At 62.5% G+C, this 57671-nt stretch carries 47 protein-coding genes, 3 pseudogenes and 1 riboswitch (2 of these 51 only partly in view); of the genes and pseudogenes, 16 read left to right on the forward strand and 34 right to left on the reverse strand.

Going from position 1 to position 57671, the window contains the following annotated elements; all coding sequences use genetic code 11:
* From ETW23_RS13830 to ETW23_RS13845, 4 genes are all read right to left on the reverse strand, one after another.
* Positions 1 to 702, reverse strand: the 5' portion of a protein-coding gene (locus ETW23_RS13830; RefSeq protein ID WP_129370170.1) for a F0F1 ATP synthase subunit gamma. 180 nt of this gene lie to the left of the window's left edge; only the first 702 of its 882 coding nucleotides appear in the window; its start codon is at positions 700 to 702; its stop codon lies beyond the left edge, outside the window.
* Between the two features lie 15 nt (positions 703 to 717).
* Entirely contained in the window at positions 718 to 2256 is a 1539-nt protein-coding gene (gene atpA, locus ETW23_RS13835; RefSeq protein WP_129370169.1) for a F0F1 ATP synthase subunit alpha, read from the reverse strand.
* Positions 2257 to 2817: a F0F1 ATP synthase subunit delta gene (locus ETW23_RS13840; RefSeq protein ID WP_129370168.1), complete on the reverse strand. Its 561-nt coding sequence runs from the start codon at positions 2815 to 2817 to the stop codon at positions 2257 to 2259.
* 394 nt (positions 2818 to 3211) lie between these two features.
* On the reverse strand, positions 3212 to 3958 hold the full coding sequence (locus ETW23_RS13845; protein ID WP_129370167.1) for a class I SAM-dependent methyltransferase: 747 nt from the start codon (positions 3956 to 3958) through the stop codon (positions 3212 to 3214).
* Between the two features lie 55 nt (positions 3959 to 4013).
* Between ETW23_RS13845 and gloB the strand changes: the two genes are divergently transcribed.
* From gloB to ETW23_RS13860, 3 genes are all read left to right on the forward strand, one after another.
* Positions 4014 to 4787 carry a hydroxyacylglutathione hydrolase gene (gene gloB / locus ETW23_RS13850; RefSeq protein WP_134830327.1) on the forward strand — a complete coding sequence of 258 codons (774 nt, stop codon included), beginning with the start codon at positions 4014 to 4016 and terminating at the stop codon, positions 4785 to 4787.
* A 177-nt stretch (positions 4788 to 4964) separates the two neighbouring features.
* Positions 4965 to 7289 carry an ATP-dependent Clp protease ATP-binding subunit ClpA gene (gene clpA / locus ETW23_RS13855; protein ID WP_134830328.1) on the forward strand — a complete coding sequence of 775 codons (2325 nt, stop codon included), beginning with the start codon at positions 4965 to 4967 and terminating at the stop codon, positions 7287 to 7289.
* Positions 7289 to 8278, forward strand: coding sequence for a M23 family metallopeptidase (locus tag ETW23_RS13860; protein WP_134831325.1), 990 nt, complete (start codon positions 7289 to 7291; stop codon positions 8276 to 8278). Before clpA ends, ETW23_RS13860 begins: the two co-directional genes overlap by 1 nt.
* 401 nt (positions 8279 to 8679) lie before the next feature.
* Here the strand turns inward: ETW23_RS13860 and ETW23_RS13865 are convergent, their stop codons facing one another.
* The 3 genes from ETW23_RS13865 to ETW23_RS13875 form a co-directional block, all read right to left on the reverse strand.
* Complete coding sequence (locus ETW23_RS13865) at positions 8680 to 10521, reverse strand: peptidoglycan -binding protein (RefSeq protein ID WP_134830329.1); 1842 nt, start codon at positions 10519 to 10521, stop codon at positions 8680 to 8682.
* Positions 10522 to 10524: 3 nt separating this feature from the next.
* Positions 10525 to 11715 carry a biopolymer transporter ExbB gene (locus tag ETW23_RS13870; protein WP_129370162.1) on the reverse strand — a complete coding sequence of 397 codons (1191 nt, stop codon included), beginning with the start codon at positions 11713 to 11715 and terminating at the stop codon, positions 10525 to 10527.
* 77 nt (positions 11716 to 11792) lie between these two features.
* A complete protein-coding gene (locus ETW23_RS13875; RefSeq protein ID WP_129370161.1) occupies positions 11793 to 12323 on the reverse strand; it encodes a gamma-glutamylcyclotransferase in 531 nt (176 codons plus the stop codon).
* Between the two features lie 67 nt (positions 12324 to 12390).
* Here ETW23_RS13875 and ETW23_RS13880 point away from each other — a divergent pair, with 67 nt between their 5' ends.
* Positions 12391 to 13389, forward strand: coding sequence for a DUF2125 domain-containing protein (locus ETW23_RS13880; protein ID WP_134830330.1), 999 nt, complete (start codon positions 12391 to 12393; stop codon positions 13387 to 13389).
* Positions 13390 to 13549: 160 nt separating this feature from the next.
* Here ETW23_RS13880 and ETW23_RS13885 read toward each other — a convergent pair whose 3' ends face one another.
* The 5 genes and pseudogenes from ETW23_RS13885 to ETW23_RS13905 all read right to left on the reverse strand — a co-directional run bounded on the left by ETW23_RS13885 (position 13550) and on the right by ETW23_RS13905 (position 19748).
* The gene (locus ETW23_RS13885) at positions 13550 to 14371 is read right to left on the reverse strand and encodes an extensin family protein (protein WP_254695022.1); all 822 of its coding nucleotides are present in this window, start codon (positions 14369 to 14371) and stop codon (positions 13550 to 13552) included.
* The gene (locus ETW23_RS13890; protein ID WP_134830331.1) at positions 14368 to 15300 is read right to left on the reverse strand and encodes a prephenate/arogenate dehydrogenase family protein; all 933 of its coding nucleotides are present in this window, start codon (positions 15298 to 15300) and stop codon (positions 14368 to 14370) included. Before ETW23_RS13890 ends, ETW23_RS13885 begins: the two co-directional genes overlap by 4 nt.
* Positions 15297 to 16381, reverse strand: a pseudogene (hisC, locus tag ETW23_RS13895) (histidinol-phosphate transaminase). The gene ETW23_RS13890 and the pseudogene hisC overlap by 4 nt, the downstream one beginning before the upstream one ends.
* 125 nt (positions 16382 to 16506) lie before the next feature.
* Positions 16507 to 18153 (reverse strand): peptidoglycan-binding protein, encoded by a 1647-nt coding sequence (locus ETW23_RS13900; RefSeq protein WP_134830332.1) that lies wholly within the window; start codon positions 18151 to 18153, stop codon positions 16507 to 16509.
* 170 nt (positions 18154 to 18323) lie between these two features.
* On the reverse strand, positions 18324 to 19748 hold the full coding sequence (locus ETW23_RS13905) for an aminotransferase class V-fold PLP-dependent enzyme (RefSeq protein WP_134830333.1): 1425 nt from the start codon (positions 19746 to 19748) through the stop codon (positions 18324 to 18326).
* Positions 19749 to 19853: 105 nt separating this feature from the next.
* Here ETW23_RS13905 and ETW23_RS13910 point away from each other — a divergent pair, with 105 nt between their 5' ends.
* Positions 19854 to 20315 carry an Lrp/AsnC family transcriptional regulator gene (locus ETW23_RS13910; protein ID WP_129370155.1) on the forward strand — a complete coding sequence of 154 codons (462 nt, stop codon included), beginning with the start codon at positions 19854 to 19856 and terminating at the stop codon, positions 20313 to 20315.
* 83 nt (positions 20316 to 20398) lie between these two features.
* Here the strand turns inward: ETW23_RS13910 and ETW23_RS13915 are convergent, their stop codons facing one another.
* The 4 genes and pseudogenes from ETW23_RS13915 to ETW23_RS13930 form a co-directional block, all read right to left on the reverse strand.
* A complete protein-coding gene (locus ETW23_RS13915) occupies positions 20399 to 20968 on the reverse strand; it encodes a PA14 domain-containing protein (protein WP_134830334.1) in 570 nt (189 codons plus the stop codon).
* 150 nt (positions 20969 to 21118) lie between these two features.
* Positions 21119 to 21739: a 30S ribosomal protein S4 gene (gene rpsD / locus ETW23_RS13920; RefSeq protein WP_027258072.1), complete on the reverse strand. Its 621-nt coding sequence runs from the start codon at positions 21737 to 21739 to the stop codon at positions 21119 to 21121.
* 318 nt (positions 21740 to 22057) lie between these two features.
* A complete protein-coding gene (locus tag ETW23_RS13925) occupies positions 22058 to 23119 on the reverse strand; it encodes a Hint domain-containing protein (protein ID WP_129370153.1) in 1062 nt (353 codons plus the stop codon).
* A 201-nt stretch (positions 23120 to 23320) separates the two neighbouring features.
* Positions 23321 to 24237, reverse strand: a pseudogene (locus tag ETW23_RS13930) (LysR substrate-binding domain-containing protein).
* A gap of 208 nt (positions 24238 to 24445) precedes the next feature.
* Between ETW23_RS13930 and katG the strand changes: the two are divergent.
* Positions 24446 to 26660: pseudogene (gene katG / locus ETW23_RS13935) on the forward strand (catalase/peroxidase HPI).
* 114 nt (positions 26661 to 26774) lie between these two features.
* Here katG and ETW23_RS13940 read toward each other — a convergent pair.
* The 7 genes from ETW23_RS13940 to ETW23_RS13965 all read right to left on the reverse strand — a co-directional run bounded on the left by ETW23_RS13940 (position 26775) and on the right by ETW23_RS13965 (position 33946).
* Positions 26775 to 27146, reverse strand: a complete 372-nt coding sequence (locus ETW23_RS13940) for a cytochrome C oxidase subunit IV family protein (RefSeq protein ID WP_134830335.1) — start codon at positions 27144 to 27146, stop codon at positions 26775 to 26777.
* 9 nt (positions 27147 to 27155) lie between these two features.
* A complete protein-coding gene (locus ETW23_RS13945; protein WP_134830336.1) occupies positions 27156 to 27872 on the reverse strand; it encodes a heme-copper oxidase subunit III family protein in 717 nt (238 codons plus the stop codon).
* Between the two features lie 12 nt (positions 27873 to 27884).
* Positions 27885 to 28589 carry a cytochrome c oxidase subunit 3 gene (locus tag ETW23_RS13950; RefSeq protein ID WP_134830337.1) on the reverse strand — a complete coding sequence of 235 codons (705 nt, stop codon included), beginning with the start codon at positions 28587 to 28589 and terminating at the stop codon, positions 27885 to 27887.
* A complete protein-coding gene (locus tag ETW23_RS13955) occupies positions 28586 to 30022 on the reverse strand; it encodes a cbb3-type cytochrome c oxidase subunit I (protein WP_205879903.1) in 1437 nt (478 codons plus the stop codon). The genes ETW23_RS13950 and ETW23_RS13955 overlap by 4 nt, the downstream gene beginning before the upstream one ends.
* A gap of 8 nt (positions 30023 to 30030) precedes the next feature.
* Positions 30031 to 30357 (reverse strand): cbb3-type cytochrome c oxidase subunit I, encoded by a 327-nt coding sequence (locus ETW23_RS25410; RefSeq protein ID WP_205879904.1) that lies wholly within the window; start codon positions 30355 to 30357, stop codon positions 30031 to 30033.
* 70 nt (positions 30358 to 30427) lie between these two features.
* The gene (locus tag ETW23_RS13960) at positions 30428 to 31261 is read right to left on the reverse strand and encodes a cytochrome c oxidase subunit II (protein WP_134830338.1); all 834 of its coding nucleotides are present in this window, start codon (positions 31259 to 31261) and stop codon (positions 30428 to 30430) included.
* Positions 31262 to 31480: 219 nt separating this feature from the next.
* A complete protein-coding gene (locus ETW23_RS13965) occupies positions 31481 to 33946 on the reverse strand; it encodes a CoA transferase (protein ID WP_134830339.1) in 2466 nt (821 codons plus the stop codon).
* A 107-nt stretch (positions 33947 to 34053) separates the two neighbouring features.
* Between ETW23_RS13965 and ETW23_RS26585 the strand changes: the two genes are divergently transcribed.
* The gene (locus ETW23_RS26585) at positions 34054 to 34980 is read left to right on the forward strand and encodes a LysR family transcriptional regulator (RefSeq protein WP_134830340.1); all 927 of its coding nucleotides are present in this window, start codon (positions 34054 to 34056) and stop codon (positions 34978 to 34980) included.
* A gap of 101 nt (positions 34981 to 35081) precedes the next feature.
* Here ETW23_RS26585 and ETW23_RS13975 read toward each other — a convergent pair whose 3' ends face one another.
* The 6 genes from ETW23_RS13975 to ETW23_RS14000 all read right to left on the reverse strand — a co-directional run bounded on the left by ETW23_RS13975 (position 35082) and on the right by ETW23_RS14000 (position 42939).
* A complete protein-coding gene (locus tag ETW23_RS13975; RefSeq protein ID WP_129370143.1) occupies positions 35082 to 36911 on the reverse strand; it encodes a BCCT family transporter in 1830 nt (609 codons plus the stop codon).
* 77 nt (positions 36912 to 36988) lie between these two features.
* Entirely contained in the window at positions 36989 to 37999 is a 1011-nt protein-coding gene (locus ETW23_RS13980; protein WP_134830341.1) for an Ldh family oxidoreductase, read from the reverse strand.
* A gap of 13 nt (positions 38000 to 38012) precedes the next feature.
* A complete protein-coding gene (locus tag ETW23_RS13985; protein WP_129370141.1) occupies positions 38013 to 38660 on the reverse strand; it encodes a DUF3726 domain-containing protein in 648 nt (215 codons plus the stop codon).
* Complete coding sequence (locus tag ETW23_RS13990; RefSeq protein ID WP_129370140.1) at positions 38657 to 40369, reverse strand: hypothetical protein; 1713 nt, start codon at positions 40367 to 40369, stop codon at positions 38657 to 38659. Before ETW23_RS13990 ends, ETW23_RS13985 begins: the two co-directional genes overlap by 4 nt.
* A gap of 5 nt (positions 40370 to 40374) precedes the next feature.
* Positions 40375 to 41358, reverse strand: coding sequence for a membrane dipeptidase (locus ETW23_RS13995; RefSeq protein WP_134830342.1), 984 nt, complete (start codon positions 41356 to 41358; stop codon positions 40375 to 40377).
* Positions 41359 to 41493: 135 nt separating this feature from the next.
* On the reverse strand, positions 41494 to 42939 hold the full coding sequence (locus ETW23_RS14000) for an aldehyde dehydrogenase family protein (RefSeq protein ID WP_134830343.1): 1446 nt from the start codon (positions 42937 to 42939) through the stop codon (positions 41494 to 41496).
* A 105-nt stretch (positions 42940 to 43044) separates the two neighbouring features.
* On the opposite strand from ETW23_RS14000, the gene ETW23_RS14005 reads away from it, so the two are divergent.
* Positions 43045 to 43932: a LysR family transcriptional regulator gene (locus ETW23_RS14005; protein WP_129370137.1), complete on the forward strand. Its 888-nt coding sequence runs from the start codon at positions 43045 to 43047 to the stop codon at positions 43930 to 43932.
* A gap of 9 nt (positions 43933 to 43941) precedes the next feature.
* Here ETW23_RS14005 and ETW23_RS14010 read toward each other — a convergent pair whose 3' ends face one another.
* Positions 43942 to 44964, reverse strand: a complete 1023-nt coding sequence (locus tag ETW23_RS14010; RefSeq protein ID WP_129370136.1) for a LacI family DNA-binding transcriptional regulator — start codon at positions 44962 to 44964, stop codon at positions 43942 to 43944.
* Positions 44965 to 45077: 113 nt separating this feature from the next.
* On the opposite strand from ETW23_RS14010, the gene ETW23_RS14015 reads away from it, so the two are divergent.
* The 5 genes from ETW23_RS14015 (at position 45078) to ETW23_RS14035 (ending at position 51037) form a co-directional block, all read left to right on the forward strand.
* A complete protein-coding gene (locus tag ETW23_RS14015; protein ID WP_129370135.1) occupies positions 45078 to 46589 on the forward strand; it encodes a tripartite tricarboxylate transporter permease in 1512 nt (503 codons plus the stop codon).
* A complete protein-coding gene (locus ETW23_RS14020) occupies positions 46586 to 47041 on the forward strand; it encodes a tripartite tricarboxylate transporter TctB family protein (RefSeq protein ID WP_129370134.1) in 456 nt (151 codons plus the stop codon). Before ETW23_RS14015 ends, ETW23_RS14020 begins: the two co-directional genes overlap by 4 nt.
* 53 nt (positions 47042 to 47094) lie before the next feature.
* The gene (locus ETW23_RS14025) at positions 47095 to 48054 is read left to right on the forward strand and encodes a tripartite tricarboxylate transporter substrate binding protein (protein WP_129370133.1); all 960 of its coding nucleotides are present in this window, start codon (positions 47095 to 47097) and stop codon (positions 48052 to 48054) included.
* A gap of 68 nt (positions 48055 to 48122) precedes the next feature.
* Positions 48123 to 49544, forward strand: a complete 1422-nt coding sequence (locus tag ETW23_RS14030) for an aldehyde dehydrogenase family protein (protein WP_134830344.1) — start codon at positions 48123 to 48125, stop codon at positions 49542 to 49544.
* Positions 49541 to 51037, forward strand: a complete 1497-nt coding sequence (locus ETW23_RS14035) for an AMP-binding protein (protein WP_134830345.1) — start codon at positions 49541 to 49543, stop codon at positions 51035 to 51037. The genes ETW23_RS14030 and ETW23_RS14035 overlap by 4 nt, the downstream gene beginning before the upstream one ends.
* Before the next feature lie 188 nt (positions 51038 to 51225).
* On the opposite strand, the gene ETW23_RS14040 is transcribed toward ETW23_RS14035, so the two are convergent.
* The 4 genes from ETW23_RS14040 to ETW23_RS14055 all read right to left on the reverse strand — a co-directional run bounded on the left by ETW23_RS14040 (position 51226) and on the right by ETW23_RS14055 (position 55358).
* Positions 51226 to 51987 (reverse strand): ABC transporter ATP-binding protein, encoded by a 762-nt coding sequence (locus ETW23_RS14040; protein WP_134830346.1) that lies wholly within the window; start codon positions 51985 to 51987, stop codon positions 51226 to 51228.
* Entirely contained in the window at positions 51984 to 53033 is a 1050-nt protein-coding gene (locus tag ETW23_RS14045) for an iron ABC transporter permease (RefSeq protein WP_134830347.1), read from the reverse strand. The genes ETW23_RS14040 and ETW23_RS14045 overlap by 4 nt, the downstream gene beginning before the upstream one ends.
* A complete protein-coding gene (locus tag ETW23_RS14050; protein WP_134830348.1) occupies positions 53030 to 54040 on the reverse strand; it encodes an ABC transporter substrate-binding protein in 1011 nt (336 codons plus the stop codon). Before ETW23_RS14050 ends, ETW23_RS14045 begins: the two co-directional genes overlap by 4 nt.
* Positions 54041 to 54181: 141 nt before the next feature.
* Positions 54182 to 54375: riboswitch (cobalamin riboswitch) on the reverse strand.
* 203 nt (positions 54376 to 54578) lie between these two features.
* Positions 54579 to 55358, reverse strand: a complete 780-nt coding sequence (locus tag ETW23_RS14055) for a DeoR/GlpR family DNA-binding transcription regulator (protein ID WP_129370127.1) — start codon at positions 55356 to 55358, stop codon at positions 54579 to 54581.
* Between the two features lie 183 nt (positions 55359 to 55541).
* Between ETW23_RS14055 and ETW23_RS14060 the strand changes: the two genes are divergently transcribed.
* The 3 genes from ETW23_RS14060 to ETW23_RS25980 all read left to right on the forward strand — a co-directional run.
* Positions 55542 to 56513, forward strand: coding sequence for an ABC transporter substrate-binding protein (locus ETW23_RS14060; protein ID WP_237456259.1), 972 nt, complete (start codon positions 55542 to 55544; stop codon positions 56511 to 56513).
* A gap of 102 nt (positions 56514 to 56615) precedes the next feature.
* Positions 56616 to 57641 (forward strand): glycine betaine/L-proline ABC transporter ATP-binding protein, encoded by a 1026-nt coding sequence (locus ETW23_RS14065; protein ID WP_134830349.1) that lies wholly within the window; start codon positions 56616 to 56618, stop codon positions 57639 to 57641.
* Positions 57638 to 57671, forward strand: partial view of a hypothetical protein gene (locus ETW23_RS25980; protein WP_254695023.1) — the 5' end (the start) only. Its footprint extends 428 nt past the window's final position; 34 of the gene's 462 nt are visible here — the first part of the coding sequence; the start codon lies at positions 57638 to 57640; the stop codon falls past the right edge of the window. Before ETW23_RS14065 ends, ETW23_RS25980 begins: the two co-directional genes overlap by 4 nt.

Raw genomic sequence — 57671 nt, forward strand, 5'->3', positions numbered from 1 at the left:
GATCTGCGTAGCCACGCCGCGCGGCAGCAGGTCCGCAAGGATCTGCTCTTCGCCGGGCTCGTAGTCATAAACCGCAGATGCGCCATCGGCGTCGCCTTCGCCGCCCTCGTAAGAGGCCGGGATGATCTGCTGGGCGGTCGGGATCTGGGTCACAACGTTGACGAACTCCGCAAAGTAGATCGTGGCAACGTCGAATTCGCCAGCATCGAACCGGGTCAGGATGTCCTTGGCGACGCCCTGCGCATTGGCATAGCCGATGCGTTTGACTTCGCTGAGGTCCACATGGCCGACGAAGTCACCGCCCAGGTCGCGTTTCAGGGCGTCACGGCCCTTTTTGCCGACGGTCAGTACTTTGACCGTCTTGCCCGCAGCCTTCAGCTCGGCCGCTTTTTGGCGGGCAAGCTTGGCGATGTTCGAGTTGAAGCCGCCGCACAGACCGCGCTCGGCGGTCATGACGACAAGCAGATGGGTCTGGTCGCTGCCGGTGCCGCGAAGCAGCTTGGGAGCTGACTCGCTGCCGCCGACCGAGGCCGCCAGCCCTGCCATCACGGCATTGAACCGCTTGGTATAGGGACGGGAGTCCTCGGCAGCTTCCTGGGCGCGGCGAAGTTTCGCCGCGGCCACCATCTGCATGGCTTTTGTGATCTTGCGGGTCGATTTGACCGACGCGATCCTGGTTTTAAGGTCCTTAAGGTTCGGCATAGCCTTATCCTCCCCTTAAGCGAAGCTAGCGGCGAACTCGTCCAGCGCAGCCTTTACCTTGTCCGCCAGCTCGTCCTTCACCTTACGATCGTTGTTGGTGATGTCCGCCAGCAGGTCGGCATGTTTGCCGCGCAGGTGGCTGAGCAGGCCTTCCTCGTAGCGGCCAACGTCCTTGACGTCGACTTTGTCGAGGTAGCCGTTGGTGCCGGCAAAGATCACGCAGACGATTTCGGCGTTGGTCAGCGGCGAATACTGGGCCTGCTTCATCAGCTCGGTCAAACGGGCACCACGGGCCAGCAGCTGCTGGGTGGCGGCGTCCAGGTCGGAGCCGAACTGCGCGAAGGCAGCCATTTCGCGGTACTGGGCCAGCGACAGTTTCACCGGGCCGGCAACCGAGGACATCGCCTTGGTCTGGGCCGAGGAGCCAACGCGCGAAACCGACAGACCGGTGTTCACGGCGGGGCGGATGCCCTGGTAAAACAGTTCGGTTTCCAGAAAGATCTGACCGTCGGTGATCGAGATCACGTTGGTCGGAATAAACGCCGACACGTCGCCGCCCTGGGTTTCAATGATCGGCAGCGCGGTCAGCGAGCCGGCACCGAAGTCTTCGTTCAGCTTGGCCGAACGCTCCAGCAGGCGGGAGTGCAGATAGAAAACGTCGCCCGGATAGGCTTCACGGCCCGGCGGACGGCGCAGCAGCAGCGACATCTGGCGGTAAGCAACAGCCTGTTTGGACAGGTCATCATAGATGATCAGCGCGTGGCGGCCGTTGTCGCGGAAGAATTCCGCCATTGCGGTTGCGGCATAGGGTGCCAGGAACTGCAGCGGCGCCGGGTCGGATGCGGTTGCAGCCACAACGATGGAGTATTCCATCGCGCCGGTTTCTTCCAGCTTCTTCACCAGCTGGGCCACGGTGGAGCGCTTCTGGCCAACCGCGACGTAAACGCAGTACAGCTTCTTGCTCTCATCATCGCCGGCGGCGTCGTTGTAGGATTTCTGGTTCAGGATCGCATCCAGAGCCACGGCGGTTTTACCGGTCTGACGGTCGCCGATGATCAGCTCACGCTGGCCGCGGCCGATCGGGATCATCGCGTCAACGGATTTGAGGCCGGTCGCCATCGGCTCATGCACCGATTTACGCGGGATAATGCCCGGCGCCTTCACATCCGCAACACCGCGGGTCACGTCTTCGATCGGGCCCTTGCCGTCCAGCGGGTTGCCAAGGCCGTCCACAACGCGGCCCAGCAGGCCGTTGCCGATCGGCACGTCCACGATGGAGTTGGTGCGCTTGACGGTGTCGCCTTCTTTAATGTCGCGGTCGGAGCCGAAGATCACGATACCGACGTTGTCGCTTTCCAGGTTCAGCGCCATGCCCATGATGCCGCCGGGGAATTCGACCATTTCACCGGCCTGAACATTGTCGAGGCCGTAAACGCGGGCAATACCGTCACCGACGGACAGCACGCGGCCGATTTCAGCCACTTCTGCTTCTTGACCAAAATTCTTGATCTGGTCTTTCAGGATCGCAGAAATCTCTGCTGCTTGGATACCCATTTATCCGACCTCTTTCATTGCATTCTGTAGGGAGTTGAGCTTGGAGCGGATCGAGCTGTCGATCATCTTCGAGCCCACTTTAACGACAAGTCCGCCGATGATGGAGGCATCGACGGAAGCATTGATGGTAACTTTCTTGCCCACGCGCTCGGCCAGGGTCTTGGCCAGCTTTTCGCTTTGGGTCTTGGTCAGCGCCTTGGCAGACACCACCTCGGCGGTGATTTCGCCGCGGGCTTCAGCCAGGCGGGCGCGCAGCGCGTCGATCAGCGCGGGCACCACAAACAGACGGCGCTTGTCGGCCATCAGAGCCAGGGTATTGCGCAGGACGGGATCCAGGCCCATCTTGTCAGCCACCGCAGTGATTGCGGCGCCCTGCTCGTCGCGCGACACCAGCGGCGACTGGATCAGGCTGTTGAGGTCGTCGCTGTCAGCCAGCGCGGCTGCCAGGTCATTGATGCTGGTTTCAAGGCTGTCGAGCGCCTTGTTTTCTTGTGCGATGTCGAACACCGCCGTGGCATAGCGCGCGGCAATGCCTGCAGAAATCGAAGCTGGTTCGGACACGTCCACCCTTCCGATATGTTATTGGCCCCGGTTGGCGTACCCGGCCACAGGCGGCGTCCGGGGGCGTGAGTCATCCCCCATTGGCAGCGGGGCGTTGAAATCAGCGTGGGTCTAGCAGAGCGGATGCGACCTATCAACTGCCTAAACGGCAACTCGAAGAAGCATGTTTACAGCGTTTTCAACGACTTAAGGCAAGTGCGGCCCTTTGACCACAGTCGAGAAATAAAAAAGTGCGGCTGAACTGCAGGATTTGGCGATTCCGGAAAGCGGCATTTGCGGCCGATTTCGTCACATATCGGACCAGAACCCGTCTTTTCAGCGCCCCCGGGCGCCGAACCCGCAGTTTCAGGGAATCGAAATCAGCCATAGACGGGCCGGATCAGCCCCGGGCGCGTCAGGCCGGTTCCGGCATCGGGTTGGACAGACCTTCGAGCACCCGGATCCGGCTGCGGACCTTGGTGCCGACCATGTGGCCGCGCTGTGTGTGGGTCTGCTTGCTGACCTCGACCATGAACACGCCGCCGGCCAGCATCGCAGGCAGTTTGCGGCCCATTTTTTCCAGCATCGCGCCGGATTTCAGCCAGAACCGTTTGTGGCTGGGCAGCCGGTACAGCGCCGCGGTGTGCTGTTCGATGGCGAACTGGTGCTCGCGCAGCTGACCTTCAAGCTGGCGCAGAGTGTAGGGGCGGCCAAAGCCGAACGGGGTCAGATCCGACCGCGCCCAAAGCCCGGCCCGGTTTGGAACGACGAAAATGGCCCGCCCGCCGGGACCCAGCACCCGCCAGCATTCTTCCAGCAGCTTTGTTGGCCGCTCCGATGTCTCCAGACCATGCATCACTACCAGCCGGTCGATCCTGCCAGTGTCGACGGGCCAGCTGGTCTCCTCGCACAGGACCGAGACATTGGGCAGCCCCGCGGGCCATTGCATCACCCCCTGCGGCCCCGGCATCAGCGCCATCACCCGGCGCGCCTCCGGCAGATAGGGACGCAGCAGCGGCGCGGCAAAACCGAAGCCCGCCACCGTCAGCCCTTCGGTGCCTGGCCAGATATCCAGCAGACGGCCGCGGATCGACGCCTGCGCCGCACGCCCCAGGGTGCTGCGGTAATAGAAGTTCCTGAGATCCTGAACATCAAGATGCATTGCGGGTGCCTGCTGCTTCGGCCAATCTGGGCGCAGTTTAGCAATGTAAAGGCGAATGACCATGCCTCTTGAGATCATCACCCTGCCGTGCCTGTCGGACAACTATGCCTTTTTGATCCGCAATCCTGCATCAGGCGAGACCGCGCTGGTGGATGCGCCCGAAGCAGACGCCATCAAGGCGGCGCTGTCGGCGCGCGGCTGGGGGCTGGACTGGATCCTGCTGACCCATCACCACTGGGACCATATCGACGGTGTAGCCGACCTGCAGGAAGCCTATGGCGCCAAGGTGATCGGCGCTGCAGCCGACGCCCACCGGCTGCCGGATCTGGATATGGCTGTTGAGGACGGCGGCAGCTTCACCCTGCTGGGCGAAGAGGTGCAGGTGATGGATGTCTCGGGCCACACCGTTGGCCATATTGCCTTTTATCTGCCCGGTTCAAATGCCGTGTTCACCGCTGACAGCCTGATGGCGCTGGGGTGCGGGCGGCTGTTCGAGGGCAGCCCGCAGCAGATGTGGGCCAGCCTGTCGCGGCTTGCCGCGCTGCCGCCGCACACTATCGTTTATTCAGGACATGAATACACCCAGTCCAACGGTGCCTTTGCAGTCACCGCCGATCCCGGCAACCCGGCGTTGCAGGCGCGTATACGTGATATCGCAAAGGCCCGGAACAACGGCATGCCTACGGTTCCGTCATCCTTGCAGCTGGAACTTGACACCAATCCGTTCCTGCGCGCCGGTGACAGTGCCGTGAGAGCGCACCTTCACATGGAAGATGCTGAAGACGCTGAGGTTTTTGCCGAAATCCGCCGGCGCAAAGACAGTTTTTGACCAAATCAAGGGTATCGGGGCGCAACAGGGAGAAAATAATTGTGACCCCAAAATGAAGAAAAGCCCTTGAAGCTGGCGCGCTATCAACCAAACTCTAACCTTATAAGCACATGGTTGAACTGCGGGGTTGGTTAATACCGCCCCATCCGGCCAACCCAAGATCAGAGGAGCACGCCCGTGCCTTCATTCTCGAGCACCCTGGAACAGGCCATTCACGCAGCGCTGGCGCTGGCGAATGAACGCCGTCATGAATTCGCAACCCTGGAACATCTGCTTCTGGCCCTGATCGACGAGCCCGACGCGGCCCGTGTGATGCGCGCCTGCAGTGTCGATCTGACCGAATTGCGATCCTCGCTGGTGGAATTCGTGGATGAGGATCTTGCCAATCTGGTCACCGACATCGACGGATCCGAAGCGGTGCCGACCGCCGCCTTCCAGCGGGTCATTCAACGGGCCGCAATCCATGTGCAAAGCTCAGGCCGCACCGAAGTGACAGGCGCCAATGTGCTGGTGGCGATCTTTGCTGAACGCGAAAGCGATGCGGCATACTTCCTGCAGGACCAGGAAATGACCCGCTATGACGCGGTGAACTTTATCGCCCATGGCGTGGCCAAGGACCCGGCCTTTGGGGAACCCCGCCCGGTCACCGGCGCAACCGAGCAGGAAGAAGACAGCATCACGGCCGCGCCTGAGGGCGAAAAGAAGGAAAGCGCGCTGGCGAAATACTGCGTCGACCTGAATGCGAAATCCCGCGACGGCGACATCGACCCGCTGATCGGCCGCGACCACGAGGTGGAGCGCTGCATCCAGGTGCTGTGCCGCCGCCGCAAGAACAACCCGCTGCTCGTGGGCGACCCCGGCGTTGGCAAAACGGCAATTGCCGAGGGGCTTGCGCGCAGGATCGTGTCCGGTGAAACCCCGGAAATTCTGGCGCAGACCACCATTTATTCGCTCGACATGGGCGCGCTGCTGGCCGGGACCCGCTACCGCGGTGATTTTGAGGAACGTCTGAAAGCCGTGGTCACCGAGCTGGAAGACCACCCGGACGCGGTGCTGTTCATCGACGAAATCCACACCGTGATCGGGGCCGGCGCGACCTCTGGCGGCGCCATGGATGCCTCCAACCTGCTGAAACCGGCGCTGCAAGGCGGCAAGCTGCGCACCATGGGCTCCACGACCTACAAGGAGTTCCGCCAGCATTTCGAGAAGGACCGCGCGCTGGCCCGCCGGTTCCAGAAAATCGACGTGAACGAGCCGACGGTGGAAGATTCCATTGAGATCCTGAAGGGGCTGAAGCCTTATTTCGAGGAGCATCACGGCATCAAGTTCACCGGCGATGCAATCAAGACCGCGGTGGAGCTGTCGGCGCGCTATATCAATGACCGCAAGCTGCCGGACAAGGCCATCGACGTCATTGACGAGGCCGGCGCCGCGCAGCATCTGATCATCGAGAGCAAGCGCCGCAAGACCATCGGCGTCAAAGAGATCGAGGCCGTGGTTGCCAAGATCGCCCGCATCCCGCCGAAAAGCGTGTCGAAAGACGATGCCGAAGTGCTGAAAGACTTGGAGAAATCGCTGAAACGCGTGGTCTTTGGCCAGGACGATGCCATTACTGCCCTGTCCAGTGCGATCAAACTGGCCCGTGCAGGCCTGCGGGAGCCGGAAAAACCCATTGGCAACTACCTGTTTGCAGGCCCCACCGGCGTCGGCAAGACCGAGGTGGCCAAACAGCTGGCGGATACGCTTGGGGTGGAACTGCTGCGGTTTGACATGTCCGAATACATGGAGAAACACGCAGTCTCCCGCCTGATCGGCGCGCCTCCGGGCTATGTCGGCTTTGACCAGGGCGGCCTGTTGACCGATGGCGTCGACCAGCACCCGCACTGCGTGCTGCTGCTTGACGAGATGGAAAAGGCGCATCCGGATGTCTATAACATCCTGCTGCAGGTGATGGACAACGGTCAGCTGACCGACCACAACGGCCGCACGGTGAATTTCCGCAACGTGGTGCTGATCATGACCTCCAACGCCGGCGCGTCGGAACAGGCAAAGGCCGCTATCGGCTTTGGCCGCGACCGCCGCGAGGGCGAAGACACCGCCGCAATCGAGCGCACCTTCACACCGGAATTCCGCAACCGCCTGGATGCGGTGATTTCCTTCGCACCGCTCGGCAAAGAAGTGATCCTGCAGGTGGTCGAGAAATTCGTGCTGCAGCTGGAAGCCCAGCTGATGGACCGCAATGTTTCGATTGAGCTGACCCGCAAGGCGGCGGAATGGCTGGCCGACAAGGGCTATGACGACCGGATGGGCGCACGTCCTCTGGGCCGGGTGATCCAGGAGCACATCAAAAAACCGCTGGCCGAGGAGCTGCTGTTCGGCAAGCTGACCAAAGGCGGTATCGTCAAGGTCGGTATCAAGGACGGTAAACTGGAACTGCGCCTGGAAGGGCCAAGCAAGCCGCGGATATCCGGTGACAAGCCGCCGCTGCTGACAGCAGATTGATGCGCCTTGCCGCGCTGATAACCGCAATATCGCTCGCCGCGCCTGCCGCGGCGGGCGATTTTCTTTTGCAGTTCCCGCTGGACTGCACCTTGGGCGGCACCTGCCACATTCAGCAGTTCGTCGACCACGATCCAGGCCCCGGTGCCACGGATTTCACCTGCGGCACGCTGAGTTATGATGGCCACAAGGGAACGGATATCGCCCTGCCCTACTTGTCGGACATGCAGGCCGGCGTCGCGGTGCGTGCCGCGGCAGGCGGTGTTGTCCTTGGAACCCGCAACGGCATGGCGGACCAATATGCCACCGATGACAATGCCGCAGAGATTGACGGTAAGGAATGCGGCAACGGGGTGGTCCTGCGCCACGGCAACGGGTGGGAAACCCAGTACTGCCACATGAAGCGCGGTTCGCTCCGGGTGGAAAGCGGCATGAAGGTCAAGCCCGGCGATATCCTGGGCGAGGCCGGGCTTTCCGGCAAGACCCAGTTCCCGCATCTGCATTTGTCTGTGCGCAAGGATGGCGCGGTGGTGGATCCTTTTGCGCCGGAAAGCCTTGAAAGCTGCGGCACCCCCGCCGGTAAGACACTCTGGGCGGATCCGCCGGCCTATCAGGCGGGCGGTGTGCTGGGGGCCGGTTTCAGCACGGCGATCCCTGAATACAGTGCGATCAAGGCGGGCACCGCGGACGCCGCACCGCTGGCTGCAGATGCACCTGCGTTTGTTTTTTGGGCCTACGCGTTTGGCGGTCTGGCAGGCGACCAGCTTGAGCTGATGGTGAAAGGCCCCGGCGGCGAACTTCTCTCCCACAGCGAAGGGCTGAACAAAAATCAGGCCCAGTTTTTCCGCGCTGCCGGCCGCCGCCTGCGCGGCGGGCAATGGCCGGAGGGCACCTATACCGGCACGGCCCGCCTGTTGCGGGACGGCCGGCAGGTTGACAGTTTTACCCGCAGCATGGTGATCGCACCGCCGGAAGACCCCGCCTCCCAGTAGCCGGCCCCACAGTTTTCCGCTTCAAAGTGACCGGGTTCAAAGTATCAGGCCTTACCAGATACGCGGCGGCAGCGGCCGGGGCGCAAGCCCTGGCCGCTGCCGGGCCCAACGGGCACGGTTGCCCTTGGGCGGCCAGTGCCGGGCGGGAGGCCTCGCCTGCGGATCCTGCGACTGCATCTGTGCTGCATTTTCCGGTGCCAGGATTTGATAACTCCCGAATTTGCAATAGATTTAAGGAGGCCCTGCTGCCCGGCGGGGCCGCAACCCGTGCGTAACTAGTTGCTTGTCTCCATTAGTGAAGCGGGTTGCACCCTGCAGGCCACCGAAGGCCCGGCAAAACGCGCAGCTTACCGGATGCCCCCGGCGCAGCACATACTCCTCCTCCTCAACTGCGTTTTCGCCTATTTTTCAGTGAACTTCAGCTCAATCCGCCGGTTCTGGGCGCGCGCTTCGGCAGTGTCCGCCGGATTCACCGGCTGATATTCTCCAAACCCATTGGCCGCCAGCCGCGACGGCGGCACCCCAAGCGCCTCGACCATATAACGCACCACCGAAAGCGCCCGGCCCTGGCTAAGCTCCCAATTGTCAGTGAATTTCGGATGTCCCAGCAACGGCGAAGTGTCGGTATGGCCATCCACCCGGATAACCCAGTTAATCTCCTGCGGGATCGCTGCCACGACGCTTTGCAGAATTGAAACCACCTTGGCAATTTCGACCCGCCCCGCAGGTGAAAGAGTGGCGCTGCCCGGTGCAAACAGCACTTCGGAGGCAAAGACGAAGCGGTCGCCCTGGATGCGCACACCCTCTTGGGTGCCCAGCAAATCCCGCAACCGGCCAAAGAATTCCGAACGGTAACGTTCCAGATCCTGCGCCTTGCTGGCGAGGGCCGCGGCTTCGGCTTCCAGCCGCTTGCGCTCCTGCTCTTCCAGCAGCCGCCGCTTGCGCTCTTCCGAAGCGGCACGGGCCAGTGCTGCGTTCAGATCCTGGCCCAGGTTCTGCAACTGCACCTGCTGGGCGGCATCCCGGCCCTGGTAGACGTCCAGAATGGCCTGCAGGCCGCCCAGCTGTTCACGCAGGGCCGCCACCTGCTGGTTCAGCAGCGCGGTTTCACGGCGGGCCTCTTCGGAAATGGCCTGTTCCTCAGACAAGGCCGAACGCGCCTGCGCCAATAGGGCTGCGCGTTCTTCGGCCAGGCTCAATTGCTCAGTGGCGCTGCCTTCTGCGCTCTGCTGTGCGGTGACAGCCGCAAGCAGCCGCTGACGCAGAACGTCCAGCTCCCCGGCTTGGATCTCTGCAGCAGCCAAAGCGGCCTTGGCTTCGGCCAGTTCTGCCGCCAGCTTCCCGGCCTCCGCATCAGATCCGGCGCGGGCGGCCTCCAGTTCAGACAGTTGCACGTCCAGCTGTGTCCTGGCAGTTTCAGCGGCGGCCAGCAGGGTCAGCGTATCCTCCGCCTCCTGGCGTTGCGCCTCCAAGGCCAATGTCATTGCTGTGAGTTCGGCGTCGGCATTCTGCAGCCTGTCCCGCAGGGCTTCGGCGGCGGCGGCCTCAACCAGACGGGCGGCTTCTTCATCGCCCAGCTGATCCTGCAATTCGGAAATCCGGGTTGTTTGCTCGCTGCCCTCGGCCTCAAGGCTGGCGATCAGTGCTTCCATCGCCTCGCGCTGTGCCGCCGCCAGCCGGGCGGCCTCCGCCTGCAGATCAATCTCGCCGCGGGCTTGCGACAGGGCCAGGTTCAGGGCCTCTTGTTCGCTCAACAATTCCGCGCGCGCGGCCTCCAGGTCTGCGCGTTCGGCGCTCAGATCCGCGACCCGCGTCCGGGCGGCATCGCGGCTGGCGATCAGGGCCGCCACCTGTGCCTCAAAACTGGTGATCCGGCTGGCGGCCGCGGCCAGTTCACCTGCCTGCCGGTCACGGTCCGCAGTCAGGGAGGTGATCAGGCTGCGCGCCTGATCCAGATCCTGTTCAGCAGTATTGAGGGTTGACGTCAGCGCCCCAAGCCGGGCGTTCAACTGGCTGTTCTCACGCTCCTCCAGACCCAGGGCCGAGGCCAGCGCGCTCACCTCCGCAGACAGCTCATCCAGCTGGCTTTCCTGGCCGGTAATCGTCTCGCGCAGGACAAATTGCACCACCATAAAGATGGTCAGAACAAACATCAGCACCAAGAGAAGCCCGGTCATCGCATCGACAAACCCCGGCCAGATCGAGGCTTGGAATCGCTGCCCTGTGCGCCGGGAAAGGGCCATCGGTTAATCCCCCGCGTCCCGGCCCGCACCACCGCCGCGGGACAAGCCGCGCGGACGGGCGAAGGCCCTGACCAACAGGTCGATGTCCTTACGCAGCTCGCTCAGGCTTTCCTGGCGGCCGGCCGAGATTTCCTCGAGGATGCGCAGCATCTGCACGTCGATCGAGCGCAGCCGCATCCGGCTTTCGGCGTCGATACCGCCCTGTTCGCTATGGGCGCGCAGGATCTCGGTCAGGGCTTCCTGCCCGACGGCCACCCGGTCCAATGCTGCGGTGACTGTGCCGGTCTGCTCCTGGCGGCGGTTCATCTCCTGAATGGTTTCCACCAGATCGCCCAGCTTTTGATCCACCGCTGCGCGGCCTTCGGAGGTTTCGGCAAACATCGCCTGCAGCGCGTCCATCTGCTCGGCCATGTTGTCGAGCACTTGGGAGACGACACCGCTGTCGCCGGCGCCGTCCTCGCCGGAGGAGAAGCTGACCCGGGTGATCGAAGACAGCCATTCCTCCAGCTCACGGTAGAACCGGTTCTGGCCGTGGCCCGCGAACAGTTCCAGCAGGCCGACGATCAGCGAGCCAGCCAGTCCCAGGAGCGAGGAGGCAAAGGCGACACCCATGCCGCCCAGCTGCGCCTCCAGTCCGGTCATCAGGCGATTGAAGACAGACAGCCCCTCTTCGCCTTCCTGCGGAGCCAGGCTGCGGATGGTATCGACCACGGCAGGAACCGTAGTAGCGAGACCATAGAAGGTGCCCAAAAGGCCAAGGAAAATCAGCAGGTTGACGATATACCGGGTAATTTCCCGGTCTTCATCGATGCGGTTGGCGACAGAGTCCAGAATGGACTGTGTCGAGGCCGATCCCAGCTGCATCCGCGCCCCGCGCGAGCGCAGCAGCGAAGCCAAGGGCGCCAGCATTGACGGCGTCCGGCGCTCATCCGAAGTATCGCCGAATGCAAAGCGTTCAATCCAGCGCACCGAGCCGATAAGCTGCACCACCTGCCAGAAACAGGCCAGCACCCCGATCACAAAGACAAAGACGATAAAGCCGTTCAGCCAAGGGTTGGCCTCGAACACCGGCAGCACCCGCGGCAAGGCGACAAAGGCGCCAAAACCGGACAATCCCAGTGCGATCAGCATCATGATGATCTGCCGCACCGGCTGGGAAAACTGCGGCCGGGTTTTGCGGTCTGGCTGCGCCATATTGGTTGGCTCCTGACACGTTGACTGCTCTTATTTGGTTCGCAGCCTATAAGCAAAGTGTCAAAAGCGCCAAGGCTTTATGCGGTGATGTCCCGCACCCGGCCCGCCAGCCAGTCCAAGTCGCTGTCATGCAGGCCGATCTCCGCCAGATGCTCAGCAGTGTTATAGAGGTATTCGGTGTTGGGACCGCGCCCGCCCACCGCATGGGCAATCATCTGCGCCTGTTTTTCGAGGCTCAGACCGCCGCAATACTGCACATGGTGCGGGTCGATCACATAGGTGACGGCGGTGACAAGGCTGCCGTCCGCCAGTTCCACTTCCAGATCACGCTCCAAGTAGGCCGAGGAGATCAGCTCGCGCTCGCGCAGCTCTGCCAGGGTCTGCTCCTCGTGACCGGCTTCGACCGACAGCGCCAGCCCTTTGCAGTTGGCCCCTTCGGTTTCGTCCAGCGCCAGCACCAGGCCGGGATGATCCTCAGTGCCGCGGTGGTGGATCGAGGTCATGCAGAACGACCGCGCATAGCCATGCAGCACCGCCACCTCGCGGCGGGCCACCGGGAAGCCGGGGTTCCAAAGAAGCGATCCGTATCCGAAAACCCACATAGTCATGTTGTCTGGCCCTTTCTGCTCCCCCTCTATAAACAGCAATCCTGATCCGGACAAAAGAGGCTAACCGATGCGCCTGGCAAAACTGCTGATTGCCGCCCTGATGGTGTGGAGCCTGTATTGGGCGGCGGCGGCCTGGGGGCTGCGCAGCGGCATCGCGGCCTGGTTTGCCGAGCAAGAGCGGCGGGGCTGGCAGGCTGAGTTTTCTGCACTTGAAACCAGCGGCTACCCTATCCGCCATTTAACCAGGATCAGCCGCCCGGCGCTGGCTGATCCTGGCACCGGCACCGCCTGGCGGGCAGACTGGCTGGACCTGGCAAGCCCTGCTGTCTGGCCGGGCAAGCTGGACCTGCACTTCCCGGCCTCGGCCCAGCGGCTGTCCTATTTCGACCGGACCGCGGTGATCACGGCCCAGGGCCTGCAAGCCAGCCTGCATCTGGCGCCGGGTGCGGCGCTGGAAATGGAGGAACTGGCGCTGATCTCGGCCCCGTGGCAGATCGCCCGAAGCGGAGAGGCGGTGCTGAGCGGCGCGTCACTGGACCTGCGCATGGTGCAGTCGGACAGGCCTGCGATCTACCGGATTACGGCAGAAGCCCCTGATTTCGCCCCCCGCGCCGCCTGGCGGCGGCTGCTGGCGGCCAGCTCGGCGCTGCCGGAACGGTTTGACACGCTGGCATTGGACCTGACGGTTGAGTTTGACGCGCCCTGGGACCGGGCCGCACTGGAACAGCGGCGGCCGCAGCCGCGCCGGATCGATCTGAAACTGGCCGAGGCCCGCTGGGGCGATCTGCGGCTGAAGGCCGCCGGGACGCTGGCAGTGGACGCGCAGGGTCTGCCGGAGGGCGGGATTGCGCTGCAGGCGGAAAACTGGCGCGGGCTGGTGCTGATGGCGGAACGCAGCGGCGCGCTGCCTCCCAGCCTGCGCAGCTCTGTCGAGCGCGTGCTGAGCCTCCTGGCAGAAACAAGCGGCAACCCGCGGAACCTGGACATCACGCTGGGCTTTTCCGGCGGCTATGTGACACTTGGCCCCCTGCCCCTGGGCCGCGCCCCGCGGCTGATTATCCGCTGACCGCGGATCCGCCTGTCACGAACCACCCCGCTGGCCAATTACAGGCAAAGGAAAAACCAGCCCCTGAGGCGTTTCTCAGCATGAATTTTTTGCGCGCGCAGCGCGCCCGGCCCAAGGTTGCAATGTGCCCCTGGGCACTTTCAGGCGCGGGAGCACACCGCTAGCGGCAATACGACCCGCCGCGGTGGCGCGCTACATCGAGGTGGAAATGGTCGCGGTGATAGCGGTCGGCCTCTGGCCCCAGAACGGTGCCGAAGGGTCCGCAGGCTGCGCGCCAGATTTTTTTCAGCGCCTTGCGGGTCTTGCGGTTCTGCCAGCCTTTCAGCACCGTCACCGTCTCGCCGCTGGCCAGGGTGAAACCGGAGATATCGATGGCCCGTCCTTTGCCATGTTCCGATATCTTTGCACCGGGACGGTTGTTGCGGGTGCGGCACGCATAATGCGCGGCAACGCGCAGGGAGACCACCTTGTTTCGGCGACCGAAGGCGGTTTCGACCTCGCGGTTGATCCATGTCTTCAGCGCGCGGGCGGTGTTGCAGGTCATCAGCGAGGCCTGGCTGAGGCGCACCCCGGCAATTTCGCGTACCCGCACCGCATCCTTGGCGCCGCAGCCGGGCAGCGTGCCCGAGACGTGGCCGACACTATCGCCCTGGATATCAATATCGCCGCAGACCGACCCCTTGCGCCGCTTGCGGCGCTTGAACAGCACCTGCTCTGCCAGGCTGTCCGGCCGTGCAAAGGGCAGCAGCGATGATGCCGGCCCCAGCAGCGGCAGATCTGCGGGGCGGGCTGCTGCCGCCAGGATCTGTTCCGATTGCGGGCGCGAAACCGGGCGTAATTCCCGCGAATTGACTATGCCAGCCGCCTCTAAGCCCGCATCAGCCTGCGGGCGCGCAGGCGGCGCAAGCGAGGTATCCGGAGCAGCGGCCAGCGCGGCACCGCCAAGCATCGTTGCCAGCAGCAAGGCGCCCGCGCGGATCACTTCTTTTGCCCCCGGCCAAAGTCCGGCGCATCGGTGTCCTGGCCGGCCTCGATGATGCCGCGGCGGATCGCGCGGGTGCGGGTGAAGTAATCGTGCAGATGGTCGCCGTCGCCGGTGCGGATGGCGCGCTGCAGGGCAAACAGCTCCTCGGTGAAGCGGCCCAGGATTTCCAGCGTGGCGTCCTTGTTGGTCAGGAACACATCGCGCCACATGGTCGGATCCGAGGCGGCAATCCGGGTGAAGTCGCGAAAACCAGCGGCGGAATACTTGATCACCTCGCTGTCGGTCACCCGGCGCAGGTCGTCGGCGACGCCGACCATCGTATAGGCAATCAGATGCGGTGTATGCGAGGTGACGGCCAGCACCAGGTCGTGGTGGTCGGCGTCCATCTCATCAACATTGGCGCCCATGCCTTCCCACAGGGCCCGCAGGCGGGCGGTGGCTGCGGGATCGGTGCCCTCAACCGGGACCAGCAGCGACCAGCGGTTGTCGAACAGCTCAGCAAAACCGGATTCCGGGCCGGAATGTTCAGTCCCGGCCAGCGGGTGGGCGGGCACGAAATGCACACCTTGGGGGATATGGGGCAGCACGGCGTCGATCACGTGGCGTTTGACCGAGCCCACGTCCGACACCGTGGCGCCGGGTTTCAGCAGCGGGGCGATGTCTTCCATCACCGGACCCATGGCGCCAACCGGCACGCAGAGCACCACCAGGTCAGCTTCTTTCACGGCCTCCTGCGCGCTGTCGCAAACCCGGTCGCACAGGCCGATCCTGCGGGCGGTTGCGCGGGTCTCGAGGCTGCGGGCATAGCCGGTGACCTCGCCCGCCAGCCCTGCGCGTTTCATCGCCCAGAACATTGAAGACGCAATCAGGCCCAACCCGATCAGCGCGACGCGGCCATAGACCTGCCCGTTATTCCGGCTGCTCATGCCTGCGCCTCTTTGAATGCTTTCACCCCTTGCGCCACCCGGCGGCAGGCGTCTTCGTTGCCGATGGTGATGCGCAATGCGTTCGGCAGGTTGTATCCCGCCACCCGGCGCACGATCAGCCCCTGCGATTGCAGATAACTGTCACAGGCCTCAGCTTCGGCCTGGCTGGCAAAGCGGGCCAGGATGAAATTGGTGCTGGAGACGTCCGAGGGCACGCCGAGTTCAGCGAGGGCATTTGCCAGCCAAGAGCGCCATTTGGCGTTCGCGGTCCGGCAGTTGTCCACGTAGTCCGCATCCCGCACCGAGGCCTCGGCCCGGCCAGCGCTGTGCTGGAGACGTTGAACGGGCCACGCACCCGGTTCAGCACGCCGACGATCTCCCGCGGGCCATAGCCCCAGCCGATCCGCGCACCGCCCAGACCGTAGATCTTGGAGAAAGTGCGCGTCATGAAGACGTTGCTGCGCGCGTTGGCAATGGCAGCCCCGGCATCGAAGCCTTCGACATATTCGGCATAGGCCCCGTCCAGCACCAAGATGGCCCCCGCCGGGATGCCATCGGCCAGCCGGGCCACTTCCCCTTCGCTGATCATGGTGCCGGTGGGGTTGTTCGGATTCGCAATGAAGACCAGCCTGGTCCGGTCGGTGCAGCCCGCCAGCAGAGCGTCCACATCGGTGACCCGCTCGCGTTCTTTTACCTCCACCGGCGTCGCACCGGCGGCCAATGCGCTGATGCGGTACATGGCAAAGCCGTGTTCGGTGTACAGCACCTCATCGCCCGGGCCGGCATAGGCCTGGCACAGGAAGGCAATGATCTCGTCGCTGCCGGCGCCGCAGATGATCTGCTCCGGCTCCAGCCCGTGAACCTCGCCGATCGCCTGCCGCAGCGCCGCATGGTCCGAACTGGGATAGCGGTGCATATCGGCCGCCGCATCCTGCATCGCCTGAATTGCGCGCGGGCTGGGGCCAAGAGGGTTTTCGTTCGAGGAGAGCTTCACAACGTTGCTCACCCCATTCACATGAGCAGCCCCGCCCTGATAAAGAGCGATGTCCATGATACCGGGCTGCGGCGTGAGTTGAGTCATAATACGGGCTCCTTAATTCCTGCCCGTTCTAGCGGCCCAATGGCTGCTGGGGAAGCACCAAGATGACGCTTCCCCTGTGCTGCCGCCCCCCCCGAGCAGCAGACCCAATGACGGTGCGGCCCGCGTTAATGCGCCGCTGCCGACTTGGGCATCTTGCGTTTGGCTTCGGCCATGATGATTTTCTGGATCTTCTTGCGCAGTTCCATGTCCTTGCGCATCGCCTCATTGGCCTGTTTCTGCATGGTCGAGGCCGATTGCGACCCGTCCGAGCTGGTCAGAACCTCGCCTGCGTATTTGCTGAACGACTTGCCGCTGATCTGCTTGGCAATCTCGCCATAAATGGCGTCGCCGTGCAGCTTGATGAAATCCTCGGTCGCCTTGGTGCCGTATTTGGCAATCAGGTCCTTCTTCACCGCGCCTTCCATGGCGGCGGGCGCCAGCTTGGTCTTGAGGAACTTTTCAGCAGCGCCGGTGAAGCCGGAGGAGAATTTGTCCAATGCCTTGCCGGCACCTGCCGACATGATGCCTGCGGTCAGGATCTTGGCAATGCTTTCCTTGATTTCCTTGGTATTCGGCGGCCGGCCCTTTTCGATCAAGGGTTTGGCCAGGCCGATGGTTTCCTTCAGCGCCTCGGTCACCATCGCCTCGCCGGCCTTGGACTTCAGAAACTTCTCAAAGAATACCTTGACCGCCTTTTTGGGAAACTCGCGTGAGAGTTTCGAGGCTGCGGCCTTGGCCAGATCATCCGCGAGCCCTGCCGACAGCTTTGAGGTCAGCTTGCCGCCAGCGGCACCGGCGAGACCGGCGATAAAGCTGTCGATGAAGACTTTCTTGGCGGCACCATCCCAGGTCACCTTGTTGCCCGCCAGATGCTCGCCCAGCTGGCCGGCGCTGGATTTCAGCGCTTCGGTGCTGGCGGCGGCAATGGCGTGGGCCTTGGCCGGGGACATACCCTTGGTCGCCACCAGCCGGGCGGTCATATAGGTTTCGACCACGGCAAATGAGACCTCGCGCACGATTTCCAGCTTCCAGACAATTCCGCCGGCAGTGGCGATCCGCTGATCAATGAATTTCTTAAACGCCTTGCCGCCGGTGTTATAGGCTTTGGATGCTTTAACATCCTGTTTGTACACCTTTTTCCAGTCGGGCTTCTTCTTGCTCGTCAGCGTTTTCAGCAGGCTGGATTCAGAGCGGGCATTCAGGATCGGGGTCCAGGGCGGATCGGTCTTGTCGTTGACAACGCTGACAGCAAATTCCGTCAATGCGTTCAGGAAAGTGTCGTTGCCCTGGCGTGTGCTTTCCACCTCGTTGCAGAAATCAACCCAGGATTCCGCCTGGCCGTACATCATGTTAGCCTTGGCCAGAAGCTTGCGCCGCAGCTCTTCCTGCCCGGCTTCAAACTCGGCCACGGTGATCAGCTTGGTCTTGCCGTTCTCGACAACTTCAATCCGCTCCACTTTGGTGTCGGCAGAATGCTGTGCCGCCAGTTTCGGCAGGCCTGCGTTCCAGGTCCGCATGCCCGGGTCGACAATTCCGTCAGGCTTCTTGAAACCCAGCTTCTTTTTCTGAAAATCCTTGATCGTGTTGATCAGCCCGGCATCGCATTTGGTGCTGACATCAATGGAATAGCCGTTTGCCTTAAGCATCAGGCGGACCAGCTCGACATCTGCGGGGGCATTTTTGACCGGCTTGAATTTGCTCTCGCCAGTCTTGGGGTCCGGTTTGGTGATCCGTTTCTTGTCACCAACAGGGGCGGAAAGCTTAAGGGCCATAACAGTACTCCAATCAATAAAATACAGTTAGAGCGTGCCACGCACATCTTCCCGCTGTCGCGGGGATTTGACCGGCATATTCCCCCTTTAAATACTGGGGTTCGATACCTACATATCACGTGTATGTGAGGTGCTTCCCAGCCCCGGGAAAGCACCCGGTTTGTGTGTGTCTAGGCGACCAGCGCCTTGAACCGCGCGGTTTCCGGATCGACGTTGTAACGGGCCGTAAGCTCCTCTGCCCTTTGGGTCAGATCGTTGACACAATCAATGACGTATTGCGCAGTCTCCTCCTCCATCAGGTATGAGAAGTTGAGCCGGACCCAGCCGGGCTTTTTCATTTCCTCGCCTGCTTTCAAGTCGGCAAACAGCCTTTCCGACTCCGGCCGGCCAATGCCCAGCAACCGGTGTGCATAAGGCCCCGCACAGGCGCAGCCGCCGCGGGCCTGGATGCCGTAGACGTCGCTTAGCATCCGGGTGAACAGCTGCTGATGCACCGGATTGCCGGCCCCGTCCGAAACCAGAAAGGAGAAGATCGGCAGCCGGTGCGCATCGCGGTGGCCCAGGATCTGCAGGTGCGGATTGCCGGTCCAGCCCGCCCAGGCCATGTCTGCGAACCTGGCTTCACGGGCTTCGATCTGCTCCTGACCGACGGCCTCCTTCACCAGAAATGCCAGCGCTGCGCGGATGTCGCCGATCACATTCGGGGTGCCGGCTTCTTCGCGGGTCGCCAGGTCCAGGCTGTATTCGTGCTGCCATGGGGACACAAAACTGACGGTCCCCCCGCCCGGCCAGGACGGGCAGCGGCGGCGCACCGCGCCTGAGTTGACCACCAGCACACCCGAGGCACCGGGACCGCCCGGAAACTTGTGCGGCGAGACCACCACGGCATCCTTACGTGCCGCTCCGCCCTGTCCCATGTCGATTGGCAGGTACGGGCCGCCGCCGGCATAGTCCCAGACCGCCAGTGCGCCGTGCGCATGCAGCAGGCGGCTGATGGGATCAGGATCGGTCACGATGCCGGTGACGTTGGAAGCCGCCGAGAAGCTGCCGATCTTCAGATCGCTGCCGGCGTGCTGCTTCAGGGCGAGTTCCAGAACCGCCAGATCCACACCGCCCTCGGCGGCCTCAGGAATTTCCACCACCAGTGCCTTGCTTTCGCGCCAAGGCAGGATGTTGGAGTGGTGCTCATAGGGGCCGATGAAGACAACCGGCCGGGTGGCCTCGTTCACGCCGAACAGGCTGACCAGCCGGTTGAGACCCGCGGTGGCGCCCGATCCGGTGAAAATCACCGCATCATCCCCAGTGGCGCCGGTCATGCGGGCGATCTCAGCCCGGGCCTCGCGGCGCAGGCGGGTCATCTGCGTGCCGCAATAAGAAGCCTCGGTATGGGAATTGGCATAGAAGGGCAGCACCTGGGCTGCCACATAGTCCTCAACCTGGCGCAGTGCCCGGCCGGAGGCGACGTAATCGGCATAGACCAGCGGCACCTCACCATCGAGGCCGGGGATCATCACTCCGTCGCCGATCACGCTGCGGCCAAGGGTTCCGTCCTGAGCCGCTTGCCGGATCGTTTCTTTGAATACTGCCAGGGTCATGTCGCGCCTCCGTGATCTTCCGCAATCAATATGAACGGTTTCTGGCGCGTAAATTTTATCAAATACTGGGTAGTTTATGCAATTCTTGTGTCATATGATCTGAATATGAGTAAGCAAGCCGATCAAATTGACCGAAGCATCCTGCGCGCGCTGCAACAGGATGCCAGCCTGTCGCAACGGGAGCTGGCCGACAAGGTGGGCCTGTCGCAGAACGCCTGCTGGCGGCGGCTGAAAGCGTTGAACGACAGCGGGCTGCTGCAAGGGTCCACCGCACGGCTGGACCGCAAGCAGCTGGGGCTTGATCTGGTGGTTTTTGTGTTGCTGCGTACCCGGCATCATTCGGCAGACTGGCTGCAAAAGTTCCGCCGCCATGTGCTGACGATCCCAGAGGTGGTGGATTTCCACCGCATTGGCGGTGATTACGACTACCAGCTGAAAGTGGTGACCGAGGACATGGCCAGCTATGACAAAGTGTATCAGCGGCTTATTTCAGGTGTCGAGCTGGACAGCGTGACGTCTTACTTCGCGATGGAAGCCATCGCCGAGGGACGCCCGCTGCCGCTGTAGCCCGGCGGGTTGGCAAAGAGGGGGCGCTGCCCCAGCCCTGCGGGCTTCCCCCGGGGGATTTCCGCCCAGAAAGAAGCAGCGGATCAGTGACCGAAGGCGCTGTTCTTCATCCATTTCGGGCGCTTGCCGTCCGGCCCCATGCGCATGTGCAAACAGGCAGTTCCAAGGCGCTGGAAGTAAAGGATATCAACCGGATACCAGCCCGCTGAAGGCACCTCTACTTCTGTCAGGATGGTGCTGTCGCAGGACTGGCGGCCGTCGTATTCGCCCACCACCTGGCCGCCGACCCTGGCGCGCAGCCCGTCATTGGTAAGGAAGTCGATATTGTGGATGCCGGGCTGGTCAATCTTCACATAGCCGGTGATCCGGGCCACGACATTCAGCGCCCGTTTGGAAGTGAGCGTGTTCTGCCCCTCCTCTGTGTCACGGTTGTCGAGACCCGCGATGGGCTGACCCCGCTCGCTGGAGATTTTCAGCGCCGAGGAGGCCTCAACCAGAGACTTCACATCATGCGGATAGGCGTAGACCACCGACAGACCCGGCTTGACGCCGGAGGGCTGCGGGTCTGCCGGGACCAGCTTCAGCGGCGCGGCGCCTGCGGAGGCGGCGGTCAGGACTGCAATCGCGGCAGCAGCCTTCAGATGGGTTTTCATCACTCACTCCCTGTCGTTTTACAGGCAGGATAGTGGCAGGCGGCGCGCAGGGCTACCGGGTTTTGCCAATACGGCCGCAGAGATGCTGCAAACGAAAAAGGGCTGCCCCGCAGGACAGCCCTTTCGCCATGTGCCGTAACGGCAGCAGGCTTAGTTCTTGGCGTAGAATTCCACAACCAGGTTCGGTTCCATCAGAACCGGGTACGGCACGTCGCCCAGGCCGGGGGTGCGCACGAAGGTCGCTTTCAGCTTGGAGTGGTCGGCTTCGATGTAATCGGGAACGTCGCGCTCGGCCAGCTGAGTGGCTTCCAGAACGGCAACCATCTGCTTGGACTTGTCGCGGACTTCGATCACGTCGCCCTCTTTCACGCGGTAGGACGGGATGTTGACGCGCTTGCCGTTCACGGTCACGTGGCCGTGGTTCACGAACTGGCGGGCCGCAAAGACGGTTGCAACAAACTTGGCGCGGTAGACAACGGCGTCCAGGCGGCGCTCGAGCAGGCCGATCAGGTTTTCACCGGTGTCGCCGTTCACACGCACGGCTTCGCCGTAGATACGGCGGAACTGCTTTTCGGTCAGGTCGCCGTAGTAGCCCTTGAGCTTCTGCTTGGCGCGCAGCTGGATGCCGAAGTCGGACAGTTTGCCCTTGCGGCGCTGACCGTGCTGGCCAGGGCCATAGTCGCGGCGGTTGACCGGGGACTTCGGACGGCCCCAGATGTTTTCGCCCATGCGGCGGTCGATTTTGTACTTGGCAGACGTGCGTTTGGTCACGGCTGATCTCCTTCTATAATGGCATCGCAGCTATTTCCGAAAACCGGTTCCCACTTTTCGGGCTGCAATCGCATACGCCACTGCACCGTCCGTGTTCACCTGCTCCAGGAGCACCTGCAACAATCGAAGGGCGTTGTCCTCTTGCTCCGGATCCAGGATCCAGGCATGACAGGCATCCCCTTGCGGGGGCCGCCAACACCAATGAAGCCGCGCTTATATAGGGGGATGGGACAGAGTCAACATCGGCCGGCCAGGTTTCGCAGGGAAATCCGCGAAATCAGCAAGAGCCCGGACGCCTGGCAGCCTTCGGGTAACGGATCAGGCCGCCTCGTGACCCAGAATCGCAGCCTCGGACGCGCTGAGATTGCGGCGGGCATAGGCGCCATAAGCCAGCGGGTTGCGCTCCAGCCCGGGCTGCAGATGGAACAGCCGCGCCCGGTCGCTGTCGCTGAGCGCGGTCAGGGATGCGTTGGAGGGGTGGAAGCTTTCTGTCTCGACCCCATTGGCCCAGAGCACCTGATGATTGGCCAGCATGATATGGATATAGGTCGCCTGCCGCACCGAGGCGTCGGGCAGGATTGTGCGGCCGTTGACCAGATCGCCGGCTGCCACCAGAACTTCGGGCGTGTTGAACAGCGCCCGCACCCGGTCGCCGCGCAACAGCATCCGGTGATCCGGCGAGACCAGCAGCTCCTGCTCCGGCCGGTCGATGCCCAGGGCCCCGGCGTGAATGCGGATCGGGCGCAGCCGCGGCATCACAAACAATCGTGCGCCGCTGATCCGGCGGGAGCCGATCCACAGGATTTCCTGGGCGCCGTTGTCGCGGGTCTGCACCTTTTCGCCCTCGCGCAGCCGCTCAACCCGCTTCGGGCCGCCGGGTGTTGCGATCAATGTGCCCGGGGTAAAGCAGATCACACCGGTTTCGCCCTGCGGACGGTCCGCACTGACCGTTCCCAGCGAATGATGCACCACCCACAGATCAGCCCCGCGCGGCGGCAGCGCGTCCACAAACATCAAAAGCGGGCGCTGGCCCGGCCCCACCTCTATGAGAGTTACGGTGAAACTTTGCACGCCATTGGTCACAACAAAGCTGCTGTCCATCAGCGGCTCGTCCACCTTGACCGAATCGACATCGGTCCGGTTTTGAACTGCCGCACCGACCAGCCGGCGCACTGACCGTGCCGCCCGGCGGCGCAAATCTGCCTCGCCGTTTGCCATGTCCAGCCGCAACAGCTCTGCCGGCCCGTCCACCCGCACAGCATCGCCATGCCAGGACCAAGCCGCCCCTACATCAAGAGCGTCAACCGGTGCGGCCGGAAGGCCGTCAATCTCGGTTTGCGACCAGGAAACAACAAACGTGCCACGAAAGCCCGTTATCATCTGCCTGTATGCCTGCCTAAGTTCGTTTTTTATTAATGAAATCTTAACGACGCAACTTCAGGCCTGAAACCGCCGGGCCGTAAAATGGTTGTGATCGTGCCCTTTACGCATCATTCCTCATGCGGTTGCAGCGGCTTTGGCGGCACTCAATCGCTGGAAAACAGCGCAGATAATTGTCCGCAAACACGCAACAAAGCCGTTTCAATTCAGCGGACTATAGCTGGATCGCAAGGCCTGTGCGGCCTGCCGCACCACCTCTGCCACCTGCAGAAGCTGCCGCGCAAGCGGGTTGCTGCGGCGCCAGATCATGCCAATGGTGCGGGCCGGCTGAGGGTCCCGGAAACGCGCTACCGAGACAACAGCCGAGCGGGTCTCGACCGGAACGGCCATTTCGGGAATCAGCGTGACACCGATTCCGGCGCTGACCATCTGCACCAGGGTCGACAGCGAGCTGCCATCCAAGAGCTCGCGCGGGGCCGCCGACTGCATGTTGCAGAACGACAGCGCCTGATCGCGGAAGCAATGCCCCTCCTCCAGCAGCAGCAGACGCATTTCGCGCAAACCATCGGGACCGGGAACCGGCTTGCCAGTGTCTTCGCCGGGACGCACCAGCACAAAATCCTCTTCGAACAGCGCAACCTCCTCAAAGGCCGGTTCCGAAACCGGCAGCGCCACAATCGCCGTGTCCAGCCGGCCCTCTCCCAGTTCTTCCAGCAGCCTTGGGGTCACGGTTTCGCGCACTCGGATGTCGGCCTCCGGGTACTGCCGGGTCAGGTTCCCGACGATGGACGGCAGCAAATAGGGCGCAATGGTGGGAATCACCCCGATCCGCAGCCGCCCGGCCAGCCCCTCCCGGGACGCCCGCGCCAGCTCGCCCAGCTCATCAACGGATCGCAAAATACCGCGTACCCGGCCTGCCAGGTCTTCCCCAGGCTGGTGAGCCGCACCTGGCGGGCGCCGCGCTCAACCAGCTGCACCCCCAGCGCCTCCTCCAACTCCTTGATCTGAACAGACAAAGCGGGCTGGGACACTGCGCAGGCATCTGCCGCGCGGCCGAAATGGCGGTGCTGGGCCAGCGCCTCGAAGTAGCGCATCTGGCGGAGAGTCACGTTTATCATAGGATTTTATTATCACTGCGATGAATAAATGCAACTTAATCCAATGGTAATTCCCTGCTAGCCTCCACTGCAGGACAACAGGGAAACCCGGCAACAGCAGTCTGTGCCCCAAATGCATTTTCAGGCGGCACCTGTGCTGCCGGACTGATCCGGGAACGTTTTTGCCACGACACAGTTCAACTGTTTGAAGCCACGATCGGAGAAGAATATGGACGGAAATACCCCCGCAGGAAAATGCCCGGTGATGCACGGCGCGGCGCTGAATACCGGCAGCGGCGGCACCTCGAACCAGGATTGGTGGCCGAACCAGCTGAACCTGAAGATCCTGCATCAGCATGCGCCCAAGTCGAACCCGATGGGGGCTGATTTCAGCTACCGCGAGGCCTTCAGCAAGCTGGATCTGGAGGCGGTGAAAAAGGATCTGTTTGCGCTGATGACCGACAGCCAGGACTGGTGGCCTGCGGATTATGGCCATTACGGCGGATTGTTCATCCGCATGGCCTGGCACAGTGCCGGCACCTACCGCACCGCCGATGGCCGCGGCGGCGGCGGCACCGGAAACCAGCGCTTTGCACCGCTGAACTCCTGGCCGGACAACGGCAACCTGGACAAGGCGCGCCGCCTGCTGTGGCCGATCAAGCAGAAATACGGCAACAAGATTTCCTGGGTGATCTGATAATCCTGGCCGGCAATTGCGCCATTGAATCAATGGGCGGCCCGGTGTTCGGCTTTGGCGGCGGCCGCACCGACGTTTGGGAACCGGAGGAAGACGTCTACTGGGGATCCGAGACCGAATGGCTGGCCACCAGCGATCAGGCAAACAGCCGTTACTCCGGCGACCGGGACATGGAAAACCCTCTGGCAGCAGTGCAGATGGGGCTGATCTACGTCAACCCGGAAGGTCCCGACGGCAATCCGGACCCGGTCGCCTCGGGCCTGGATGTGCGTGACACCTTTGCGCGCATGGGTATGAATGACGAGGAAACCGTGGCGCTGGTTGCAGGCGGCCATACCTTTGGCAAGGCACATGGTGCCGGTGATCCTGAGCTGGTCGGCGCTGAACCTGAAGCCGGTGCGATGGAGCAGATGGGCCTTGGCTGGATCAATACGCATGGCTCCGGCAAGGGCGGCGACACTACCACCTCGGGTATCGAGGGCGCCTGGAAGCCGAACCCGACAACCTGGGACATGGGCTATTTCGACGTGCTGTTCGGCTATGAGTGGAAGCTGGAGAAAAGCCCCGCAGGTGCGCAGCAATGGCATGCGCAGGACGTGGCGCCGGAGCATATGGTGGTGGATGCCCATGACCCGAGCAAGCGCCATGCGCCGATGATGACCACCGCCGATATGTCACTGCGGATGGACCCGGCCTATGAGAAGATCTCGCGCGATTTCCATGCCAGCCCGGAGAAATTCGCCGATGCTTTTGCCCGCGCCTGGTTCAAGCTGTGCCACCGCGACATGGGTCCGAAGTCGCGCTATCTGGGCAGCGATGTGCCTGCCGAAGATCTGATCTGGCAGGACCCGCTCCCGGCAGTGGATCATGCGCTGGTGGATGAACAGGACACCTCGCAGCTGAAGGCCAAGATCCTGGCAACCGGGCTGTCGGTTTCCGAGCTGGTCTCGACCGCCTGGGCTTCGGCCTCCACCTTCCGCGGTTCGGACATGCGCGGCGGCGCGAATGGCGGCCGTATCCGCCTGGCGCCGCAAAAGGACTGGGAGGTGAACCAGCCGGAGCAGCTGGCCAAAGTGCTGAACACCCTGGAAGGCGTCCAGTCCGAGTTCAACGCAAGCGCTGCAGGCGGCAAGAAGATCTCGATGGCGGATTTGATCGTGCTGGCGGGCTGCGCCGGCGTGGAAGAGGCCGCCAAGGCCGCAGGCCACCCGGTTTCGGTGCCGTTCACACCGGGCCGGACGGACGCATCCCAGGAGCAGACCGATATTGAGGGCTTTGCCGTTCTTGAACCGGAGGCCGATGGTTTCCGCAACTACCAGAAGGCCGCCTATAGCGTTCCGGCTGAGAAAATGCTGGTGGACCGGGCGCAGCTTTTGACCCTTGGCGCGCCGGAAATGACCGCGCTGATCGGGGGCTGCGGGTGCTGGGCGCCAATCATGGCGGCTCCAAGCACGGGGTGTTCACCGACCGGGCCGGCACGCTCAGCACCGATTTCTTCACCGCTATCACCGATATGGGGGTGGAGTGGAAACCGGCTGAGGACGGCACCTACGAGGGCCGTGACCGGGCCAGCGGCACCGTCAAGTGGACCGGCACGCGGTCGGATCTGGTGTTCGGCTCCAACTCGCAGCTGCGGGCATTGTCCGAGGTTTATGCGCAGGCAGACGGCGAGGCGGCCTTTGTGCAGGACTTTGTGGCAGCCTGGGTCAAGGTGATGAACGCAGACCGGTTTGATCTGGCAGCGTAAGCTGCACCTTACTTGAAATGAAGGTGCTCCGGAAATCCGGGGCGCCTTTTTCGTTGCGGCCTTTGAGATACAAAGAGAAGGGCAGCGCCTGACCTCGGCCGGGCGTATTATCACTTACTCGGACGCAGCAGCCCCTTGTCCGAACTCAATCACCCGTGTCTCTGCCGTGTAATCCGACTCAATGATCAATATCGCCAAGAGCCCGATCATCGCCAGGGGCGGCAGCAGAACCGCATAAATCAGCGCCAGCCGTTCCCAAGCCATATGCATGAAGACCGCGATGATCAGCCCCGCCTTCAGCGTCATGAAGATCAGGATCAGGCTCCAGCGCAGCAGCCCCTGCAGCTGCGCGTAGTCCACCCAATAAGACGCCGCGCTGAGCACAAACAACAGTATCCAGACTGCAAAATAGAGCTTTAGCGGATGCTGCTGCCCCTCTTCATGCTGCAGCTCTGCGGCCTCGGCGGTTTGCGGTGAATGTGTCATATCAGCCCCCTACCACAGATAGAAGAATGCAAAGATAAAGACCCAGACCAGGTCGACGAAGTGCCAGTAAAGCCCCATGATCTCCACCGCCTCGTAGTCGCCGTTGCCCGCTGACATCCAGCTGCGCTGATTGCGGTCGAAATCGCCGCGCCAGACCCGGCGGGCGACGATCACCAGGAAGATCACCCCGATGGTGACATGGGTGCCGTGAAAACCGGTGATCATAAAGAAACTGGCGCCGAATTGCTCGGCCCCCCAGGGATTGCCCCAGGGACGCACGCCTTCGGAGATCAGCTTGGACCATTCAAACGCCTGCATGCCGACAAACATCGCGCCTAGCGCGGCAGTGGCCAGCATCAGCACGGCGGTGGCCTTGCGCGCCTTGCGGTAGGCGCAGTTCACTGCCATCGCCATGGTGCCGGAGGAAGAGATCAGCACAAAGGTCATGATGGCAATCAGGATCAGCGGCAGGTTCGCGCCGCCGATATGCAGGGCAAAAACCTCACTGGCGTTGGGCCACTCCACGGTGGTGGAGTTGCGGGCGTTCAGGTAAGCGACCAGGAAACAGGCAAAGACGAAGGTATCGCTCAGCAGCAGGATCCACATCATCGCCTTGCCCCAGGAGACCTTTTTGAAGGCCCGCTGATCCGACCCCCAATCGGCGGCAAAGCCGCTATGGCCCTGCTGCTGCAGCGTCTGATCCTGGCCTTGCAACGGGTGTTCCATTGGTCTCCCTCCTCAACTCACAGCCGCGCGGCAGAGCGCCAGAAACGCATTGCCCCAGCCCTGCAGCAGCGCAAACAGCATCAGCCAGAACGCCAGCAGCGCGTGCCAGTAGAGCGCGCAGAGCCGGACACCCGGCAGCAGCGCCTTCACGTCCCCTGATCCGGTTCCGGCATGGCGCGCGCAGACCATCGCCAGCGCAACGATACCGCCCAGCATGTGCAGCCCGTGCAGGCCGGTGATCAGGTAGAAAAAACTTGCCGCCGGGGTGCCGTCCAGCCGGTAGCCGCCATCAGTCAAAGAGATCCACACCTGCATCTGGCCGGTCAGAAAGGCGAGAGTGGCGATGCTGGCTGCAATCAGGCTGCCGCGCAGCCAGCGCTGCGTGCCTGCCCGTGCGGACATCACCACAAATTGCAGACACAGGCTGGCCAGCAGCAGCAAAGCCGTGTTCAGCCAGACCCGGCCCGGCAGCGGCACCAGCTCCCACGGGGTTTCTTCGATCTGCATGACAAAGGCGCTGCCCAGCATGGCAAACAGCCCGCCGATCACCGTTACAAAGACCGCTATGAAGATGATGCCCGGCGCGCGGCCCGGACCATGACCCGCCAAGGGCGCAATCCCGGTTTCCAGCCAGGGTTTAGCGGCCAGATGCTGCTGCGACAGCCATAGCCCCGCGGCCAGCGCCACCAGCGCCAGAAAGGCGAGGATGACAGTCACAGCCGCCGCCCCTGCCCGTCCGGCACCCAAGGGTCAGTCTGTGCGACGTAATCCTCAGCCGCGCCGGGCACGCTGTAGTCATAGGCCCATCGGTAGACATTGGGCAGCTCATCCCAATTGCCGTGCCGGGGCGGGATTTCGGGTGTTTGCCACTCCAGCGAGGTCGCCCGCCAAGGGTTGCTGCCCGACGCACGCCCGTGGCGCAGGCTCCAGAGGATATTGAACAGGAACAGCAGCTGCGCCGCGCCGACAATCAGCGCCGCCGATGAAATGAAGGCATTCAGTCCTTCCACCGGCGCAGTAAGGAACTCCGGCTCGCCAAGCTCAAAATATCGCCGCGGCACCCCGACAAGTCCGACATAGTGCATCGGGAAGAAGATCGCATAGGCACCGATGAAGGTGACCCAGAAATGGATCTGGCCCATTGCCTGGTTCAGCAGACGGCCGGTCATCAGCGGATACCAGTGATAGATCGCGCCAAAGATCACCATGATCGGCGCCACCCCCATCACCATGTGGAAATGGGCGACCACAAACATCGTGTCCGACAGCGGCACATCAACCACCACATTGCCCAGGAACAGACCTGTCAGCCCGCCGTTCACGAAGGTGACGATAAAGCCGAGTGCAAACAGCATCGGGATGGTCAGATGGATATCGCCCTTCCACAAGGTCAGCACCCAATTGTAGACCTTGATCGCGGTGGGAATGGCGATGATCAGCGTGGTGGTGGCAAAGAAGAAACCGAACCACGGATGCATGCCCGAGACATACATATGGTGCGCCCAAACAATAAAGCTGAGCGCGCCGATGATCACGATCGCCCAGACCATCATCCGGTAGCCGAACACGGTCTTGCGCGCATGCACGGCAATCAGATCGGAGACGATGCCGAACGCCGGCAGCGCGACTATGTAGACCTCGGGGTGGCCGAAAAACCAGAACAGATGCTGAAACGCAATCGGGCTGCCGCCGCCATAGCTGAGCTTTTCACCCAGCTCGACCAGCGTGGGCATGAAGAAAGAAGTGCCAAGCAGCCGGTCGAACAGCATCATCACACAGGCCACAAACAGCGCTGGAAACGCCAGCAGCGCCATCACCGTGGCGGTGAAAATCCCCCAGACTGTCAGCGGCAGCCGCATCATTGTCATGCCGCGGGTGCGGGCCTGCAGCACGGTGACGGCATAGTTCAGCCCGCCCATGGTGAAGCCGATGATGAACAGGATCAGCGACAACAGCATCAGGATGATCCCGCCCTGCGCGCCGCCCGGCGTGCCGGACAGCACCGCCTGCGGCGGGTAAAGCGTCCAGCCTGCGCCGGTGGGGCCGCCGGGGACAAAGAAGCTGGCCACCAGCACCAGCACCGCCAGCAGGTAGATCCAGAAGCTGAGCATATTGACGAAGGGAAACACCATGTCGCGCGCACCGACCATCAGCGGGATCAGGTAATTGCCGAAGCCCCCAGGAAAATCGCGGTCAGCAGATAGACCACCATGATCATCCCGTGCATGGTGACAAACTGGTAATAGGCCTCGGCCGTGATGAAGTCGAAAGTGCCGGGAAAGCCCAGCTGCAGCCGCATCAGCCAGGACAGCACCAGCGCCACCATGCCGATTGCAATGGCGGTGCCGGAGTATTGGATGGCGATGTATTTGGCATCCTGCGAGAAGACGTATTTGCCGATCCAGCTGTGCGCATGCGGCGGCATCACATCGGCCACTTCGCGCGGCGGCAGATTGCTGTCCGGTTCAGGCAAGTAGTCGGTCATTGCAGAACTCCATCCAATTCCGATGTGTCGCCCGGCCTTCCTCACAAGGGGGCGCATTGCGCCCGCCCCCTTAGCGCCTTGCGAGCCTGGTTCCGGCTCCGGTTTCAGAGCCCCCATTGGCATATTCTTCAAAAGTCAGCTGCTCCTGCAGCCACTCTTGGTATTCCGCCGCCTCCACAACGTTCACATAGCCGCGCATGAAGGGATGGGCGGTGCCGCAGTACTCGGCGCATAACACTTCAAAGGTGCCGGTGCGGGTGGGGATGAGCCAGATATAGGTGACCATGCCCGGCACCATGTCCATCTTGGCGCGGAATTCAGGCACGTAGAAATTGTGCAGCACATCAATCGAGCGCAGCAGCAGCTTCACCGGCTTATCCACCGGCAGATACACCTCACCGCCCTCGATGATAAGGTCATCCTTGCCAAAGCGGTCATGCGGATTGACACCCAAGGGGTTTTCCCCGTTCACCCATTCCGCATCGGCGGTGCCCAGCACCCCGTCAGCGCCGGGCAGCCGGTAGGCCCAGCTCCACTGCTGGCCAAAGACTTCAAGTTCAGTGGCGTCTTCAGGCACGGTGACGAACTGCTTCCAAACAAACAGCCCCGGCACCAGCATCGCCGCGACCCCCACAGCGGTCACACCTGTCAGCCACACCTCCAGCCGTTTGTTTTCCGGGTCGAATTCAGCCTTGTGCCCGGGCCGGTGGCGGAATTTCCAGACGCAATAGGCCGTGAACAGAACCACCGCGGCAAACACCGCGCCGGTGATCCAGAAGGTTATAACCAGCGTATCGTCGATATAGTCCCAATTCGACGCGATCGGCGTCCACCACCACGGGCTTAACAGATGGAACGCAACAGATCCCGCCACGATCAGCACAAGCACGACCGCAATCAGCATCCCGCCCCCTTTCCCCGCTGCCCGGACATTTCCGTTCGTCCGGCACACAGGTTCATTTGGCATGAGATGCCACTATATTACGGTTTCACAAATTAATCCAGATTCCGGAAGTTTTACGCCTTTTGCGGCAGATAATTTCCATTTCCCCGCATTTCCCGGCAAGGACAAACAGGCGCCCGGCCCGGGCACCCGTACTCTGCAAGACCGCAGATCCAAGGTCTATTCCGGCAAGTATTCTGCCGACCAGGCCTCACCCGCAGCACCGCTGGCAATCATCGCCTCAGCCTGTTCCGGCGGGTAACCCAACCGCTCCAGGATGGTTCTGGTGTGCGCACCGTATTTCGGTGCAGGCCCCGGTATAGTGATCCGGCCTGCTTGCGGGCGCACCGCATTCGGCGCCACCAGATCGCACCAGCGGCCCATCGGGTGCCGGTCGTGGCGGATCACCCGGAACGTCGCTTCCTTCAGATCGATACTGCCGGCGCTTTCCAGCTGCAGCGCCGCATCGCGGGTTTCGTGCAGCGACGACAGCGGCACCGCCGTGGCAGAGGTTCCGGCAAATGCCGCACGCCAATAGGCAAGCGGCTGCGTGCTGAACCGCACGGACAGGGGGGCATGCAGCTGATCCACCGGCAGCGCGGCCAGTTCTGCCAGCTCTGCCACCCGCGCCAGCGCAGCGCCGCGCTCACTGGGCGCCGCAAAGAAAAACCAGCCGTCCGCGGCCTGATAACAATGGTAGAACGGCTCCCATCCCAGGGCCTCGCGGCCTGAGGGTTCGTCAAAGGGCGCCCTGCCCGCGTGGCCGTACATGAACTGCGCCTGGATCAGATTGCCCGCCGCCGCCAGCGAGGCCCGCGCCACTCCGCCTTTGCCGGTTTCCTTAAGCCGCAGCAAAGCGCCGCCCAGAGCCACACAGGCGCAAAAACCGGTCAGCACGTCGATGGTGCCGAAATGGGCGTGCTCCTCGGGTGTGCCCATGCCGCCGCCAAAGCGCAGCATCACGCCGGTGGCGGCTTGCGCCAGATCATCATAGCCCAGGTGATCCGACTTCGGTCCGCGCATAGGGCCGCCAAAGGCATCCAGCTGCACCAGGATCAGGCGCGGGTTGATCTCTGCCAGCCGTTCCGCCGAGAGGCCCAGTTTGTCCCGTTGCTGATCGGTGCCGTTCATCGTGATTACGTCAGCGCCGGCAATCAGGCGGGCCAATGCGTCCTGCCCCGCGTCCGTGCGCAGGTTCAGCAGGATGCTTTCCTTGCCGCGCTGCGCGTGGATGCCAAAAACCACGGTGTTCCAAGGATCGACAGACGGCTCCACCGGCTGCACCAGCGTCACCTCAGCGCCGAACCGCGCCAGGGTTGAACCGATGGTCGGCCCGGCAATCACATTGGTGAGGTCAACGACCTTCAATCCGTCGAGCCATCCTTTACCCTCCTGGCTGCCGCCACCGCCACGCTCCGGCTCGGCCAGCAGCGCAGACAGATCAGCGTTGGCGGCGCTGATCTTCTGCGCCGCGCCTGCGTCATCACTCAGCCAGGCCACATTGCCCATCTGACGCATTGTTCCGTGCTTGGCATCCTCCACCTGCAGCACCAGGCCCGAGGCCAGCGCATGCGGGTCATCAAGCCATTCACTAGTGAAACGCTGTGCAGTGGCAGGGGCCTTGGCGGCGCCGAACAAATCCTCCCACTCATACGAGGGCTTGGTCAGGAATGCGGCCTTCATCGCAGATGACACCCGCGCACGGTCGGACGGACCCACCGGATAATTGCGCATTGACCATTCAGCAGGCCAATCCTTGGTGTCCAGATAGGCTGAGAAATCCGGCAGCTCATCGGCCAAGTCCTTCAGCCCAAGGGTCTCCAGCACCCGCCGCGGGTGAGTGGCGACCGAGCCGGCCACCACATAGAAGCCGCGCCCGTCGGCGCAGGTATAGGTGCGGTAGAACGGGTCGAGGAATTCGGACAGCTCCGCGAACTTCAGATTCATCGGCAGGCCTTCGGCCTCGCGCCGGTCCAGCTCCACCTCGCGCGGGGATTTATAGCGCTCGGGGTAGTCCTCGATCTGCTCGCAGTTATAGACCAGCCCCTCCAGCAGCGCGGCGGCCAGCGGCACCTCGATATGGTCGCCGCCGTTCTGTTCCCGCGCGTTCAGCGCAAACAGCACAGACATAGCGCCAAAGCTGGCCCCATAAGCCGAAGCCAGCGCCAGAGGCGAAAAAGACGGGTTTATGCCCATCAGGCGGCGGTTCAACCCCATGTCGGTGAATTGGCCGGTATAGGCGGCAATCACCGCCTCCCAGGCAGGCAGGTCCGCGAGATCAGCGTCAGTGGAGGCAAAGCCCGGCATCGACAGATAGACCAGCTGATCGTTGGCCGCGCGCAAGGCCTCCGGCCCCAGGCCCAGCCGGCCCATCACCCCGGGACGGAAGTTCTCGATCACCGCATCGGCACGTTTGGCCAGCTCAATTGCGGTGGCGCGGCCTTCATCGGATTTCAGGTCCAGTTCCAGCACCTGCTTGCCCCGCGACAGCATGTCGAAAGCCAGGCCGTCAAAGCCGGTGCCGCCGGGCGGGGTAATGCGGATCACCTCGGCGCCCATATCGGCCAGCAACAAGCCGGTCAGGGGACCGGCCAGGTAATGGCCGAAGTCGAGAACGCGGATATGGGAAAGGGGGCGCTGCGGCATGGGGAGGTCTCGCCTGTTGTCGGTTCAAAGTTCAATCCGCAACAGATTACCTTCAGGCCCCGCAATATCCACTGGCCAAAAAAGCATGCGTTCCCTAACAATTTCCTATGGAACGTTCAATACGCCCCACTGCCGGATCGTTGAATGCCCTATCGGTGCTGGAAGTGGCGGTGCGCCATGCCAGCCTGTCCCGCGCCGCGGCGGAACTGGGCCTCAGCCAGCCTGCGGTCTCACGCCATATCTCCGCTTTGGAGGCGCGCCTGCGGCAGCCGCTGTTCGAGCGCAACAACAACCGGATCACCCCGACTGCCAATGCCTCCCGGCTGGCCGATGCGGTGGCGCTGGGACTGGGCCATGTGGATCAGGCCTGGAGCGAAGTTCTGGCTGCACCGGAGACAGATGAGGTGACGCTCGCCTGCACCTTCGGCTTTGCCGATCAATGGCTGATGCCGCGTTACTCGGATCTGAGGGCCTTTCTGGGCAGCAGGCGGGTGCGGGTCGTGACCACAGATCAGTTGGGGGACATCGACCTTAGCCGCCTGGATGCAGCAGTTGTCTGGGATCCGTCACGGATGCCGGACCGCCCTTATTTTCCGCTGATCCCGGCAGAAACCTTCCCGATTTGCAGCCCCGGTTTCCTGAAAGCCTACCCAGAGGCAAAGAACAACATTGCGCAACTCGCGCCGGATTTGTTTTTGCATTTTGACACCGGAACCTCCGGCTTTCTGACCTGGGATGGCTGGTTTTCCCATGCAGGGCTGCAGGCGCCGCAATTCGGCACCGCCGCGGTATTCGACGCCTATCCGTTCCTGCTGCAGTCGGTGCGGCGCGGCGAAGGCATTGGGCTGGGCTGGGCGGGGATTGCCGATCAGGCCCTGGCAGCCGGCGAGGTGCTGCGGCTGGGGCCTTCGGTGTCGGACAGGCCGCACAGCTACTTTCTGCAGTACCGCGAAACCGGTGGCAGCGCGCTGGAGCGGATGCTGAAGTGGTTCAAACTGGAGGCCGCCAGCCAGGATCCAGTCAGCCCGACGTGAAAAGGGCCGGAGGGATTTCTCCCGCCGGCCCTATTGCCGCCTGAACGGGCGGCAGATCGGTTTACCGGGCCGCTCTGGTATAAGCAGCCCGGAGGTGTTGCTTATTCAGCAGGTGCGCTTTCCCCAGCCTTTTCACGCTGGCCGTCACGGAACAGCGCCTTGGCCAAAGCCACACACATCAGACCCATGACCATGGTGAAGGGCAGCGCGCCGATGATCATCGCGCTTTTCAGCGCCTCCATCGGGTCGGCTCCGCCGTTCTGCTTGCCCGCGAACAGCAGGGTGCCGATCACGGCAGTCAGGATCAGGCCCCAAACGATCTTATGCTTGTTGCCGATGTTCTGATCGCCGCCGGACATGATGGTGTTCATCACCAGGATGCCCGAGTCCGCCGAGGTGACCAGGAAGGTCATGATCAGCACAACACACATGATGGTGATGCCCGACAGCAGGCCGCCGTCGATCATGCTTTGCAGGGTCACGAACAGCTTGGCGGTGTTCGACGCGCCGATGATGGCGCCTTCTGCCGCGCCGTTCAGTTCCAGATCGATTGCGGTGCCGCCCAGGATTGCCATCCAGGCAAAGCAGACCATCGCCGGTGCAAACACGCAGCCGATGATGAATTCACGCACCGAACGGCCGCGGGAAATGCGTGCCAGGAACAGGCCGACGAAAGGCGAGAACGCAATCCACCAGGCCCAGTAGAAGGTGGTCCAGCCTGCCTGCCAGCCGAACTGACGCTGCGGTTCACCCGCAGCATAAGCTGCCGACAGAACATCGTCGGACAGGGCAGCGGCTTCGCCTTCCAGACCCGATTTGAAGCCGTCGAAGGAGCCCCAGGCGTTAGTCGCCCCGCCACGCAGCGCATCTGCATAAGGCGCCGCTTCAGCAGGCAGCGCTGCCGAGAAGTCGGCTGCAGCCTGCGGGGTGTAGGGACCGAAGCTCAGCGAAACGAAGTGCAGGATGTAGTCCACAAAGGCCGAGGCATAGGTGGTCATTGCGAACATGAACGAGCCGAAGACCACGAAAGTCAGCAGCAGGATGAGCGACAGAACCAGGTTCAGGTTCGACAGATACTTCACGCCGCGGCCCACGCCGGACACAGCCGAGATGATCGACAGGCCCATGATGGCAAAGAGACCTGACAGCAGGCCAACAGTGCCCGGTGCAGGCGCGTCGCCGCTCATGTCCATCATCCATTCCATGCCGGTGATGGCATAGACGCCGTCAACGAACTGCGACACGCCGAAACCGATGGTCACCGACACACCCAGGATGGTGGCGACCACGCCCAGCACGTCAACCACATGGCCCGCAATGCCGTTCATCAGCTTGCCGAACAGCGGTGTCAGCGCGGTGCGGATGGTCAGCGGCATATCACGGGTGTAAGCGTAGTAGGCCAGCGACAGGCCGGTCACCACATAGATCGCCCAAGCGTGGAAGCCGTAATGCAGGAACGTGTAGCGGAAGCCGGACTGAATGGCTTCTTCGGTGTTCGGAACCACGTTTTGCGCCAGCACTTCCGGGTTGGAACCCCAAAGGCCAAGCGGCTCAGCAGTAGCAAAAACCATCAGGCCGACGCCCAGACCGGCGCCGAACATCATCGAGAACCAAGAGAAGTCCGAGAACTCCTTGCCTTGACCCGGCGTCCCCATGATCCGCTTACCGGTTTGCGGCAATGCGGCGACCACAAACAGGAAAAAGGCGAAGAAGCCGACGATAACGATGTAGAAGGCGTTGAAGTCTTCCAGAATGCGCCAGTTCAGGCTGCCCAGAACGCCAGTGGCGTTGGCCGGCCAGACCAAGGCCCAGAGAACCAAAGCGACCATGATCCCCTTGCTGAGCAAGGCGATCTCAAGGCTGTGCCCCTTATAGAAGCCACCGTCGGAGGTTTTAATCTCCAGATCGGTGAAAGGTTGTTTAATTGACATGCGTTTCCTCCCGTTTCGCACGTGCCGCACCGAAGTGCGGATTTTCCGGCGGTTCGCGCAACCGCCGGAGTCTGGCGTCAGCCCATCAGGGCTTTGATCCTGTTCAGCGTTGCTACGCTGACCGCGACGCCATCTGTCCGGGCCTTGATCCGCTTGCCGCGGCGCCCGTCGCCCGGCAGATGTGCGCCAGTCTGCGCACGTACTGCTTCTACGATTCCGACCATTCCGGATCGAAAACTGTCATTTGAGGTGGCAACCGGGTCGATTGCGATGAACATTTGGCCGGTTTTAGGCGGCCCGCCCGCTGTGCCGGAAAACGGCGAGGCGTTGATACCGAGGGTCGCACCGGTCAGCGCAGCGGCCATAATCTCGGTCAGCAGCGCGACACCAACCCCCTTGTAGCCGCCCGACGGCGCCATGGAGCCCTTGAGGCCCGCATCCGGATCGGTGGTCGGATTGCCATCAGCGTCCAGCGCCCAGCCCAGCGGGATCTCCTTGCCTTCGCGGGCGTGTTTCATCACTTCGCTTTTCGCGATGGTACTGGCGCTTTGGTCAATCAGCAGTTCCGGCTCGCCGTCCTCACCCGGCACCGCAATTGAAAACGGATTGGTCCCGACAACAGGTTTCTTGCCGCCCGAAGGCGCGATGGAGGCAGGCGCATTGGTAAAGCCCAGCCCCACCAGACCGGCACGGGCCAGACGCGCGCTGTGATAGCCCAGCACGCCGCAATTATAGCTGTTGCGTATCGCCAGAACCGCGACACCCTGCTCGCGGGCAGCCGGGATCAGCGCCTCGAAACCCATATCAATAGCAGAATGGGCAAAGCCGGTGGCGGCATCCACCGCCACCACGCCGGGACGCGGGCGCGCCAGAACCGGAACCGCCTGCCCGTCCACCTTGCCGCATTGCACATGCTCGGCATAGATCGGGATATAGGCCAGGCCGTGGCTGGCGACGCCATCCGCTTCGGTTGCTGCGGTGGCCACAGCCAGCGGCCGGGCGTTGGCCTCGGACGTGCCGGCCGCCACCAGGGCGCGGAAGGACAGATCCTCGATCTCGGCAAGGGTCAGGGTTTTGGTTTCGGTCATAGCGACGCCTCTATCAGTCGTTGTCGGACAGCCCGGCACCTGCGCCGCGCAATCGCGAGGCTTCGGTGGCGGGCGCATAAGTACGGTGGGCAAGAACGCCAAGGCGGTCCCAGGCCTCGGCCGGTGCGCTGCCGCGCAAAACCGGCTCCCGGCGGTCGGTCATTTCAGCCGGAGTGGTGAAAGCGACCTTGTCGGCAAGCATCGCTGTGTAGGCGTCGGGAGCGCCCCGCGCGCACAGCTGGCGGCCATCTGTTGCAAGGTAGACACCCGCCCATTCAACAGCGACCGGAGTCTCCAGCCGCAACGCAGCCCCTGCAGCAAAGGGAACCAGCAGCAGCGGCACGCAAACACGCTCCATTTCGATCCGGCCCGCATCCATCAGCTGCACCGCGCAGTCGCTTAAGGCGGCGCCGGCAATCAGCGGGCTCATCCGCCCCGAAGGGGCGCTCCACACCCCTGCCAGTGTCAAGGGTGCCAGATCTGCGGGCGGCAAACGGTCGTTCATCTCCAGCAGCGCAGCCAGCAGTTCCGCCCCCGGAAAGCCAAAGGAAGAGAGCCAGCGCGTGCCTTTTGCAGCCTCCTCGGCCAATCCCCAGGGGAGACCGGCGCCACGGGCGGCGCGTTTGCACATTGCTTCGATTTCATTCAGGGAATGGTTCATGCCAGTGCCCCCTCTTCCAGTCTGGGATAGACCCAGAATTCGGCGTTCTCCTGCGAAAGCTCCTGCGGATAGGGCGCATTGCCGTACATGCAGATCCGCACCCAGCGGTCAGAGCGGGGATCAAACTGCGTAGCACCGAAGAAGGCGAGTTTGCAACGCAGCATGTCAATCGGCAGAACGTCGTGCGAAATCGTGTTGTCCCGGATCTCGGCATAAGGTGCGCGGCCTGCAATCTGCGCGCGGCGCACTGTATGGCGGTATTCAGGATGGCGCAGCAGGAACTCGGCAACGCGAATCTCGCCCTGCCAATGCGCCAGCGCATTGAACAGCGCCGCAGCATCCCGGCCAGGCGCCAGCGGCTGCTCGTATTCCTCCACCGGCTCCTCGAACCGTTCGCCCAGGCGCGGTTCCAGCTTTTCTTCCGAAACATACCAGGCGCGGGCCCGGTTTTCCCGTTTCTGCCAGTCTGTACCGATCGCCCATTCGTAAATCCGCGTCAGAAGCCCGCGCAGTTCGTCAATGGTCATCGCTCCAGCAATCCGGAATGTCGGCGTGTTATCTGCCGCCATGCCGTCGCTCAACTCGTCAATCAGGCTGCCATAGGGTTCCAGCATCATTGAGGCCAGCCATTCCTGGCCTTCCAGAGACAGTGTTTCTTCGGCCCAGCGGTGCATCTGATCCCATGGCTGGGGACCGCTCAGCACCTGCGGAGTGCTCAGATAGGCGTCGATCTGTTCCAGGTCGTTCCGCAGCCCGGCCAGTTTGCGCACCTGGATCTCATGCTCGGACTGCCACAGGTCAACATTCTTTTTGCTGCGCTGCAAAAGCCGCAGGAACAGGGCGATTTCGTCCTCCGACGCGCTGTCCAGACTGCGGACAATACGGATTGCATCCTCGCGGGCGGCGATCCAGTTGTTGAACAGAACCGGATGGTTCAGCAGGAACGGCGCCATGCCCAGTCCGGTTGAATTGCCGATCCCAAGCGAACGGGCCAGTTCCGGGTCCAGCTGTGCTGCTGTCCGGCCTGCCGCCTTGGCACGCAGGTCTGCCATATGCTGGACCAGATCGCGCACGAACCAGCGGGTCAGGAAAACCGACAGCATCTCGGCCTGGAACGGAACCTGGAATTCCGGGCGCTTTGCGATCATCTCGCGGTCCGCCGCACCCAGTTTTCCTGATCCGTAAACAGCCGTGGTCCGCATCAGATAGCCGACGGCATCAAGCTGGGCGGCATCCGGCTGGCGGCCTTCGGACAAGGCGGAAACCACATGTTCCCACAGGCGCACGGACCGGTTGGCGCGCGATACCGAAATCTCGCGTTCGCTGACCCGGCCGGCTTCCTGATAAGGGACATTGTTCGAAAGGCGTTCGATGTCGTCGTCTGTCGGGACACCGTCGAACAGGGCAAAGGTGGCGTCCCAGGCCGTCGCAATCACCCGGTCCGACCGCATTTCAGGCGGCAGATCATGTGCAAAGGCGATCAGGGAATAGGTCCGCGCAGGGCCGGTTGCGGAAAAGACCGCAACGCCGACCCCGTTTTCATCAATATCAAACCTGGGGCGCGAAAAGCTCCAGTTTTCGCGGGCCATGCGCCGTGTCAGAATCCGCATAAAGCTGAGGCGGCACTGGTGCAAAGAACCGAGACGGCTAAGGCGCATGACCTGCGCCGGGTCCCGTAGTGATATTGATGTCTGCGCGGTTGTTTCCATTTAGGTTATCCTTTGGGGCCAAAGTTTTCGGCAAAGAACCGGTGCCAGTTCCCGCCCATGATGCCGCTGACCTCATCATCGTTCATGCCCGTCGCGCGAAGGCCCTCTTCGATGTTTCCAAAGTCGCGGTTGTCCTTGAACCAGCTTGGCATTTCCGGGAAGCCCGGAGCGGCGGCTGATCCTTCGCCGTAATCGATTTCCTTGCTCCAGCGGCCGACACGCATCCACTCAACCACGCTGTCGGGCTGATCCTGGCACAGGTCGGTGCCGATACCGAGGTGTTCCACCCCGTATTTGTCAGCGGTGCGTGCAACCATCTCGCAGAAGCTTTGCAGGGTGCAGGCGCCCTTGTCTTTCAGGTGATGCGGATAGACCGAAAAACCCAGCATGCCGCCGTGGCCGGTCACCGCGCGGATGACGTCATCCTTTTTGTTACGCAGGGCGGGCGACCACTCATGCGGGTTGGCATGGGTGATGGCGATCGGGCGGGTGGACAGCTCAGCCGCCTCGATGGTGGAACGGTCTGCCGAATGGCTCATATCGACCACCAGGCCAACCCGGTTCATCTCCTTGATCACCTGTTTGCCCATGCGGGTAATGCCTGGATCCTCAGCCTCATAGCAGCCGGTCGCCAGCAGCGACTGGTTGTTATAGGTGAGTTGCATGAACCGTGCGCCCAGGGTGTGCAGGATCTCAACCAGACCAATGTCGTCTTCCATCGGCGAGGGGTTCTGGAAACCGAAGAATACCGCGGTGCGGCCGGTTTCGCGCGCCTTGTCGATGTCAGAGGCCCACTGCCCCTTCATGATCAGGTCCGGATACTGTTCGAACCAGCGGTTCCACTTCTCAAAGTTCAGAACCGTTTCGCGGAAGTTCTCGTGATAGGCAATGGTGACTTGGATCGCGTCCACGCCGCCCTCGCGCAGCTGGCGGAAGATCTTCTCCGACCAGTTGGCATATTGCAGGCAATCGATACGGTATCCGGTCATTCAAGCACCTCGAAATTCAAAAAACCATCGCCCGGCCCATTGGAGCGGGCAGTATGCGCCCGCCCCGCAATGGGCCGAACGGGCGCGTCCATAAACTGGCAGGCCGGCTGCACGGCGCTGCCAGGGGTCCAATAATCAGACCGGATTGCCGGCGCTGATGTAGGCGGTCTTGACGGTGGTATAGAACTCCGCCGCTGCCTTGCCCTGCTCGCGCGGGCCATAGGAGCTGTCGCCGCGGCCGCCGAATGGCACGTGATAGTCGGTGCCTGCGGTCGGCAGGTTGACGGTGACAACACCGGTGCGGGCGTTGCGGCGGAAATGGGTGGCGCGGGCCAGCGACTGGGTCACGATGCCCGAAGTCAGGCCGAAGTTGGTGTCGTTCACCACGCTCAGCGCTTCGTCATAGCTGCCGACCTTGATCACGCTGGTCAGCGGCGCGAACATTTCCTCGCGGTTGATGCGCATCTGGTTGTTGGTGTTCAGGAAAACGCCGGGGGACATGTAATAGCCCTCGTGCGGCATCTCCAGACGCTGACCGCCGCAGGCGAGTTCGGCACCTTCGGATTTGCCCAGATCGACATAGGCCAGGTTCTCGTTCAGCTGCTGCTGGCTGACAACGGGGCCAATTTGCGTCCCCTCTTCCAGGGCGTGCCCGACTTTGTAGGCGCTGGCGCCGGCGACCAGTTTTTCGACAAATTCATCGTGAACCGAAGCATGCACAACCAGACGCGACGACGCGGTGCACTTCTGACCGGTGCTGCCAAAGGCACCGCCAAGCGCGAGGGTCACAGCCAGATCAATATCCGCATCGTCCATAACCGCCAGCGCGTTTTTGGACCCCATCTCCATCTGCACTTTGGTCAGGTTCTGGATCGCGGCCGAGGCGATGCCTTTGCCAACCGGAACCGAACCAGTGAAGGAAATGGCGTTGACCTTGGGGCTTTCCACCAGGCGCTGACCGATCGAGCGGCCCGAGCCCATGACCAGCGAGAACAGACCCTTGGGGATATCCTGACGCTGGATGATTTCAGTCAGCGCAACAGCCGATGCCGGGGTGATGTTGGCAGGTTTCCATACCACGGCGTTGCCGTAGCACAGCGCCGGCGCAATCTTCCACGACGCGGTTGCGGTCGGAAAGTTCCAGGGGCTGATGATGGCAACGGTGCCAACCGCTTCGCGGCGTACGTCGATTTCAACGCCGGGACGTACAGAATCGGCGTTTTCGCCCAGCTGACGCAGGCATTCAGCGGCGTAATAGGTGAAAAACTGACCGGCGCGGTAGACTTCGCCCTTGCCTTCAGCAAGCGGCTTGCCTTCTTCGCGGGCCAGCAGCGTGCCCAGTTCTTCGGCGCGGCTCATCAGCTCGTTGCCGATGTTCATCAGCACGGCCTGCTTGCGCTCCATGCCATAGGCTTCCCACTCGGCTTGCGCGATTTGCGCCTGGTCCAGCGTCGCCTCCAGCTGATCGGCGCTGGCCTGGGCAAACATGCCGACCAGATCGCTCAGATCCGAAGGATTGCGGTTTTCGATTTCGCTTTCGCCAGCCAGCCATTCGCCGGCAATCAGGTTCAATTTGGTCACAGAGAAGCCCCAGATGCTGATTTTAAGATTTACAGCAGGATGGACTTCGGCACCCGCATCAGTCAAACTCAATTAACTGAACGTAACTACAGAATTTCTGAAGTCATGGCATTGAAAATCGAAATGCTGCGTGCCTTTTGCACGGTGTCACAGACCGGCAACCTGTCAGAGGCAGCCAACCGTCTGGGCCGGACCCAGTCTGCTGTCTCCATGACCCTCAAACAGTTGGAGGACCATCTGGGCAAAAAGCTGTTCGAAGGCGAACGCAAGAACCAGCTGTCCTCTTTGGGAGAGCAGGTTTTTGAACTGGCCCAGAAACAAGTGCGTCAGTTCGACCAGACGGTGCGAAGCATCGAGATGGCGGCTGAGGCCATTCACGGGCTGATCCGCATCGTCTCGGTGCCTTCAGTTGCGGCGCTGGTGTTCCCGCCGGTGCTGGAGCATATGACCGCCCGCTACCCCGGCCTTAAAGTTGAATTGCGCGATACCGACACCCAGCAGGTGCTGGATGCGCTGGCCGAGGGCAAGGCGGATATCGGCATCGCCTCTGGCTATCACCCGCTGAACGGGGTCAAGGCAGTGCCGCTGTTCGAGGACCGTTTCGGACTGGTCTGCTCTGCCGTGCACCCGCTGTTTCAGCAAGACAGCCCGCCCTCCATTGCGGATGTCACCGGCGCTGGATTTGTCCGCAATGCGCTGTGTGATCTGATCCGCAATGAGCGCTTTGTCGAGGCCAGCAGCGGCGCGGATGTGACGATCCACAACACCCATTCACTGATCACCATGGTACGCACAGGGAAATGGGTCACGGTTCTGCCGCAAACCGTCGCCCGTTTCATGCCGGAAACCACGGCTTTCCGCCCGATTGCCGATCTGCCGGACAGGCGCGAGGTCTATCTGTACCAGCGCGACCGCTCCCGCTTTGCCTCGCTTACCGCGGAATGCAGTGCATTCATCCAATCCTGCGACCTGTCCTGCGATCTTCCCGGCTAGCGCAATTGCTTAGGCCGGCCCGGTTGTCCCCCGGATGATCTGCTCCAGCTCACAGCACAGCCTGAAAGGTTCCGGCGCATCGGATGTGATAAAACGGGTGAACTGCGCACCTGCGAGCGTTCCTATGGTTTCAGCCGGGATCCGGACCGTTGACAGGCCGGGTTCAATATCAGCCGAGCCTTTGAAGTCGCCGATCCCCATCACCGACAGCTCCTCTGGCACCTTCAGCCCGCATTTTTGCGCCCCGTACAGCGCGCCCTGGGCTATCACGTCATTGCCGCACAACAGCGCCGTCGGACGGGACGGGCCGGCAAGCAGCTCCAAGGCCGCCTGCTTGGCCTGCGCAACACTGTAAGGCGCCTCGGATTTTCTGTCCTGCGGCACGGTGATGCCTGCAGCTTCAAGGGTTTCCAGCACCGCCGACAGCCGGTGCCGCGCCCGGTCATTGCCGCGGGTGTCAGGAAAGATCAGGCCGATATCGCGGTGCCCAAGCTCCAGCAGATGCGCCGCTGCCATCCGGCCTGCCTGCCGGTTGTCGGCCCCGACACAAGGCAGTTCCGCATCCTCGGCATAGTTCCAAATCGCCATCGCCGGGGTTTCCTGCTGCGCGATCAGCCGGGCGGTGGCCTGCGAATGCTCCAGCCCGATCAGCGCCACCCCGTCGACCCGGTGTTCCAGAAACTTGCGCACCATCGCGTACTCGCGCTCCAGATCATACCCATGCGAGGCCAGCAGCAGGCTGAACCCCTCTTTGCCGATGGCATCCGAAAACGCCTGGATCACCTCGGCAAAAATCGCATGGTTGATTGTTGGCACAACCAGACCGATAGTAGCTGAACGCTTACCGTGCATCGTCTGCGCCGCGCGGTTGCGGATGTAACCAAGCTTCTGCACTGCGCGGCTGATCTTTTTGCGAGTCGCCGGGCTGACCAGATCCGGGTGATTAAAGGTACGCGACACCGTGGAGGGAGACACTTTGGCAGCCTTGGCCACCGCGACGATATCGACGTTACCCTTTTGTTTTAAAGCCAAAACTTCCCCTCCCGCGAGACAGTTTATGAAAACGTTTGCAATACTATTTTCATGGCCTAACCTGAATTGTCAAGAAACGTGAAAACGGGATCAGCCGGGTTGGGAGGCCCTGAATGGACTTCATATTTTACTTCGGAGACGTCTTCTCGCCGCTGTCCTTTCTGTTGCTTCTGGGCGGCACGATTGGCGGGCTGATCCTGGGGGCAACCCCGGGGCTTTCCCCCACAATGGCAGTGGCACTGCTGATCCCCTTCACCTTCCATCTGGAGGCCGTGCAGGGTCTGATCCTTCTGGGGGCGGCCTATACCTCCACTGTTGCAGGCGGCGCCGTCAGCGCCATCCTGCTGAAGATCCCCGGCGCGCCGGCCAATATCGCCACCACCCTGGACGGCCATCAGATGGCCAAGCAGGGCCAGGGCGCCAAGGCGCTGCAACTGTCCTTCCTCGCCTCTGCCGTGGGCGGCATCTTCGGCGTGCTGCTGCTGATCTTCCTGACACCGCTGCTGGCCGAATGGGCGCTGGCATTCGGCCCCTCGCATCTGTTCTGGCTGGCGATCCTGGGCGTCACGGTGATCGGCTCGCTCGATTCCGCCTCGGTTGTCAAAGGCCTTCTGTCGGGCTGCATCGGGCTGTGGCTGGCAACCATCGGCTTTGACGATATCATGGGTGCCCAGCGCTTTATCTTCCACCCGTCGCTTGGCGGCGGCATCAATATCATCGCGGCCCTTATCGGCCTGTTTGCCATCCCGCAGGTGCTGACCATGTTCGCCAAGGGCCGCCGCACATCAGGTGCCGAGGTGATCGAGGTGCAAAAACACTCGGTTCTGGACGCCACCAAGGAGCTGATCCGCCGTCCCCTGGCCTTGGGCATCGGCACCATCACCGGTTCGATCATTGGCCTGATCCCCGGTGTGGGCGGCCAGATCGCCGGACTGGTGGCCTATGACCAGACCAAGAAGTTCTCCTCTGAGAAGGAGAAATTCGGCAAGGGTCACAGCGAGGGCGTGATCGCCGCGGAAGCTGCCAATAACGCCATGGTCGGCCCGTCGCTGGTGCCGCTGCTGACCCTGTCGATCCCAGGCAGCCCCACCGCCGCGGTGCTGCTGGGCGGGCTGCTGATCCACGGGATCTTTCCGGGGTCCGATCTGTTCGACAATCACCCCGATGTGGCCTGGACCTTCATCAACTCGATGCTGGTGGGCCAGGTTCTGATGTGCCTCTTCGGCCTTTACGTGGCGGGGCTTGCTGCCCGCGTCGCCCAGGTGCCGCAATCGGTGATGGCCGCCATCGTGCTGGCGCTGTCGGTGTTCGGTGCCTATTCCGTGCAAAGCTCGATGGGCGACGTCTATGTGATGGCCTGCCTTGGCATCGGCATGTATTTCCTGGAACGCTTCGGCTTCTCCGCCGCACCGCTGGTGCTGGGTCTGATCCTGGGTCCGATCGCGGAATCCAACTTCATCCAGGGCGGTATGATCGCCGATGCCACAGTCGGCCGGGCCAGCTACTTCCTGTCCGGCGGGCTGAACCTTTTCCTGATCGCCGTGGTTGTTGCCTCCGTCGCCTACTCGGCTTGGATGGAATTGCGCAGCCGCCGCTACACCACCAAAGAGGAGGCACAGGCATGAACCGCTCTCAGCACATTTTCGGCTCCGGTCTGGTCTTTGCTGTGGGCATCTGGGTTGCCTGGATCAGCTACACGCAAGCCCCTGCCGAAGCCTTCCTGTTCCCGCGCCTGATCGCCTCGGTGTTTGTGGTGCTGGCCGGCTGGACCTTTGGCAAAGCCGTCCTCGGCCTCAGCAAGGTCGGCTCGGGCGTGTCCCGCACGATGTTCCTGAACATGGTTCCGGGGCTGGTGGTGATGCTGATCTATGTCTTCTGGGCTGCCAAGACGCTGGGGTTCTATACCGCCACCACCATCGGTTTTTTCATTCTGCTGTCGCTTTATGACCCCGCGCCGCATTCCGAAGGTAAAACCTGGATCAAGCGCGCAGTGGTCACCGCCTGCTTTGTTGCAGTGATGTACGGGCTCTTTGCGCTGCTGCTGAGCGTCTACACACCACGTGAAATTCTGTTCTGACCGTTTTAACGCGGCCCGGAAACAATAGCGAAATCATTAGGGAGGAGAAGAAAATGAAGAAACTGATTGCAGGCGCAGCCATGGCGCTGATGGGCCTGGGCGGCGCTGCCCTGGCCGAGGATTACCCGGAACGCCCAATTATGATGATGGTCTCTTACGGCGCGGGCGGTGCCACTGATTTCCAGGCCCGGATCGTGACCATGACCGCGGGCAACGAGGATGCACTGGGAATGCCCATCGCCATCATCAACAAGCCCGGCGCCGGCGGCCGTGTCGGCTGGAACTGGTTCGCCACCCAGGCCGATCCGGATGGCTACACACTGGCGGCCTACAACGTGCCTCACTTCATCGCCCAGTCGATCAAAGGCGGCGTGCAGTATTCCTCTGACAGCTTTGAACCCATCGCCAACTGGGGCGCCGACCCGGCGGTGTTTGTTGTCGCCGCGGACAGTCCTTTCACCTCAATGGCGGATGTGGTTGCCCATGCCACGGAGAACCCGGGCAAGCTGACCTTCTCCGGCGCCGGGCTGTTTGTTGGCCACCATATTGCCGCGCTGCAGATCGAAAAGGCCGCTGGCGTCAAGATGGCCTATATCCCGACCAAGGGCGGCGGCGCCGCTGCGATGAAGGCGGTGATCGCCGGCGAGGTTATGGGCGGCATCAATAACCTGTCCGACGCCTTCCGCGCGCAGGAGGCCGGCAACGTCAGAATTCTGGGCGTGGCGGACCTGCAGCGTTCGGAGTTCCTGCCCGACGTGCCCACCATGCAGGAGCAAGGACTGGACGTCGATAATTCCTCTGTCAATTTCCGCGGCGTGATGGTGCCCAAAGGCACCCCGCAAGAGGTGATCGACCAACTCGCCGCCACCGTGCCCGAGATGTTCGCAAACCCCCGCGTGGCCAAGAAGATGCAGGCCGGCGGCTCGCCCATGCACATCATGAGCCGTGACGAAGTCAAAGCAATGTGGGCCGCCCGCGAACAGACGCTCAAGGAACTTCTGGCCGGGCTCTGACCCCGCGCCCACTGGCCGAAACCCTCCGGGGCAGCGCCCCTGCCCCGGACAATCAATCGAGGAAAGACATGACCGCTCAGGACGCACTCGCCTCTGGCATCGCCGAGGTGGAACAGATCGTGGCGCGCGCACGCACCGCCCAGCAGGCATTCGAGGCCCGCGGCAGCCAGGCGCTGTATGACAAGGCAGCCTTGGCGGCAGGCTGGGCCATCATGGAACCCGCCCGCAACCGGTCCCTGGCCAAGCTTGCCGTTGAATCCACCGGCCTGGGCAACGTGCCGGACAAGATCATCAAGAACCACCGCAAGACGCTGGGACTGTTGCGCGACATTGCAGGCGTTCAGACCCAGGGCATCATCAGCGACGATCCCGCGACCGGCATTACCGAGATCATGCGCCCCATCGGCGTGATCGGCGCCGTTGTCCCCTCAACCAACCCGGCGGCGACGCCTGCCAACAACATCATCAACGCGCTGAAAGGCGGCAACGCCATTGTTGTGGCTCCGTCGCCCAAGGGTGTGGCCTCCTGCGAATTGCTGCTGTCCTACATCCACGCTGAATTCGCCAAGCTCGGGCTGGACCCGGATCTGGTTCAGATGATCCCCGCGCCCGGCTCCAAGGCCAAGACCCAGACCCTGATGGAGACCGCCGACCGGGTGATCTGCACCGGCAGCCAGAACAACGTCCACCGCGCCCAATCCTGCGGCACCCCTGCTGTGGCCGTGGGGGCAGGCAATGTACCCGTGATCGTGGACGAGACCGCCGACCTGTCCGGCGCCGCAGCCAAGATCACTGCCTCCAAGACGTTCGACAACGCCACCTCCTGCTCCTCAGAGAACTCGGTTGTGGTAGTGGACGCCATTTACACCCAATTTATCGCCGCATTGGCCCAGGAAGGCGGCGCGCTGATCTCCGAGGCTGACGCAGACGGCATCATCGCCAAACTTTGGCCCGACGGCCACCTGAACCGCGACGTCATTGCACAGGACGCGGACAAAATGCTGGCTGCGCTGGACATGGGCGGAAAAGTCCCCGCAGGCACCAAATTCCTGGCGGTGGAAACCAAGGGCATCGGCCCGGATCACCCGCTGTCCGGCGAAAAGCTGAGCCGCATCCTGGCGGTCTACCGCGCCGCGGACTTTGCCGATGCCAAAGCCATCACCGCCCGCATTCTGGACCATCAGGGCGGCGGCCATTCCATCGGAATCCACACTGCCAAGGACGCCCGTGCCGTTGAGCTGGGCCGCGAAATGCCGGCCTGCCGGGTGATCGTCAACCAGGCCCATACGTTTGCCACCGGCGGCGCCTTCAACAATGGGATGCCGTTTTCGCTGTCGATGGGATGCGGCAGCTGGGGCGGCAATTCGATCGACACCAACCTCCATTGGCGGCATTTCGTGCAAACCACCAAGATCGTGCGCGAAACCGCACCTCGCGAACCGGCATTGGACGACATCTTTGCCAGCTATTGGGCGGAGGCGGGACAATGATGGAACCGCCCAAAGGAACCATTCGCGACTGGCTGAACAAACGCGCCGAGGACGGCGGCACCGGTTTTGTCTTCCCCGATGGCGCGCCGGATCTCAGCTGGCAAGAACTGCACGGCACGGCTGAGGCCATCGCCCGTTCGCTGACCGCGATGGGCATCGCCAAGGGCGAGAGCATTGCAATCCTGCATCCAAACGGGCGCGAGGCGCTCGAATGCCTGTTCGGTGTGCTCTACGGCGGCTTCCGCGCCACCATGATCAATCTGGTCGCGGGCAACAGTGCCGTCGCCTACGCGCTGCAGCACAGCGGCGCCCGCTTTGCCTTTGTGCATGACAGCCAGACCGGGCTGTTCGCGCAGGCTGCCGACCTGTCCATCCTCTCCCCATTGGACAGGCAGGCAGTAGCTGGCGGTTCACCGGCAGAGCTGCACCCGCTCTCTGCCGGTGATCACGCTTTGCTGATGTATACCTCCGGCACCACCGGGCAGCCCAAGGGGGTGGTGCACAGCCACGCCAGCCTGCTGGCCGGCGGCTGGACCACAGCCATCGCGCATGAGCTGACACCGCAGGACCGCGGTCTGTGCGTGCTGCCGGTCTACCACATCAACGGGTTGTGCGTGACGGTGATGGGCACGCTGATTTCCGGCGGCTCGCTGGCCATGTGCGAGCGTTTCTCCGCCAGCCGCTTCTGGGCGCATGCGGGCTGGTCCAAGGCCACGTGGTTTTCGGTGGTGCCGACCATCATATCGCATCTGCTGCACTCAGAGCTTGATCCCGTTGACAGCACCAGGGCACGCCTGCGCTTTGGCCGCTCCGCGTCCTCGGCGCTGGCTCCGGACGTGCAGCGTGCGTTTGAAGACCGGTTCGGCATTCCCATCATCGAAACCATGGGCCTGACGGAAACCGCCGCGCAGATCCTGTCCAATCCGCTGCCTCCGGGCACCCGCAAGATCGGCTCCCCCGGTGTCGGCTATGGCAACGGCATCGCCATCCTGGATGCAAACCAGCAGCCGGTAACCGATGGCACCGAGGGTGAACTGGCCGTACGCGGCCCCAACGTGATGCTGGAATACCTGAATAACCCGGAGGCCACGGCGGGCACCTTCACCCCGGACGGCTGGCTGCGGACCGGTGATCTGGGCCGCATCGACGGAGACGGTTATGTCTTTGTCACCGGCCGCCTGAAAGAGCTGATCATCAAAGGCGGCGAAAACATTGCCCCGCGCGAGATTGACGAGGCGCTTTATTCACACCCCGACGTGATCGAGGCCGCCGCTTTTGCCCGCCCCTGCAAAAGCTACGGTGAAACGGTCGAGGCCGCCGTTAAAATCCGCGACGGCTCCTCCCTGACACCGCTGGAGCTGATCGAAATCTGCCAGTCCGTATTGGGCCGGTTCAAATCGCCGGACGAAATCCACATCCTGCCGGACCTGCCCAAAGGGCCGTCAGGGAAGATCCAGCGCAACAAAATCCTTGGGGAGATCACCAACAGCTGAACGCCCCAGGAACCCTCGCCCGCTAGATTATAAGAAGGTCAGCTTTTCTGCCTCAATGTTTCGCGCGCGAAACATCCGGTCAGCAGTGCTGACCGGTCCGCCGCGCGGCAGCGCGGCGCCGGGCCCAACGGGTGCGACGTCTCCGTCAGGAGATCCGGCAACGGGCGGGAGTGCGGCATCGCAGCCGCTCACGCCAGATGAAAGGACAGGAACGGTTCTGCCCCGTCTGCGTCACGGATCCAGCGGGCCTTGATCCCGAAAATTTCCGATACCGTATCCGGGTTCAATGCTTTCTGCGGTGTGCCCAGCGCCACCAGGCGTCCGCCCGACAGCACCGCCACCCGGTCGCACATCAGCGCCTGATTCAGATCGTGCAGTGCCACGACGGTGGTCACCTTCAGGTTCCGGATGCAATTCAGGATCGACAGCTGGTGATGAATATCCAAGTGGTTTGTCGGCTCGTCCAGCAGCAGCAGCCCGGGCCGCTGCGCAAGTGCGCGGGCGATGTGCAGCCGCTGCCGTTCGCCGCCGGACAATGTGGCCCATTCGCGGCTGGAAAACCCCTCCATTTCCACCGTCTTCAGCGCGTTTTCAACATGCAGGCTGTCTTCGCCGCTCCAGGGTCTCAACGCTGACAGCCAGGGCGTCCGCCCCAGTTCCACCACCGAACGTGCGGTAATGCGCTCGGCGGTATCAGACTGCTGCTCAACAATCGCGGTCCGCTGGGCGACCTCTCTGCGCGTCAGCTGCGCCAAGGGTTTTTCCGCCAGCAGAACCTCGCCATGCGACGGGCGTGCCAACCCCGCCAGCAGCCGCATCAGCGTGGACTTCCCGGACCCGTTCGGACCGACCAGCGCCAGGGTCTCTCCCGGCTGAACCATCAATGAGACATCAGACAGCAGCAGCTTGCCGCGGATGGCGTAAGACAGGCTGCGGGCTTCGATCTTCATCGCGCCCCCCTGTTCCCGCGTACCAGGATCACCGCAAAGGACGGCGCCCCGATCAGGGCAGTGACAACGCCAATGGGCAGCACCTGGCCAGGGATTATGATGCGCGACACAATGTCGGCGCCAATCAGGAACACCGCGCCGGTCAGCGCCGCGGCCGGCATCAGCCTGCGATGCCCTGGACCGACCAGGAACCGTGCCGCATGGGGAATGACCAAGCCGACAAAGCCGATGGAGCCAACGATGGATACCATCACCGCTGTGGTCAGCGCGGTGGCAAAGATCAGGATAACTTGCACCCGCCGCACCGGAATACCCAGCGAGGCCGCTGAATCGGTGCCAAAGGTAAAGGCATCCAGCGCCCGCGCATGGAACCGGCAGACGACCCAGCCCGCCAGCGCCAGCGGCACTGCCAGCCACACATCCGGCCAGCGCACCCCGCCCATATTGCCCATCAGCCAGAACATGATACCGCGGGCCTGATCGGCGTTGGCGGATTTGGCGATGATAAAAGCAGTCAGCGCGTTGAACAGCTGCGAGCCTGCAATGCCCGCCAGCACGATCTGCGCTGCCGCAGCGCGGCTGCCGCCTGCTCCGGCGGCCCGGGCCAGAACGGCAACAAAGCCAAAGGCCAGCAGCGCGCCGTTAAAAGCGCCGAATGACAACGACAGCGCACCGCCGCCAAGTCCGGCGATGGTGACAGCAACCGCCCCGGTTGAAGCACCGGCCGAGATACCAAGGATATAGGGATCTGCCAGCGCATTGCGCAGCAGGGCCTGCAGCACCACGCCCGCCACCGCCAGCGCCGCCCCGCAGGCCCCCGCCACCAGCGCGCGCGGCAGCCGGTAACTCCAGACAATGCCTTGATCTATCGGATCAACCGGCAGCCCTGCCCCGGCCAGCTTATTGGCCAGAACAGACAGGACAAGGTCAGGCGCAAGCGCGGTTTCCCCGATCATTGCGCCTGCCAGAACCGCTGCAACCAGCACCGGCAAGGCCAGGCACGCGCCCTTGACGCCCTGCCATGTGATTGCAGCGGCTGCACTCACTGGCTGGTGCCGATCACGCTGAGTTCAGCAGCCAGATCCTCCAGCGCCGGAATGGCACGGATGGTGGCATCCATCGCCTGGGCGTCCATCACAACGATGCGGTTGTTCTTGACTGCGTCCATCTGGCTGGCGACCGGATCATTGCGCAGGAAATCCAGCTTTTTCTCGAAGTCATCCGCGGCAAAGCGGCGGCGGTCCATGCGGGCAATCACAATCACCGTCGGATTGGCCTTGGCGATGGTCTCCCAGCCGACCGTCGGCCATTCCTCGTCGGTCTCAATAACATTGCGCAGGCCCAGTTGCTGCATCATGTAGCCCGGCGCGCCCTTCTCGCCTGCCACAAACGGATCGCTTTCCATTTCCGGCGAGGAGAACCAGAACACGGCGGTGGCATCTTCCAGTGCGACCTTCTGCGCCTTGGCAACAGCTGCCGCCTCGCGGGCCTTATATTCGGCGACCAGCTCGGCGCCCTTATCGGCTTCGCCAAAGATCGCCGCCAGTTCCTCGATCCCCTGATACAAGCTGCCGGTGGTGAACATCTGCGTGCGGGTGCCGTCGCCGCCGGTGGTGTTGTCCTTGCCGACGCAATCGGCGGGCATCACATAAGTCGGGATGCCCAGATCATGAAACTGCTCGCGCTTGGCAACAACACCTTCGGGGCCGACGTGCCATTCGTACTGCGCCGCCACCAGGCCGGGGCGTTTGGCCACGACGCTTTCAAAGCTCGGATCGTTGTCGGCCAGACGGTCGATCTTGGCATTCAGGTCTGCGTATTCGGGCAGCACGTCGTTGAACCAGACTGAGGTGCCCAGCACCTTATCGCCCAGCCCCAGCGCGTAAAGCACTTCGGTCGCCGCCTGGCCAACCGTCACCGAAGACGCTGCCGGCGCCTTGAATGTGACCGACTGGCCGCAGTTTTCAATGGTCAGCGGAAAGGTTTCGCTGGCCGCCGCAGCCTGTGCGGCAGCGATGAAGGAAAGGCCGATCAGGCCGGAACGCAAAAACATGATATTCGATCTCCATGTGTCAATGACCGGAGAACGGGTGAAAGGGCATTGACCGGTAAGGCTGAGGGTCTGCCCCCCGCTTGCGGCACCGGAAAACGGCGGCGCATCTTACCGGCAACCTCCCCGGACAACCCCGCCCGGTGTCTTTCGGTTTTCACCGGCAGGTCTCCTGACTGGCGGGTCAATGACTGTGCCGTCTTCCCGGACCATTTTGGCCCAGTGACGTCATGGCACAGCTCTCGCCGCCTACAGTTGCGGGGGCAGTTCCGTTTGGCGCCGGCAGGCACCGCGGATTCCCTCTTAGCCCTTTCGGGACCGGTAAAGCGCGGGTAGCCCATCCCTTTCGCTGCGGCAAGAAAAAGTTACTTTGCAGCAGAAATTCTGCGAACCGGGCACAGCAGGCAGCCTATGGAGGACGGTTTCCCAAGCCACGGCCAGATGGAAATTTCCAGCACAAGCTGCTCCAGGGATGGGACACCCATCGGCCGCAGCCGCAAAAGCGTGGCTGCAAACTGTCCTGAACCATACCGCAGCCCCGTTACTCGACCACGATCAGATCGGTATCCATCGCCTTGAGCATGTCCTTGACGGCCTGCGGCGGCTGCGCGTCCGTATAGAAGACTTCGAATTTGGTATCCTTGCCGACCGACACCGGCGCGCGCTTGTTGAACTTGTCATGATCGGCCACAACAATCCGGACCTGCGCATTGGCCGCCGCGACACGGGCCAGATTTGCCTCTTCGAGATCATGCAGCATGAAGCCCTGTTCGGCATTGATCGCCCCGGCCGAAAAGATGGCAAACTGCACGTTCAGCCGCCGCACCAGATCCAGCGCCTCGGCCCCGAAGGCACCGCCGTCATGCGGGCGCAGCTCGCCGCCCGCCAGAAACACCCGGTTGTTATTGCGCGAGGCAAGCGCATGGGCCACCAGCACGGAATTGGTCACCACAAAGAGGTTTGACCGCTGCCGCAGCTCCTGCGCCACATAAGCGGTGGTGGAACCGACGTCCAAAAAGACCGAATCCCCGTCGCTGATGGTCTTGGCCACCTCGATGGCCAGACGCTGCTTTTCTGAGGCGTGGGTATCCATCCGGTTTTGCAGCGGCAGCTCGTTCACATCCTCAATCAGATGCACCCCGCCATGCACCTTGCGGACCGCTTGGGCATCCTCCAGCGTGCGGATGTTTCGCCGGATGGTTTCATTCGACACGCCCAGCCTGCCGGCCAGATAGCTGACCCGGCAGGACCCCCCCGCCTGCTGCAGCGCCCGCAGGATTTCCTCTTCACGCTGGTTGGTGGTCTTGCGGCTTTTGGTCATTGGGCCTCCTGTTGCGTTGCTACGTCAGAAAGCCACAAAAAACAACACATGCGCCTTTGATACGGCGTTGACAGCCTCAAATCGCTCAGTTTTTGAGGTTAATGTGGCTTATTGTGGTTTTTTATTGACTGACAGACACAACCGCCGCACCATCACAGCAGGCGACGCCAAGAATCGCACAAAATGCCACATATCAGGGAAGTCCTTATGCTGAGAAACTTCAACGCTTTGGGAGCCGTGGCGCTGACAGCCGCCGTTTCCGCTTCATCCGCCTGGGCCGCCGAGTCCTCCGACCCCATCAAACTGACCCTGCACGACTGGTCCGGCCAGTTGATCAACACCAAGATCATGGGCAGCATCCTGCAGGAGGCAGGGTATAACGTCGAATATGTCCAAGCGGACTATATCGCGCAGTTTGCCGGGCTGAAGACCGGCGATCTGCATCTGGCGATGGAAATCTGGGAAACCACCGGGCGCGAGGCGCTGGACGACGCAACCGCCTCGGGCAAAGTGGTCAATGCCGGCGAAACCGGGCTGATGGCGATCGAGGAATGGTGGTACCCCGCCTATATGAAAGACCGCTGTCCCGGCCTGCCCGACTGGCAGGCGCTGAAGGACTGCGCCGAGGAATTCGCAACGGCGGAAACCTCTCCCTACGGTCGCTATGTCGGCGGCCCGGTCACCTGGGGCGGTTTTGACGAAGAACGCGTCGAGGCGCTGGAACTGGAATTTGAAGTGGTCCACGCGGGCACCGATGCGGCGCTGTTTGCCGAACTGGAATCCGCCTATCAGCGCCAGGACCCGATTGTCCTGTGGGTATATGTGCCGCATTGGGCACCGGCCAAATACGACGGTGAATTCGTGGAATTCCCGCCCTATTCCGCGGAATGCTACGCCGATCCTGCGGCGGGGGTGAACCCGGATCTGGCCTATGACTGCGGCAAGCCGCGCGGCCCGATCTGGAAAGCCGCCTGGGCCGGGCTGCCGGAGAAATGGCCGGGCGCCTATGAGATCGTGCAGTCCTACCAGATTACCAACGAAGAGATGAGCGCCATGGTCGGCAAGGCAGACCTGGACGGCGTTGATATCGATACAGTGGTGTCGGATTGGATGGCCGCAAACAAGGACCGCTGGTCCGGCTGGGTCGGCAACTGATCTCACTCCCCGGGGCTGCTGCACGCTTTCAGGCGGCCCCTGCCTTTTCCCCTGCCCCGTCAATCAGCCCGGCCGCATTCCGCGGACCGGTTCAGGAACCGCATTGATGCCCCCAAGACCAAACTTTCCTGCCGAAATATCTGGAAGCTTTACGGCGCCAATGCCGAGGCGTTTTTGAACGGCAACCCGTCCCCCAGCGGCGGGGAGATCCGCAAGGCGGGTATTATCGGCGCTGTTCGCGATGCCCGCATCGACATTGCCGAAGGCGAGATATTTATCATCATGGGGCTGTCCGGGTCCGGCAAGTCCACTCTGGTGCGCTGCCTGTCGCGGCTGATCGAGCCGACCGGCGGCCAGGTGCTGTTTGACGGCGTGGATCTGCTGACCGCCAGCGCGCGTGAATTGATCGAAATCCGCCGCCATAAGATGGGCATGGTGTTCCAGCACTTTGCCCTGCTGCCGCATCTGACCGTATTGCAGAATGCGATGTTCCCGCTGACGGTTCAGGCCGCCCCCAAAGCCGAGGCGGAGGCCAAGGCCCGCGAGGTGGTGGAGCTGGTCGGCCTCAAGGGCCGCGAGGATTACTTCCCGCGCGAGCTGTCCGGCGGCCAGCAGCAGCGCGTCGGCATTGCCCGCTCGCTGGTGACAGAGCCTGATCTGTGGTTCCTCGACGAACCGTTCTCAGCGCTGGATCCGCTGATCCGCCGCGAGATGCAGGACGAATTCCTGCGCCTGCAAGCCCGCTTGCACAAGACCATCGTCTTTATCACCCACGACTTTGAGGAAGCGGTGCGTCTGGCCGACCGGATCGCCATCATGAAGGACGGCGAAATCATCCAGATTGCCACGCCCGAGGAACTGGTGCTGAACCCGGCCACAGATTATGTCGCTGAATTCACCCGCCATATCCCGCGCTCCAAGGTGCTGACAGTGGGCGGCATCATGACCCCCGGCACCGGCGGCGAAGGCGCCCCGGTACTGCAATCTGCGCGGGTGTCGGAGGTGGCCGAGCAGATTATCGCAGCGGACGCGCCGCGCCCCGTAAGTGACGGCAGCGGCCGGATCGTCGGCAGTATCGGCCGCCAGGCCGTTGCCCGGGTGCTGTTTGGAACAGGGGACGCAGCATGAAGCCGCGCCTGCCGGCACAAGCCGCCGCCT

Origin of the sequence: Leisingera sp. NJS201, from assembly GCF_004535885.1 — a bacterium.
Lineage (GTDB): Bacteria > Pseudomonadota > Alphaproteobacteria > Rhodobacterales > Rhodobacteraceae > Leisingera.

Coding starts and splice junctions, on each gene's coding strand:
- atpA (WP_129370169.1), bottom strand. CDS start 2,256: ATGGGTATCCAAGCAGCAGAGATTTCTGCGATCCTGAAAGACCAGATC.
- ETW23_RS13845 (WP_129370167.1), bottom strand. CDS start 3,958: ATGCATCTTGATGTTCAGGATCTCAGGAACTTCTATTACCGCAGCACC.
- gloB (WP_134830327.1), top strand. CDS start 4,014: ATGACCATGCCTCTTGAGATCATCACCCTGCCGTGCCTGTCGGACAAC.
- ETW23_RS13860 (WP_134831325.1), top strand. CDS start 7,289: ATGCGCCTTGCCGCGCTGATAACCGCAATATCGCTCGCCGCGCCTGCC.
- ETW23_RS13865 (WP_134830329.1), bottom strand. CDS start 10,521: ATGGCCCTTTCCCGGCGCACAGGGCAGCGATTCCAAGCCTCGATCTGG.
- ETW23_RS13870 (WP_129370162.1), bottom strand. CDS start 11,715: ATGGCGCAGCCAGACCGCAAAACCCGGCCGCAGTTTTCCCAGCCGGTG.
- ETW23_RS13875 (WP_129370161.1), bottom strand. CDS start 12,323: ATGACTATGTGGGTTTTCGGATACGGATCGCTTCTTTGGAACCCCGGC.
- ETW23_RS13880 (WP_134830330.1), top strand. CDS start 12,391: ATGCGCCTGGCAAAACTGCTGATTGCCGCCCTGATGGTGTGGAGCCTG.
- ETW23_RS13890 (WP_134830331.1), bottom strand. CDS start 15,300: ATGAGCAGCCGGAATAACGGGCAGGTCTATGGCCGCGTCGCGCTGATC.
- ETW23_RS13900 (WP_134830332.1), bottom strand. CDS start 18,153: ATGGCCCTTAAGCTTTCCGCCCCTGTTGGTGACAAGAAACGGATCACC.
- ETW23_RS13905 (WP_134830333.1), bottom strand. CDS start 19,748: ATGACCCTGGCAGTATTCAAAGAAACGATCCGGCAAGCGGCTCAGGAC.
- ETW23_RS13910 (WP_129370155.1), top strand. CDS start 19,854: ATGAGTAAGCAAGCCGATCAAATTGACCGAAGCATCCTGCGCGCGCTG.
- ETW23_RS13915 (WP_134830334.1), bottom strand. CDS start 20,968: ATGAAAACCCATCTGAAGGCTGCTGCCGCGATTGCAGTCCTGACCGCC.
- ETW23_RS13925 (WP_129370153.1), bottom strand. CDS start 23,119: ATGATAACGGGCTTTCGTGGCACGTTTGTTGTTTCCTGGTCGCAAACC.
- ETW23_RS13940 (WP_134830335.1), bottom strand. CDS start 27,146: ATGACACATTCACCGCAAACCGCCGAGGCCGCAGAGCTGCAGCATGAA.
- ETW23_RS13945 (WP_134830336.1), bottom strand. CDS start 27,872: ATGGAACACCCGTTGCAAGGCCAGGATCAGACGCTGCAGCAGCAGGGC.
- ETW23_RS13955 (WP_205879903.1), bottom strand. CDS start 30,022: ATGGTCGGTGCGCGCGACATGGTGTTTCCCTTCGTCAATATGCTCAGC.
- ETW23_RS25410 (WP_205879904.1), bottom strand. CDS start 30,357: ATGACCGACTACTTGCCTGAACCGGACAGCAATCTGCCGCCGCGCGAA.
- ETW23_RS13960 (WP_134830338.1), bottom strand. CDS start 31,261: ATGCTGATTGCGGTCGTGCTTGTGCTGATCGTGGCGGGATCTGTTGCG.
- ETW23_RS13965 (WP_134830339.1), bottom strand. CDS start 33,946: ATGCCGCAGCGCCCCCTTTCCCATATCCGCGTTCTCGACTTCGGCCAT.
- ETW23_RS26585 (WP_134830340.1), top strand. CDS start 34,054: ATGGAACGTTCAATACGCCCCACTGCCGGATCGTTGAATGCCCTATCG.
- ETW23_RS13975 (WP_129370143.1), bottom strand. CDS start 36,911: ATGTCAATTAAACAACCTTTCACCGATCTGGAGATTAAAACCTCCGAC.
- ETW23_RS13980 (WP_134830341.1), bottom strand. CDS start 37,999: ATGACCGAAACCAAAACCCTGACCCTTGCCGAGATCGAGGATCTGTCC.
- ETW23_RS13985 (WP_129370141.1), bottom strand. CDS start 38,660: ATGAACCATTCCCTGAATGAAATCGAAGCAATGTGCAAACGCGCCGCC.
- ETW23_RS13990 (WP_129370140.1), bottom strand. CDS start 40,369: ATGGAAACAACCGCGCAGACATCAATATCACTACGGGACCCGGCGCAG.
- ETW23_RS13995 (WP_134830342.1), bottom strand. CDS start 41,358: ATGACCGGATACCGTATCGATTGCCTGCAATATGCCAACTGGTCGGAG.
- ETW23_RS14005 (WP_129370137.1), top strand. CDS start 43,045: ATGGCATTGAAAATCGAAATGCTGCGTGCCTTTTGCACGGTGTCACAG.
- ETW23_RS14015 (WP_129370135.1), top strand. CDS start 45,078: ATGGACTTCATATTTTACTTCGGAGACGTCTTCTCGCCGCTGTCCTTT.
- ETW23_RS14020 (WP_129370134.1), top strand. CDS start 46,586: ATGAACCGCTCTCAGCACATTTTCGGCTCCGGTCTGGTCTTTGCTGTG.
- ETW23_RS14025 (WP_129370133.1), top strand. CDS start 47,095: ATGAAGAAACTGATTGCAGGCGCAGCCATGGCGCTGATGGGCCTGGGC.
- ETW23_RS14030 (WP_134830344.1), top strand. CDS start 48,123: ATGACCGCTCAGGACGCACTCGCCTCTGGCATCGCCGAGGTGGAACAG.
- ETW23_RS14035 (WP_134830345.1), top strand. CDS start 49,541: ATGATGGAACCGCCCAAAGGAACCATTCGCGACTGGCTGAACAAACGC.
- ETW23_RS14040 (WP_134830346.1), bottom strand. CDS start 51,987: ATGAAGATCGAAGCCCGCAGCCTGTCTTACGCCATCCGCGGCAAGCTG.
- ETW23_RS14050 (WP_134830348.1), bottom strand. CDS start 54,040: ATGTTTTTGCGTTCCGGCCTGATCGGCCTTTCCTTCATCGCTGCCGCA.
- ETW23_RS14055 (WP_129370127.1), bottom strand. CDS start 55,358: ATGACCAAAAGCCGCAAGACCACCAACCAGCGTGAAGAGGAAATCCTG.
- ETW23_RS14060 (WP_237456259.1), top strand. CDS start 55,542: ATGCCACATATCAGGGAAGTCCTTATGCTGAGAAACTTCAACGCTTTG.